Annotated in this window: 55 protein-coding genes (1 of these 55 running past the window's edge); 23 read left to right on the top strand and 32 right to left on the bottom strand. The window is 37.3% G+C overall.

Features of this window, described 5'->3' with window-relative positions:
- The 17 genes from RM573_RS11830 to mioC form a co-directional block, all read right to left on the bottom strand.
- A protein-coding gene (locus RM573_RS11830; protein ID WP_311582052.1) for a hypothetical protein crosses the window boundary here: on the bottom strand, window positions 1-150 show its beginning. It extends 585 nt beyond the left edge of the window; 150 of the gene's 735 nt are visible here — the first part of the coding sequence; the start codon lies at window positions 148-150; the stop codon falls past the left edge of the window.
- A 56-nt stretch (window positions 151-206) separates the two neighbouring features.
- Entirely contained in the window at window positions 207-2,108 is a 1,902-nt protein-coding gene (locus tag RM573_RS11825; RefSeq protein ID WP_311582049.1) for an alkaline phosphatase family protein, read from the bottom strand.
- 33 nt (window positions 2,109-2,141) lie between these two features.
- The gene (locus tag RM573_RS11820; RefSeq protein WP_311582046.1) at window positions 2,142-3,722 is read right to left on the bottom strand and encodes an alkaline phosphatase; all 1,581 of its coding nucleotides are present in this window, start codon (window positions 3,720-3,722) and stop codon (window positions 2,142-2,144) included.
- A gap of 219 nt (window positions 3,723-3,941) precedes the next feature.
- Window positions 3,942-4,361, bottom strand: a complete 420-nt coding sequence (locus RM573_RS11815; protein ID WP_311582043.1) for a F0F1 ATP synthase subunit epsilon — start codon at window positions 4,359-4,361, stop codon at window positions 3,942-3,944.
- A 56-nt stretch (window positions 4,362-4,417) separates the two neighbouring features.
- Complete coding sequence (atpD, locus tag RM573_RS11810; protein ID WP_311582040.1) at window positions 4,418-5,803, bottom strand: F0F1 ATP synthase subunit beta; 1,386 nt, start codon at window positions 5,801-5,803, stop codon at window positions 4,418-4,420.
- Between the two features lie 44 nt (window positions 5,804-5,847).
- Window positions 5,848-6,708, bottom strand: a complete 861-nt coding sequence (gene atpG / locus RM573_RS11805; RefSeq protein WP_311582037.1) for a F0F1 ATP synthase subunit gamma — start codon at window positions 6,706-6,708, stop codon at window positions 5,848-5,850.
- 28 nt (window positions 6,709-6,736) lie between these two features.
- Entirely contained in the window at window positions 6,737-8,278 is a 1,542-nt protein-coding gene (gene atpA / locus RM573_RS11800) for a F0F1 ATP synthase subunit alpha (RefSeq protein ID WP_311582033.1), read from the bottom strand.
- Between the two features lie 13 nt (window positions 8,279-8,291).
- Complete coding sequence (gene atpH, locus RM573_RS11795; protein ID WP_303453373.1) at window positions 8,292-8,825, bottom strand: F0F1 ATP synthase subunit delta; 534 nt, start codon at window positions 8,823-8,825, stop codon at window positions 8,292-8,294.
- 15 nt (window positions 8,826-8,840) lie between these two features.
- Window positions 8,841-9,311 carry a F0F1 ATP synthase subunit B gene (atpF, locus tag RM573_RS11790; RefSeq protein WP_303453371.1) on the bottom strand — a complete coding sequence of 157 codons (471 nt, stop codon included), beginning with the start codon at window positions 9,309-9,311 and terminating at the stop codon, window positions 8,841-8,843.
- Window positions 9,312-9,356: 45 nt separating this feature from the next.
- Window positions 9,357-9,578 (bottom strand): F0F1 ATP synthase subunit C, encoded by a 222-nt coding sequence (atpE, locus tag RM573_RS11785; protein ID WP_076417406.1) that lies wholly within the window; start codon window positions 9,576-9,578, stop codon window positions 9,357-9,359.
- A 41-nt stretch (window positions 9,579-9,619) separates the two neighbouring features.
- Entirely contained in the window at window positions 9,620-10,387 is a 768-nt protein-coding gene (gene atpB / locus RM573_RS11780; protein ID WP_311582024.1) for a F0F1 ATP synthase subunit A, read from the bottom strand.
- Window positions 10,388-10,420: 33 nt separating this feature from the next.
- The gene (locus RM573_RS11775; RefSeq protein WP_311582020.1) at window positions 10,421-10,813 is read right to left on the bottom strand and encodes an ATP synthase subunit I; all 393 of its coding nucleotides are present in this window, start codon (window positions 10,811-10,813) and stop codon (window positions 10,421-10,423) included.
- A 176-nt stretch (window positions 10,814-10,989) separates the two neighbouring features.
- Window positions 10,990-11,892: a ParB/RepB/Spo0J family partition protein gene (locus tag RM573_RS11770; RefSeq protein WP_311582016.1), complete on the bottom strand. Its 903-nt coding sequence runs from the start codon at window positions 11,890-11,892 to the stop codon at window positions 10,990-10,992.
- Window positions 11,893-11,944: 52 nt separating this feature from the next.
- Window positions 11,945-12,709, bottom strand: a complete 765-nt coding sequence (locus RM573_RS11765) for a ParA family protein (RefSeq protein WP_311582013.1) — start codon at window positions 12,707-12,709, stop codon at window positions 11,945-11,947.
- Window positions 12,710-12,733: 24 nt separating this feature from the next.
- Complete coding sequence (gene rsmG, locus RM573_RS11760) at window positions 12,734-13,357, bottom strand: 16S rRNA (guanine(527)-N(7))-methyltransferase RsmG (RefSeq protein ID WP_311582010.1); 624 nt, start codon at window positions 13,355-13,357, stop codon at window positions 12,734-12,736.
- Between the two features lie 32 nt (window positions 13,358-13,389).
- Window positions 13,390-15,279: a tRNA uridine-5-carboxymethylaminomethyl(34) synthesis enzyme MnmG gene (gene mnmG, locus RM573_RS11755; RefSeq protein WP_311582008.1), complete on the bottom strand. Its 1,890-nt coding sequence runs from the start codon at window positions 15,277-15,279 to the stop codon at window positions 13,390-13,392.
- Window positions 15,280-15,684: 405 nt separating this feature from the next.
- Entirely contained in the window at window positions 15,685-16,128 is a 444-nt protein-coding gene (gene mioC, locus RM573_RS11750; protein ID WP_311582005.1) for an FMN-binding protein MioC, read from the bottom strand.
- A gap of 187 nt (window positions 16,129-16,315) precedes the next feature.
- Between mioC and RM573_RS11745 the strand changes: the two genes are divergently transcribed.
- Complete coding sequence (locus tag RM573_RS11745) at window positions 16,316-17,179, top strand: MlaA family lipoprotein (protein WP_311582002.1); 864 nt, start codon at window positions 16,316-16,318, stop codon at window positions 17,177-17,179.
- Window positions 17,180-19,591, top strand: a complete 2,412-nt coding sequence (locus RM573_RS11740; RefSeq protein WP_311581999.1) for an efflux RND transporter permease subunit — start codon at window positions 17,180-17,182, stop codon at window positions 19,589-19,591.
- Between the two features lie 5 nt (window positions 19,592-19,596).
- Here the strand turns inward: RM573_RS11740 and mnmE are convergent, their stop codons facing one another.
- From mnmE to rpmH, 5 genes are all read right to left on the bottom strand, one after another.
- On the bottom strand, window positions 19,597-20,967 hold the full coding sequence (gene mnmE / locus RM573_RS11735) for a tRNA uridine-5-carboxymethylaminomethyl(34) synthesis GTPase MnmE (RefSeq protein WP_311581996.1): 1,371 nt from the start codon (window positions 20,965-20,967) through the stop codon (window positions 19,597-19,599).
- A gap of 148 nt (window positions 20,968-21,115) precedes the next feature.
- Window positions 21,116-22,750 carry a membrane protein insertase YidC gene (gene yidC / locus RM573_RS11730; protein ID WP_311581993.1) on the bottom strand — a complete coding sequence of 545 codons (1,635 nt, stop codon included), beginning with the start codon at window positions 22,748-22,750 and terminating at the stop codon, window positions 21,116-21,118.
- 6 nt (window positions 22,751-22,756) lie between these two features.
- Entirely contained in the window at window positions 22,757-23,005 is a 249-nt protein-coding gene (yidD, locus tag RM573_RS11725) for a membrane protein insertion efficiency factor YidD (protein ID WP_311581990.1), read from the bottom strand.
- Window positions 22,975-23,328 carry a ribonuclease P protein component gene (rnpA, locus tag RM573_RS11720; protein ID WP_311581987.1) on the bottom strand — a complete coding sequence of 118 codons (354 nt, stop codon included), beginning with the start codon at window positions 23,326-23,328 and terminating at the stop codon, window positions 22,975-22,977. The genes yidD and rnpA overlap by 31 nt, the downstream gene beginning before the upstream one ends.
- Window positions 23,329-23,367: 39 nt before the next feature.
- Window positions 23,368-23,502 (bottom strand): 50S ribosomal protein L34, encoded by a 135-nt coding sequence (rpmH, locus tag RM573_RS11715; protein ID WP_033080930.1) that lies wholly within the window; start codon window positions 23,500-23,502, stop codon window positions 23,368-23,370.
- A 456-nt stretch (window positions 23,503-23,958) separates the two neighbouring features.
- Here rpmH and dnaA point away from each other — a divergent pair, with 456 nt between their 5' ends.
- From dnaA to glyS, 6 genes are all read left to right on the top strand, one after another.
- Window positions 23,959-25,323, top strand: coding sequence for a chromosomal replication initiator protein DnaA (gene dnaA / locus RM573_RS11710; protein WP_311581979.1), 1,365 nt, complete (start codon window positions 23,959-23,961; stop codon window positions 25,321-25,323).
- 28 nt (window positions 25,324-25,351) lie between these two features.
- Complete coding sequence (gene dnaN, locus RM573_RS11705; protein ID WP_311581976.1) at window positions 25,352-26,455, top strand: DNA polymerase III subunit beta; 1,104 nt, start codon at window positions 25,352-25,354, stop codon at window positions 26,453-26,455.
- Window positions 26,456-27,541: a DNA replication/repair protein RecF gene (gene recF, locus RM573_RS11700; protein ID WP_311581974.1), complete on the top strand. Its 1,086-nt coding sequence runs from the start codon at window positions 26,456-26,458 to the stop codon at window positions 27,539-27,541. It begins immediately after the preceding gene.
- Between the two features lie 10 nt (window positions 27,542-27,551).
- Complete coding sequence (gene gyrB / locus RM573_RS11695; protein ID WP_311581971.1) at window positions 27,552-29,996, top strand: DNA topoisomerase (ATP-hydrolyzing) subunit B; 2,445 nt, start codon at window positions 27,552-27,554, stop codon at window positions 29,994-29,996.
- 282 nt (window positions 29,997-30,278) lie between these two features.
- Window positions 30,279-31,193, top strand: coding sequence for a glycine--tRNA ligase subunit alpha (gene glyQ / locus RM573_RS11690; protein WP_311581969.1), 915 nt, complete (start codon window positions 30,279-30,281; stop codon window positions 31,191-31,193).
- Window positions 31,194-31,197: 4 nt separating this feature from the next.
- Window positions 31,198-33,267 (top strand): glycine--tRNA ligase subunit beta, encoded by a 2,070-nt coding sequence (glyS, locus tag RM573_RS11685; protein ID WP_432280241.1) that lies wholly within the window; start codon window positions 31,198-31,200, stop codon window positions 33,265-33,267.
- A gap of 96 nt (window positions 33,268-33,363) precedes the next feature.
- Here the strand turns inward: glyS and tusA are convergent, their stop codons facing one another.
- Together tusA and RM573_RS11675 are read right to left on the bottom strand one after the other, a co-directional pair.
- Window positions 33,364-33,606, bottom strand: a complete 243-nt coding sequence (gene tusA, locus RM573_RS11680; RefSeq protein WP_311581965.1) for a sulfurtransferase TusA — start codon at window positions 33,604-33,606, stop codon at window positions 33,364-33,366.
- 14 nt (window positions 33,607-33,620) lie between these two features.
- Complete coding sequence (locus RM573_RS11675) at window positions 33,621-34,523, bottom strand: SPOR domain-containing protein (RefSeq protein ID WP_311581962.1); 903 nt, start codon at window positions 34,521-34,523, stop codon at window positions 33,621-33,623.
- Between the two features lie 143 nt (window positions 34,524-34,666).
- Here RM573_RS11675 and RM573_RS11670 point away from each other — a divergent pair, with 143 nt between their 5' ends.
- The 4 genes from RM573_RS11670 (at window position 34,667) to RM573_RS11655 (ending at window position 40,170) form a co-directional block, all read left to right on the top strand.
- A complete protein-coding gene (locus tag RM573_RS11670) occupies window positions 34,667-36,577 on the top strand; it encodes a transglycosylase SLT domain-containing protein (protein WP_311581959.1) in 1,911 nt (636 codons plus the stop codon).
- A gap of 170 nt (window positions 36,578-36,747) precedes the next feature.
- Complete coding sequence (pepQ, locus tag RM573_RS11665; RefSeq protein WP_311581956.1) at window positions 36,748-38,067, top strand: Xaa-Pro dipeptidase; 1,320 nt, start codon at window positions 36,748-36,750, stop codon at window positions 38,065-38,067.
- A gap of 18 nt (window positions 38,068-38,085) precedes the next feature.
- Window positions 38,086-38,700 carry a YigZ family protein gene (locus RM573_RS11660; RefSeq protein WP_311581953.1) on the top strand — a complete coding sequence of 205 codons (615 nt, stop codon included), beginning with the start codon at window positions 38,086-38,088 and terminating at the stop codon, window positions 38,698-38,700.
- Between the two features lie 18 nt (window positions 38,701-38,718).
- Window positions 38,719-40,170, top strand: coding sequence for a TrkH family potassium uptake protein (locus RM573_RS11655; RefSeq protein ID WP_311581950.1), 1,452 nt, complete (start codon window positions 38,719-38,721; stop codon window positions 40,168-40,170).
- A 19-nt stretch (window positions 40,171-40,189) separates the two neighbouring features.
- On the opposite strand, the gene trkA is transcribed toward RM573_RS11655, so the two are convergent.
- From trkA to def, 4 genes are read right to left on the bottom strand one after another with little or no spacing between them, the layout of a single operon-like run.
- Window positions 40,190-41,569, bottom strand: coding sequence for a Trk system potassium transporter TrkA (gene trkA / locus RM573_RS11650; RefSeq protein ID WP_311581947.1), 1,380 nt, complete (start codon window positions 41,567-41,569; stop codon window positions 40,190-40,192).
- Between the two features lie 6 nt (window positions 41,570-41,575).
- On the bottom strand, window positions 41,576-42,871 hold the full coding sequence (gene rsmB, locus RM573_RS11645; RefSeq protein WP_311581943.1) for a 16S rRNA (cytosine(967)-C(5))-methyltransferase RsmB: 1,296 nt from the start codon (window positions 42,869-42,871) through the stop codon (window positions 41,576-41,578).
- 4 nt (window positions 42,872-42,875) lie between these two features.
- Window positions 42,876-43,850, bottom strand: coding sequence for a methionyl-tRNA formyltransferase (fmt, locus tag RM573_RS11640; protein ID WP_311581940.1), 975 nt, complete (start codon window positions 43,848-43,850; stop codon window positions 42,876-42,878).
- A 28-nt stretch (window positions 43,851-43,878) separates the two neighbouring features.
- Window positions 43,879-44,394 (bottom strand): peptide deformylase, encoded by a 516-nt coding sequence (def, locus tag RM573_RS11635; RefSeq protein WP_311581937.1) that lies wholly within the window; start codon window positions 44,392-44,394, stop codon window positions 43,879-43,881.
- A 126-nt stretch (window positions 44,395-44,520) separates the two neighbouring features.
- On the opposite strand from def, the gene RM573_RS11630 reads away from it, so the two are divergent.
- The 4 genes from RM573_RS11630 (at window position 44,521) to RM573_RS11615 (ending at window position 48,041) form a co-directional block, all read left to right on the top strand.
- Window positions 44,521-45,609, top strand: coding sequence for a LysM peptidoglycan-binding domain-containing protein (locus tag RM573_RS11630; RefSeq protein ID WP_311581936.1), 1,089 nt, complete (start codon window positions 44,521-44,523; stop codon window positions 45,607-45,609).
- 123 nt (window positions 45,610-45,732) lie between these two features.
- The gene (gene dprA, locus RM573_RS11625; RefSeq protein WP_311581933.1) at window positions 45,733-46,821 is read left to right on the top strand and encodes a DNA-processing protein DprA; all 1,089 of its coding nucleotides are present in this window, start codon (window positions 45,733-45,735) and stop codon (window positions 46,819-46,821) included.
- A 12-nt stretch (window positions 46,822-46,833) separates the two neighbouring features.
- Entirely contained in the window at window positions 46,834-47,307 is a 474-nt protein-coding gene (locus RM573_RS11620) for a DUF494 family protein (RefSeq protein WP_311581930.1), read from the top strand.
- A gap of 176 nt (window positions 47,308-47,483) precedes the next feature.
- On the top strand, window positions 47,484-48,041 hold the full coding sequence (locus RM573_RS11615) for a topoisomerase DNA-binding C4 zinc finger domain-containing protein (RefSeq protein WP_311581926.1): 558 nt from the start codon (window positions 47,484-47,486) through the stop codon (window positions 48,039-48,041).
- A 40-nt stretch (window positions 48,042-48,081) separates the two neighbouring features.
- Here the strand turns inward: RM573_RS11615 and RM573_RS11610 are convergent, their stop codons facing one another.
- Together RM573_RS11610 and purE are read right to left on the bottom strand one after the other, a co-directional pair.
- Window positions 48,082-49,242 carry a 5-(carboxyamino)imidazole ribonucleotide synthase gene (locus RM573_RS11610; protein WP_311581922.1) on the bottom strand — a complete coding sequence of 387 codons (1,161 nt, stop codon included), beginning with the start codon at window positions 49,240-49,242 and terminating at the stop codon, window positions 48,082-48,084.
- 10 nt (window positions 49,243-49,252) lie between these two features.
- A complete protein-coding gene (gene purE / locus RM573_RS11605; protein ID WP_311581919.1) occupies window positions 49,253-49,735 on the bottom strand; it encodes a 5-(carboxyamino)imidazole ribonucleotide mutase in 483 nt (160 codons plus the stop codon).
- A 348-nt stretch (window positions 49,736-50,083) separates the two neighbouring features.
- On the opposite strand from purE, the gene RM573_RS11600 reads away from it, so the two are divergent.
- From RM573_RS11600 to hemF, 3 genes are all read left to right on the top strand, one after another.
- Window positions 50,084-51,718 (top strand): acyl-CoA synthetase, encoded by a 1,635-nt coding sequence (locus RM573_RS11600; protein WP_311581916.1) that lies wholly within the window; start codon window positions 50,084-50,086, stop codon window positions 51,716-51,718.
- A gap of 114 nt (window positions 51,719-51,832) precedes the next feature.
- Entirely contained in the window at window positions 51,833-52,381 is a 549-nt protein-coding gene (tsaC, locus tag RM573_RS11595; protein WP_311581913.1) for an L-threonylcarbamoyladenylate synthase type 1 TsaC, read from the top strand.
- A complete protein-coding gene (gene hemF / locus RM573_RS11590; RefSeq protein ID WP_311581911.1) occupies window positions 52,378-53,289 on the top strand; it encodes an oxygen-dependent coproporphyrinogen oxidase in 912 nt (303 codons plus the stop codon). The genes tsaC and hemF overlap by 4 nt, the downstream gene beginning before the upstream one ends.
- Here hemF and RM573_RS11585 read toward each other — a convergent pair.
- Window positions 53,256-54,263 carry a GGDEF domain-containing protein gene (locus RM573_RS11585; protein WP_311581909.1) on the bottom strand — a complete coding sequence of 336 codons (1,008 nt, stop codon included), beginning with the start codon at window positions 54,261-54,263 and terminating at the stop codon, window positions 53,256-53,258. The two genes, hemF and RM573_RS11585, sit on opposite strands and share 34 nt — an antisense overlap.
- Window positions 54,264-54,375: 112 nt before the next feature.
- On the opposite strand from RM573_RS11585, the gene RM573_RS11580 reads away from it, so the two are divergent.
- The 4 genes from RM573_RS11580 to RM573_RS11565 all read left to right on the top strand — a co-directional run bounded on the left by RM573_RS11580 (window position 54,376) and on the right by RM573_RS11565 (window position 56,814).
- Window positions 54,376-54,744: a diacylglycerol kinase gene (locus RM573_RS11580; RefSeq protein ID WP_311581906.1), complete on the top strand. Its 369-nt coding sequence runs from the start codon at window positions 54,376-54,378 to the stop codon at window positions 54,742-54,744.
- 196 nt (window positions 54,745-54,940) lie between these two features.
- Complete coding sequence (locus RM573_RS11575) at window positions 54,941-55,642, top strand: OmpW/AlkL family protein (protein ID WP_311581904.1); 702 nt, start codon at window positions 54,941-54,943, stop codon at window positions 55,640-55,642.
- Window positions 55,643-55,765: 123 nt separating this feature from the next.
- Window positions 55,766-56,581 carry a shikimate dehydrogenase gene (gene aroE / locus RM573_RS11570; RefSeq protein ID WP_311581901.1) on the top strand — a complete coding sequence of 272 codons (816 nt, stop codon included), beginning with the start codon at window positions 55,766-55,768 and terminating at the stop codon, window positions 56,579-56,581.
- Window positions 56,578-56,814 (top strand): hypothetical protein, encoded by a 237-nt coding sequence (locus tag RM573_RS11565; RefSeq protein ID WP_311581898.1) that lies wholly within the window; start codon window positions 56,578-56,580, stop codon window positions 56,812-56,814. Before aroE ends, RM573_RS11565 begins: the two co-directional genes overlap by 4 nt.
- Here RM573_RS11565 and RM573_RS11560 read toward each other — a convergent pair.
- Window positions 56,811-57,359, bottom strand: a complete 549-nt coding sequence (locus tag RM573_RS11560; protein ID WP_311581895.1) for a gamma carbonic anhydrase family protein — start codon at window positions 57,357-57,359, stop codon at window positions 56,811-56,813. The two genes, RM573_RS11565 and RM573_RS11560, sit on opposite strands and share 4 nt — an antisense overlap.
- Between the last annotated feature and the right edge of the window lie 312 nt (window positions 57,360-57,671).

The raw sequence follows: 57,671 nt of genomic DNA, 5'->3' as shown, positions 1-57,671 counted from the left end.
TTTTGTAGTTTCAGAGTTTAACCCTGAAGTTTCAATTGTGTAAATAGCCCCTAATTGCTCAACTTTTTTTGGACAAGACTCACTTGCATAGCTTTTAAAACTTATTAACTGACTAGCGATAAAACAAAAAACAATTACCAAATTTTTCATTAGTTTTCCCATAAAAATAGGGGAACAATGTTCCCCTATATATTGATATTACAATATTAATTCATCGAATTTTCGTTACTTAGGTCTGCTGCAAAGTCCATGATATGAAATATTAAACTTTGCTCATTCGTACCTGTCACTAAGTGTGCTCCAGGACCCATCGCATACACAGCTACATCTTCACCAGCATGTGTTTCAGATGATAAAGGCACTAGTGCTTCTTGATGAAAACCTGGGGTTTGTGTTTCAACATTTGTTAAATCAACACGACCAGTTACTGCTGCTTCCATGTACGAAGCGTCAGCATTGGTTTCATCACCTAAGTCTCTATATCCTAATCCGTTGGTATAGCCTAATGTGGTGTAAGGCATGCCATCACTTGCTAACGAAGGCTCTTCTGAGCCAATACCAACAACTTTGCCCAAAATCGGGTTCCCACGTTTAGGGTAACCAGCAATGGTAAATACATGACTATGATCGGCCGTCACTATGATTAATGTATCTTCATCATCTGTGGCATCTACAGCAACTTGTACTGCTTTTGAAAATTCAATCGCATCATTTAACGCATTGTAAGCATTACCTGCATGATGAGCATGATCTATACGACCTGATTCAACAGTTAAAAAGAACCCTTTTTCATTGTTTTCAAGTACTCCAATTGCTTTAGCTGTCATTTCCGCCAAACTTGGTTCACCAGCAATATCATTTTCACGATCCGCTTCATATTGCATATGTGATTCATTAAACAAGCCAAAAATACGTTCGGTTGTTGCAGGATCAATAGCATTAAAGCTGTCTTCATTCCAAATATACGAACCATTCGGATATGCAGTTTTCCACTCGGTAATTAAGTCTCGACCATCCGTTCGATCTCCCTCTACACCACTTACTGCATCTGCACTGTTAAATGCAGCATCTTTAGGTAAAAAGTGACGGCGACCACCACCCATCACTACTTCAATGCCATTAACATTAGTGCCGGTATAACGGGCTTCTAAATTGGCTTCAAAGTTCACTAATTGAGATGCGATATCTTCACAGCCACCATCAATAGCAGATTGCGGCATATCTGAAACATCTTCCCAATTTCGATTGGCTGATTTTGCAAAAGTCGCAGCAGGCGTCGCATGAGTTATACGTGCCGTTGAAATAATACCTGTCGATTTACCGGCTATTTCGGCTAATTCTAATACAGTTATCATTTCATTACCTGCGACAGTAGAGCAATCGCCATAAGCAATATCTTCATCGACACCGATAACACCAACATCTGTTTTTATACCTGACATCATAGCAGTCATTGTACCGGCTGAATCTGGCGTTTGAGCATCAACATTATAAGTTTTTGCAAATCCCGAAAATGGAAATTTATCAAAGCTTAATTGATTCTCTTCACCCATTAATCCTTTACTTTGACCGTCTAAAATACGTGCAGCCGTTACCGTTGAAACTCCCATACCATCGCCGACAAAAAGTATCACGTTCTTTGCCGTACCTCTCAGGCTTTCAATATCAGCTGTTGTTTTTGCAAAAGCTACCTTAGTAGCTGGGGCAGTCGCATTTACCTGCTCGGTTACCTCTTGCCAAATAGCTTCAGCGGTTGCTATTTCAGAAGCACCAGCAACAAACCACGAGTTATAACTGTTCGTTGCAATATCTGCTGAACCGACTTCATTAATCGTAGGTGCACAAACAAATTGGCTTTCACTAAATTCGCTTTCTTCTAAAACACCATCACTATTCGCATCAATACCAGAATCAATTCTAACGCCACTGTTTAAACAATTTTCATCACCTACCGGTAATTCTGTTTGTTTAATTAAACTCGTTAATCCATCTACGCCATTGCTACCATTAGCACCGTTTACGCCATTTTTTCCGTTATCACCATCACCACAAGCACTTAACGCTAATGTTAATGAAGCGGTGATTGCTGTAATAATAAATTTATTCATAATGTTATATCCTTGATTTCAACGTGATGACATTTAGTCAACTAAACCTAGTGCGCGATTGATAAGATGGAAGATGACACTTTGCTCTACCGTACCTTGTATAAGATGTGCACTTGGTCCCATAGCGTGGACAGAAATATCTTCACCGGCATGCGTTTCTGAACCTAATGGAACGGTTGATTCTTGATGAAAACCGGTAACAGTGGTGTCTACTGAAGATAAATCCATACGGCCAGCCATGGCTGCTTCGCTATAACTCGCATCGGCATTGCTCTCATTACCTAAGTCTCGATAGCCTAAACCGTTCGCATAGCCCACTGTAGTGTATGGCATGCCATCTTTTGCGAGTGATGGCTCTTCTGAGCCAACACCGACAACTTTCCCTAAAATTGGGTTACCACGTTTAGGATAGCCTGCAATGGTAAATACATGACTATGATCAGCGGTGACTATGATTAATGTTTCTTCATCATTTGTGGCATCTACCGCTGCTTTTACAGCTTTTGCCAATTCGATAGTATCGGTTAAAGCATTGCTGGCATTACCTGCATGATGCGCATGATCAATTCGGCCTGATTCAATCGTTAAGAAGAAACCTTTTTCGTTATTATCAAGCACATTAATCGCTTTAGCTGTCATTTCGGCTAAGCTTGGTTCACCGGCAATATCGTTTTCACGATCCGCTTCATATTGCATGTGTGATTCATTGAATAAGCCAAAGATTTGTGTTGTTGAATCAGCATTTATCGCTTCAAAACCGGCTTTATCCATAACGTAGCTACCCTGAGGATATTTTTCTTGCCACTCAGTTACTAAGTTTCGGCTGTCAGTTCGATCACCCTCAACTGCACTTACCGCATCAGTACTATTAAATGCTGCATCTTTTGGTAAGAAATGACGGCGACCACCGCCCATCACCACTTCAATACCATCAACATCAACACCTAAAAAGCGTTTTTCTAAATTTGTTTCAAAGTTAATAAGTTGAGAAGCAATATCTTCACAATCAGCGCGTTCTGGATTTTCCGCGATCGCCATATCAGAAATATCTTCCCAGTTACGATCCGCCGATTTTGCATAAGCTGCTGCTGGCGTGGCATGGGTTATTCTTGCAGTAGAAATAATGCCTGTTGAAATACCTTTTATTTCAGCTAACTCAACAGCTGTAACAACTTCATTTCCTTTTGTAGATGAACAACTGCCACGAACTACTTCTTCATTAACACCTAGAACACCTGCGTCACTTTTTAGGCCAGACATCATCGCTGTCATTGTGCCAGCAGAATCAGGGGTTTGAGCATCAACGTTATAGGTTTTCACTAATGCAGAATACGGAAACTCTTCAAAGCTTAAATAGCCTTCTTCACCCATATCACCATTTAACTGTCCTGCTAATATTCTTGCTGCAGTTAACGTTGAAACTCCCATGCCGTCACCCACAAACAGAATGACATTTTTTGCTTTTATTGCTCTTTCTTGTTGTAGTTTTTCTAACAGTTTTTCTTGGCCTTGTTTAAACCAAGTATTAGAAGTTTGCGTTGCAGGTACCGTTTGGGCTAACGCACCAGACGATATCAAACTGGCCAAAACCAGTGATAGTCCTTGTTTAATCATCTATGTTTGCTCCAAGTTCATTTTTATTTATTAAGAAAACTGAACTAAAGTAAACAATAACTATTAAGCTTGAGTTACATTAAAGTTACTTTCATTTGACGTTTATATGATGGAATTAAGACAGGATATTTCATTGTTTCAAACACAAAAAAACGACTTTCACCGAAGTAAAAAGTCGTTTTTCAAATCACTAAAACTTAAGTAAGTATTAGAATGGTGTTATTTTTTGCTCGTTGCTTGAATTACACGTAATTGCGCAACAGCACGTGCTAATTCAGAGGCTGCTTCTGCATAATCAATATCATTACCTTGATCATTCAAATGCTGCTCAGCACGTTCTTTCGCTTCAATTGCTGCTTGTTCATCTAAGTCATCGCCACGTACAGCAATATCAGCTAGTACTGTCACGTGATTAGGTTGAACTTCAAGCATGCCGCCAGAAAGATAGATAACTTCTTCGTCACCACCTTTTTTAACGATTCTCGCCATTCCAGGTTTTAGTGAGGTCAGCAAAGGTGCATGACCAGGCATAATACCTAGTTCACCCTCGCTACCTGTGATCTGTAATGATTCGATAGCACCCGAGAATAAACTCTCTTCGGCACTTACCACATTCAGATTGACAGAAAGTATTGCCATGTTGACCTCCTAAATAGGTGATTAAATCGTAAAAACGAAAGAATCACCAACCTACATTACATGTTTTTAGCTTTTTCAGCTGCTTCTTCAATAGAACCAACCATGTAGAAAGCTTGCTCAGGTAAGTCATCAAATTCACCCGCAAGAATACCTTTAAAGCCAGCAATTGTGTCTTTAAGTGATACATACTTACCTGGAGAACCTGTGAATACTTCAGCAACGAAGAACGGTTGAGATAAGAAACGTTGGATCTTACGTGCGCGAGATACAGTTTGCTTATCTTCTTCAGACAACTCATCCATACCTAAGATGGCGATAATGTCTTTAAGTTCTTTGTAACGTTGTAATGTTGATTGAACACCACGAGCCGTTTCATAATGCTCAGCACCAACTACTAACGGGTCTAATTGACGCGAAGTAGAATCAAGTGGGTCGATTGCAGGGTAAATACCTTGCGATGCGATATCACGAGAAAGTACAACAGTTGCATCTAAGTGAGCAAAGGTTGTTGCTGGAGATGGATCGGTCAAATCATCCGCTGGTACGTATACCGCTTGAATTGAAGTGATTGAACCTTTCTTCGTTGACGTAATACGCTCTTGAAGAACACCCATTTCTTCAGCAAGTGTTGGTTGATAACCAACCGCTGATGGCATACGACCTAACAATGCAGATACTTCCGTACCAGCAAGTGTATAACGGTAGATGTTATCTACGAAAAATAATACATCACGACCTTCGTCACGGAATTTTTCAGCCATAGTCAAACCAGTCATCGCAACACGAAGACGGTTTCCTGGAGGCTCGTTCATTTGGCCGTAAACTAACGATACTTTATCAAGTACGTTAGAATCGTTCATTTCATGGTAGAAATCGTTACCTTCACGAGTACGCTCACCTACACCAGCAAATACTGAGTAGCCGCTATGCTCGATCGCGATGTTACGAATAAGTTCCATCATGTTTACGGTTTTACCAACACCAGCACCACCGAATAAACCAACTTTACCACCTTTAGCAAATGGACATACTAAGTCGATTACTTTGATACCTGTTTCTAATAGTTCATTAGACATCGCTTGCTCAGCATATGCTGGCGCTTCACGGTGAATTGACCATTTTTCTTCTTCGCCGATTGGGCCAGCTTCATCGATAGGCTCACCCAATACGTTCATGATGCGACCCAAAGTTGCAGTACCTACTGGAACTTGGATGTTATCACCTGTGTTTACTACTGTCAGACCACGACGCAAACCGTCTGATGAACCCATAGCGATAGCACGTACAACGCCACCACCTAATTGCTGTTGTACTTCTAGTACTAAGCCTGAAAGGTCACCTTCAGTTACATTTAATGCGTCATATACCTGAGGTACAGCATCTTGTGGGAATTCTACATCCACAACTGCGCCAATGATTTGGACGACTTTACCTGTACTCATGTTTAATCCTCTAATCTTGTGCTCTTAAAATTAAGAACCTTTGCTTATACCGCTGCAGCGCCGGCACAAATCTCACTCAATTCTTGAGTAATGCTTGCTTGACGTGCTTTGTTATATACCAATTGTAAATCATCAATTAAGTCACCCGCGTTATCGGTTGCAGCTTTCATTGCAACCATACGAGCAGCTTGTTCACATGCGAGATTTTCAACTACACCTTGATATACTTGAGATTCTGTATAACGAACTAGTAGTTGTTCAAGCAATGCTTGAGCATCTGGTTCGTATAAATAATCCCAGCGATGCTTAATTGCGTCATCATCTGACTTAGGCAAAGGTAAAAGTTGATCGATTGTCGGCTGTTGCGTCATCGTATTAACAAACTTGTTATACACAATGAACAATCTGTCTATCTCACCATTGTCATAGGCGTTTAACATTACCTTCACACTACCAACTAAGTCAGTAAGTGAAGGGTTATCACCTAATCCAGAAATTTGTGAGACAACTTTAGCGCCCATATTATTGAAAAAGGCAGTAGCTTTAGAACCAACTACAGCAAATTCAACTTCGGCGCCTGCTTCCTGCTGTTTACCAGCATCAGCAAGTACTTGTTTAAATAAATTAATATTTAAACCACCACACAAACCTCGGTCTGTTGAGACAACGATATAGCCTACGCGCTTAGCTTCACGTTCTTCCATATAAGGATGACGGAATTCTAAATTACCAAGCGCGATGTGACCGATCACATTTCGCATATTTTCAGCGTATGGACGAGAAGCAGCCATGCTATCCTGCGCTCTGCGCATTTTACTAGCTGCAACCATTTCCATCGCGCTGGTGATCTTCTGTGTATTTTGTACACTTCCGATCTTTGATTTAATCTCTTTACCACCAGCCATGACTATTCTCCGCGAAAAGGTTAACTAATTACCAAGTTTGAGTAGCTTTGAAAGCTTCAATTGCTTTCGCTAATCCAGACTCGATATCTTTGTTATAGTCGCCTTTTTCGTTGATAGTAGCCATCAACTCAGCGTGCTCATTGTTTACGTAAGAACGTAATGCTTCTTCAAAATCAACAACTTTGTTAATTTCAACATCATTTAAATAGCCTTTTTCTGCGGCAAATAATGATACTGCTGTTTCAGCAATGGACAATGGGCTGTATTGCTTTTGCTTCATTAACTCAGTTACACGTTGACCATGCTCTAATTGAGCACGAGTCGCGTCATCTAAGTCAGATGCAAATTGAGCAAAGGCTGCTAGCTCAGCATATTGTGCTAATGCTAAACGAATACCACCACCAAGTTTCTTGATGATTTTCGTTTGAGCAGCACCACCAACACGAGATACAGAAATACCAGCGTTAACAGCAGGACGAATACCTGAGTTAAACAAGTTAGATTCTAAGAAAATCTGACCATCGGTAATTGAGATAACGTTTGTTGGTACGAATGCTGATACATCACCCGCTTGCGTTTCAATAATTGGTAATGCTGTTAAAGAACCTGTTTTGCCTTTAACTTCACCATTTGTGAAACGTTCAACGTATGCTTCGTTTACACGAGCAGCACGTTCTAATAAGCGTGAGTGAAGATAGAATACGTCACCTGGGTATGCTTCACGACCTGGTGGACGACGTAAAAGTAATGAAATTTGACGGTAAGCAACAGCTTGCTTTGACAAATCATCATATACAATTAATGCATCTTCACCGCGGTCACGGAAGTATTCACCCATAGTACAACCAGAGTATGCTGATAAGTACTGTAATGCAGCAGCTTCAGAAGCAGATGCAACAACAACGATAGTATTCTCTAACGCGCCGTGCTCTTCTAATGAACGAACTAAGTTCGCCACAGTAGAAGCTTTTTGTCCGATTGCTACGTATACACACTTAATACCAGTGTTTTTCTGGTTAATAATGGCATCTAATGCGATCGCTGATTTACCAATTTGACGGTCACCGATGATAAGTTCACGTTGACCACGACCGATTGGAATCATTGCATCAATTGATTTAATACCAGTTTGAACTGGCTCATCAACCGATTTACGATCGATAACACCTGGTGCTACAACTTCAACTGGCGCGAAGCCATCGTTGTCAATTGGGCCTTTGCCATCAATTGGTTCACCTAAAGTGTTAACTACACGACCTAATAAGCCGCGTCCTACTGGTACTTCCAAAATACGGCCAGTACCTTTAACTTTTACGCCTTCAGCAAGGTCCGCGTAAGGACCCATAACTACCGCACCTACCGAATCACGGTCAAGGTTAAGCGCTATTGCGAAGCGGTTGCCAGGAAGTTCGATCATTTCGCCTTGCATTACATCAGCAAGACCATGGATACGAATAATACCATCTGTTACAGAAACGATAGTACCTTCGTTACGAGCTTCACTAACTACGTCAAACTGTTCAATACGATTCTTGATCAGTTCAGCGATTTCAGTGGAATTCAGTTGCATGCTCTGTTCCCCGTTAAGATTGTATTGTTGTTGCTAAGCGGTTCAATTTACCTCTAACTGAACCATCTATCACCATGTCACCAGCTTTAATTACTAAGCCAGAAACTACGTTTTTATCAACACTACAATTGAGCTTTACTTTTCTTGCCAAACGCTTTTCAAGCGCGGCGCTAATTACTTTCTGTTGCGCTACTTTTAGTTTCACAGCAGAGGTAACATCGACAGATATTTCTTTTTCAAATTCAGCTTTTAATTCACTAAATTGAGTTAATACCTGTGGTAGCACCAACAAACGTTGATTTTCAGCCATCACTTTTATTAAGTTTTGGCCGTTGCTGTCTAATTGAACGTCACAAACTTTTAAGAAAAGGTCTGTGGCTTGTTCAACCGATGCACCACCAGAAATATATTCTGTAATAGTGGCATCTTTAGAAACTTCAGCAGCAAATGTTAGCATTTCATGCCATGCATCTATTGCTTTTGCTTCTACAGCAAAATCGAACGCTGCTTTAGCATAGGGACGAGCGACGGTTGTCAATTCAGACATAAGCTCTATTCCCTCTTAAAGTTCAGCTACAAGTTTATCTAAAATGTCGCTATGTGCAGCGGCATCAATTGAACGCTCGAGAATTTTCTCAGCACCAGCTACCGCAAGAACCGCCACTTGTTGGCGTAATTCTTCTTTCGCTTGGTTACGTTCAGTCTCTATTTCTGCATGACCAGCAGCTAAGATTTTTTCTTTCTCAGCTTGTGCTTTTTCAGCAGCTTCTTCAACTAATTGCGTTTCACGCTTTTTAGCAGCTTCAATAATTTCAGCAGCTTGCGCTTTGGCTTCTTTTAGTTGTGCAGTAGCTTTCTCTTGAGCAAGCTCAAGATCTTTTGCAGCACGGTCCGAAGCAGCAAGTCCATCAGCAATAGTTGCTTGACGAGCTTCGATGGCACCAATAATTGGTGGCCATACATACTTCATACAAAAAATTACGAATACGATAAATGCGATTAATTCACCAACTAAGGTCATATTAAGATTCATTTATGTATCTCCTATTCAAATTCGCGGTTAAAAAACAACTTAAAATTAAGCACCAACTGCGAATAATAGGTATAAGCCGATAGCAACACCGATCATCGCGATAGCATCGATAAGACCCGCTACGATGAACATTTTCACTTGAAGTTGAGGTGCTAATTCAGGTTGACGTGCAGCAGACTCTAGGAATTTGCCACCAAGTAAACCAAAACCAATCGCAGTACCAAGAGCACCTAGACCGATTAATAAAGCAACAGCGATATATAACATATTTATCTCCGATTATTTAAGTAAAGTTATAAAGTTAAAAATTAGTGATCTTCGTGAGCTAGACTCAAATATAGAATCGTTAGCATCATGAAAATAAACGCTTGTAATGGGATAACCAGCAAGTGGAAAGCTGCCCATAAAAAATGTACTGGCAATTGGAATAAACCAATTGTCGCAATCAGTAAAAATATCAACTCACCCGCATATAAGTTACCGAATAAACGTAACGCAAGTGATAATGGACGAGCTAATAAGGTAACCATTTCAAGAATAAAGTTCACTGGGTATAAAGACCAGTGACCAAAAGGTTGAGTCGTTAATTCTTTTATGAATCCGCCAATACCTTTCACTTTAATTGAATAGTAAATAATAAGAGCAAATACACCCAATGCTAGAGCAAAAGTCATATTTGGATCGGTTGTTGGCACAGCTTTCATATAATGAACACCAAACAACTCAAAAATACGCGGCATTAAATCAACGGGTACCCAATCCATAGCATTCATTAGTAAAACCCAAACAAAAATGGTTAATGCTAATGGTGCGATAACAGGGTTATGCCCATGGAAAGTACTTTTAACGCTATCGTCAACAAACTCGACGATCATTTCAACAGCACATTGCAGTTTTCCTGGTACGCCAGTTTCCGCTTTTTTGGCAACAGAACGGAAAATGGTTAAAAAGACCAAGCCTAAAAATATTGACCATCCTAGCGTATCTATGTGGAGGGCCCAAAAGCCTTCTCCTACAGTAAGATTCTGCAAATGATGTTTAATATATTCTTGGCTGGTTACTTCAGCAGCAGACATATTAAGGTTCCTAATGATTAAAGTTTAAAAATTCTAATGTTTAATAAAAAACGGTGTTAGTAATGGCATGGCCACAACTAAACAAAAACTGGTGAAAAATGGTACCGGCAGTATCGCTAAAAATTTAAAGGCTAGCGCAAACAAAAGGGCCGTTAATACTATTTTCATTTTTTCGCCACTATAAAAAGATTCCATCACTTTTTCTGACGATCTTGCTCCGGCATATCTAAAGGCTTTCAGAGCAAAAAATATATGAGGAATTATCGTTACTGCGCCGCCAGCTAAAACTGACTTTGCATGCTCAATTCCCCAGTTAAAATAAACCACGAAAGCTAAAATTAAAACCGCCATCAACATAGCGATTATCTGTTTAAAGGCGAAACGTTTTCCAACCTTAGTAAGTTCATTATTTTGTGTGGAACTCACGAGATTCTCCAAACGAAGCTTTTCGTATTATTTATAGGCTTTTAAAGTAAATACTTTTACTTTGAAAAGCCGACGCAAGTATACTTAATTAGAATACTAATGCAACAAAAGAGGGCGCTGCTTGCCCTCTTTATGTGCGATTATTGTGTAATTTTAATTATTGATGTGATGAATAGTTAAAAAGAACCAAACCGAGCAACAATACCATCCAATTCATCTAAGTTTGTATACGATATAACAAGCTTACCTTTTCCTTTAGTATTATGTGAAATAGTCACTTGTGAACCCAGCTTTTCAGATAAGTTTTGCTCTAACGATTTTGTATTTGGATCTTTTACTTTTTCTTCTTTAATTTTTGCTGGCTCTTGTATCTTTTTAATTAACGCTTCCGTTTCACGGACAGTTAACTCTTTTGCCACTACAGCACGGGCAGTGGTTGTTTGCTCATCATTTTGTAATGCTAATAAAGCTCGCGCATGACCCATTTCAATATCGCCATGTTCAAGTAATGTTTTTACTTCATCATTTAAGTTATTTAAACGCAGTAAATTAGTAACGGTAGTACGAGATTTCCCGACAGCTTCAGCGACTTCTTGATGCGTTAATTCAAATTCAGTTAATAATCGTTGTAATGCAATAGCTTCTTCCATTGCATTGAGATCTTCACGTTGAATATTTTCAATTAATGCGATGGCAACTGCAGCTTCATCTGGTACATCTTTAATTAAACATGGTACGAGATCAATCTCAGCTAATTGGGCAGCTCGCCAACGACGTTCACCAGCAATAATTTCAAAACTGTTTTCACCAATAGGACGAACAACAATAGGTTGAATAATACCTTGAGATTTTATTGAATTAGATAATTCATCTAACGCATCAGCCGACATATCTTTACGGGGTTGATACTTACCCGGTTGTAATTGCTCAATGGGAAGTTTTTGTAATTCACTTTGAGGCGGCGTGATCTCTTCAGCTTTAGACGATAACTCTTGATCAGAGCTTTCTTCTTTTTTAGGTGCATTTGTTAATAATGCATCTAAACCTCTACCAAGACCTCTACGTTTAGAAGGGCTCATAATTTTCCTTGCTGATTTACAGTGTAATTATTTTAATTTTTAGGGTAAATATTTAATCTGCTTTACGCAGTATCTCGCCTGCTAGGGCTAAATAAGCTTTTGCACCAGTTGACGATTTATCATAATACATTACTGGGGCACCAAAACTTGGCGCTTCAGCTAATCTGACATTTCTTGGGATAACAGTGCGGTAAACTTTATCACCAAAGTGTCGCTTTAATTGTTCTGAAACATCATTGGCTAATCGATTACGTGGGTCATACATAGTTCGTAAAATACCTTCAATATGTAATTCACCATTGACCACTGAAGTTAACTGCGCAATTGTGTCCATTAATGCCGTTAACCCTTCTAATGCATAATATTCACATTGCATCGGTACTAACACAGAATCAGCTGCAGTCATGGCATTCACTGTTAACATGTTTAATGAAGGAGGGCAGTCGATAATAATATAATCATAATCTTTTTTGATCGGCGCTAAAGCATTTTTTAAGCGTTGTTCACGAGCATAAACTTCCATTAACTTAATTTCAGCCGCAGTAACATCCGCATTGGCTGCGATTAAATCATATACGCCTTCAGTATTTTTACAAACGACTTGCTCAAAAGGAAGTTCTTCAACTAATAATTCATAACAAGTAGCAGGAACTTCATATTTATCAATACCACTGCCCATGGTTGCATTACCTTGGGGGTCAAGATCTATTAATAAGACCTTACGTTTTGTTGCTGCTAAAGAAGCTGCTAGGTTTACTGCTGTTGTGGTTTTGCCAACACCACCTTTTTGATTAGCAACTGCAATAATTTTTCCCACTAGAACCTCGAACAATTGTTGTTATTAGTTTTTCTTAAGCTCTATTACGTGCCTTTCACCGACAAGATTTGGCACTGTAATTTCATGACTTTTTATCAATGATACATCATTTGGTAATTGAGTTAATTCATCTTTTGGATATTGACCTTTTAGCGCATAAAAACGGCCATTTTGGTCAATAAGATGTTTACACCAATTAATCATATCTTCAAGTGAGGCAAATGCTCGACTTAATACACCATCAAAAGGAATTTCAGGTTGATATTTTTCAACTCGAGAAAGTAAAGGAGTTACATTAGCAAGTTTTAATTGAAAAACAACTTGTCTTAAAAAAGTAATACGTTTTCCTAAGCTATCAAGTAAAACAAATGATCGCTCTGGAAATAAAATAGCTAAAGGAATACCAGGCAAACCAGGTCCTGTTCCCACATCAATAAAATGATTTCCTTCAAGTACTTCTCCTACAGCTAAACTGTCCATAATATGTTTAACCAACATTTCATGCGGATCACGTACAGAAGTTAAATTATAAGCTTTATTCCATTTCACTAATAATTCAACATATTGAATTAGTTGAGATATTTGTGTTTCATTAACCTTAATATCTGATTTTTTTATTAAGGATTCTAACTCTGATATCAACGACATATTTTTAATATTTATCCATTATTTACAACAGTTTACGCTGACTTCCTTAAAAGGCCATGTTTTTTTAAGTACACAAGTAAAAGTGAAATAGCTGCGGGGGTTATCCCTGAAATTCGTGATGCTTTACCAATTGATTCTGGTTTTGCATCCGTTAACTTTGCAACGACTTCATTAGATAACCCTGAAATTTGGCCATAATCAAAATCATGTGGAATTAACGTATCTTCATGACGTTTTTTCTTTGCAATATCATCAAGTTGGCGATCAATATAACCGGCATACTTAATTTGAATTTCTACTTGCTCAGCGGCTTGTTTATCAGCAAGCGCTGGTCCAATGCCTTCAATTTCCATTAAATCATCATAACGTACTTCAGGACGACGAATTAAATCTTCAAGATTATTTTCACGACTAATCGGATTTTTTAATAATGGATTTATTTTTTCTGCTGCAGGGTGATCTTTTTGGATCCATTTTGATTTTAAACGCTGACGCTCAACTTCAATATTTTCCATTTTTTCGTTAAAACGACGCCAACGATTTTCATCCACTAAACCAAGTTTGTGACCAATTTCAGTTAATCGAATATCGGCATTATCCTCACGTAATAATAAACGATATTCTGCGCGGGAAGTGAACATACGATACGGTTCTTTAGTACCCAACGTTGCTAAATCATCAACCAAAACCCCCATATAAGCCTGATCTCTACCTAGCACTAACTCATCTTTACCTTGTACTCTTGCTGCCGCATTGGTAGCAGCAATTAATCCTTGCGCGCCAGCTTCTTCATAACCAGTCGTTCCGTTAATTTGGCCAGCAAAATACAAGTTATTCACGAGCTTACTTTCTAACGTTTGTTTTAAATCACGAGGATCAAAAAAGTCATATTCAATCGCATAACCTGGTCGAGTGATATGGGCATTCTCAAAACCTTTGATTGAACGTACTAAATTCATTTGTACATCAAAAGGTAAGCTTGTTGAAATACCATTAGGATAAATCTCGTGAGTGGTTAAACCTTCTGGCTCGACAAAAATTTGATGTGAATCTTTTTCAGAAAAACGATGAATTTTATCTTCAATTGATGGGCAATAACGAGGGCCGATACCTTCAATAACACCAGTATACATAGGAGATCTATCTAAGCCACCGCGAATAATATCATGGGTTTTTTCATTGGTATGTGTAATAAAACACGACACTTGTTCTGGATGATCTTTTCGTGATCCTAAAAATGAAAATACTGGTCTTGGATCATCACCCGGTTGTTCTTCCATTTGAGAAAAATCAAGTGTTCTAGCATCTAAGCGTGGTGGTGTACCTGTTTTTAAACGATCAATTCTAAAAGGTAAATCTTTTAATTTATTCGCCAAATTTACACTTGCTGGATCCCCGGCTCTACCACCTTGATAGTTGTTCATCCCTATGTGTATTTGACCTGCGAGAAAAGTACCAACGGTTAACACAACTGTTTGAGCTTTAAACTTTAGGCCCATTTGGGTTGAAACACCGACAACTTGATCATTGTCTAAAATAAGATCATCACAAGGTTGTTGAAATATTGTTAAATTCTGTTGATTTTCTAAAAAGTTTCTAACAAATGAACGATATAAAACCCTATCTGCTTGGGCTCTAGTTGCTCTAACAGCTGGCCCTTTACTCGCATTTAGCGTTCTAAATTGAATCGCAGCATGATCCGTCGCCGTCGCCATTAATCCACCTAAGGCATCAATTTCTTTAACTAAATGTCCTTTACCAATTCCACCAATAGCTGGATTACACGACATTTGTCCTAAAGTATCGATATTATGGGTAAGCAATAGAGTCTTACAGCCCATACGTGCTGAGGCTAATGCAGCTTCAGTGCCTGCATGTCCACCACCAACAACAATGACATCGTATGATTCTTGATACCACATAAAATAAACCTTAGAAAAATATTTAAAAATAAAAGGGCACGTATTTTAACTGTTTTTACCGTTAAGTGAAACGATCATTTTCATTAAATGATCTTCACTGGATCGTTAAATAATATATAAGATCTATTTAAAGATCTTATTATTATTACTTATTAGTAAACAGCTTTTCTGTGGGTAAGTGCTTTTTCTTCATAAAGATCAATTGATTATTTAGGATCCTTTGTTGTGATCAAACATTGATCAATCGACTTATAAGCTATGATCAAAAGCTATATTTATCCACAAGTGGATTTAATTAATTTTTTGTAAACTGGAAAATAACGCTTAATCCATAGCTTATTTTATTTTTATCCACAATTATGGTTTTTTTAGTGTGAAGTTGTTGATAACTTTGTTGTGTTTATTTTAAATATGATCGTTATTTTTAATGATCCACTGTTTAGCTTCCTCTTCAGGATCTATATCTTCAAGCATATCAAATGTTTTTATTGGAATGATTTCTATAGAACCTTTTGATTTTAATAGCTTATTTATATTTTTTGCTGCATAACAAAAGGTATCGTAGCTGGTATCTCCTAGACCAATAACAAAAAAGCGTAAACTAGATAGATCATTGGTTGTTTCAGATAAGTTATTAACAAAGGCTTGAATATTATCTGGGTATTCACCCGCACCATGAGTAGATGTACAAATTAGCCATGTTTGATTTTCGATTGGTATTTGAGAAAAATCGGGTGATAAATGTACTTCTGTTTGATGATTTAAAGCAGTTAATACTTCTTCACATGCTTCTGCAACATATTCACTTCCACCTAACATACTGCCAACGATTATTTGTATTGATGCCATTTACTCACCTGAATGAAATTATAATTAATGTTTTCATTATATTTTTAGCTTGGCATAGTTAAAAGGTTTTTAATTATGTTACATCAATAGTTAATTAGGTTAAGGCAATATGAATGATAAAAATTTTTGTTATAGTGCTTAGAAGCTGTTGATCTATTTATTAGAATTAAGTTGAAGGAAGCATATTGTGATAAACATTTTCAGGAATAAACTTTTTTCATTATCCATTTATTGTCGACGTGATTTTGCTGTTTTATTGTTAATTAGTTTACTAGCTGCCTGTAGTTCTGCTCCTGATAATATTAAAGACGAAACCAAAGTTGTTACCCAACAACAGCAAACTGATTTAGGTCCTTATCAACAAAATACTCATGCCCCTTCTGTTGTGACTTATCAGGTTATAGATGATCCGCTTAGATTTATTAATGAACCAATATTTTCCTTTAATGACGTGTTTTATGAATACCTGTTAACTCCTTTTAGTAAAGGTTATCAGGCGGTTATGCCTGAGCCTATTGATCAAGGTATTCGTAATTTTTTTAATAATCTATCAGAGCCTGTTTCTGCAATTAATCATTTATTTCAAGGTGAATTTAAACGTTCAGCGAATAATTTATCTCGACTATTAATCAACTCTACTATTGGGTTGTTTGGTATGTTTGATCCAGCAAGTCACTGGTTTGAAATTAATGCAGACACTACTGGTTTTGCGAAAACTATTGAAAGATATGGTGTGGGTCGAGGGGCTTATTTAGTTTTGCCTTTTATCGGGCCATCAAATGTTCGCGGTTTAGTGGCGATGCCTTTTGATCAATACGCTCATCCACTCAATCATATTAATGATGATGAAGCTGCTACACAGCTTTTGATCATTAATGGCGTGCATCGTCAAATTCCTGTGTTAGCGAAATATCCTCAAATGCTGGAGGGAGTTGATAATCGTTATGAGTTTATTCGAAATTTATACATACAAGGAAGTAAAAGAGATCAAGAGTTTGGTGAAAAACCGTTAATTATCAAGGATAAAAATAATCAGATGGATAAACATTAGATGAATAACCGTACATTGCCCGATAAGAAAATTGCTTTGTTTGCTAAAGTTATTTGTTTGTTTTTTATCATTTTAACGGGCTTTTTAGCCTGGCAAGCGACTCATTTTGAAATAGATGCTTCGGCTGATACTCTCTTAGTCGATAATAATAGACACCATATTATTAGCCAAATGAGTGATCAACGTTATGGTGCCCAAGAGTTTATTTTAATTGCTTTTAAACCTAAAAGTGGTGATATATTTTCACACGAAAATTTAGCTAAACTAACCAAGCTTGGTAATGAAATTTCGGCAATAGATCGCGTATCACAAGTGCGTAGCATAGCTAATGTACCTATTTTCGCCAATGCGACTAATTTTTCTGGCGATGTAAATTCTTTGACCTGGCAAGCACAACAATATCCAGCTGAACTTTTACAAAAAACCTTAAAAAATCACCCTTTATATGAAGGGTTGTTAGTGAATAAACAGCAAACCGCTTTAGCTTTACAGGTGGTTTTTCAGGAAGATCAAACACTCGTAAATTTACAAGCAGAAAGTCTTGCGATAAAGCAGCATTTACTCGAACGTGATTTACAGGCATCAGAAAAAGCACAGTTAGCTACTTTAAAAAACAAACAAGATGTTATTTCTAAATCACTGGATAAAACACGTATTGAAGAAATAACCCGTATTCGAAGTATTATTAAAAAATATGGTACTGAAAATGAATTTTACCTTGGGGGGAACAATTTATTAGCCTATGAATTGATTAATATTATTGAAAGTGACTTGTTGCTATTTGGTAGTATTATTTTAATTGCTGTTATTGTTATTTTGACTTATTTGTTTCGACAATTTAGTTGGGTGTTTTTACCGATATTTTGTTGCACGGTAAGTGTCATTATTACGCTAGGTTTGCTTGCGGTATTTGCCCTAAAAGTTACGGTGATTTCTGCCAATGTTATTGCTTTGCAGATCATTTTATCGCTTGCGATGATCATTCACATCATTATTCAATATCAAGAATTTGTCGAAGCTGAACGATTTCATACTCAAACAGCTTTAGTCTTAGCAACCATTAAATCTAAATTTAAACCCTGTTTTTTTGCCGGCATCACCACAACTGTTGGTTTTGCTACCTTAATATTTAGTTCGGTTCAGCCTGTTATTAGTTTTGGTTGGATGATGGTAATCGCTATGTCAGTAAGTGTGTTAGTGAGCTTGATTTTTTTTCCTGCGTTATTAATTAGTTTTTTTTCCATTCAAAAGCACGTGGCAAAACATTCGTTAATAGAAGGATTTATGTCTGGCATGGCAACTTTGGTAAATCGCATACCGACTAAAATTAGCCTATTTACCATCATTGTTACATTAGCTTTCGGAGTAGGATGTTTTAAATTAACCGCCGAAAATAGTTTTTTAAATTACTTTTCAACATCTACTGACGTTAAACGTGAATTAACATTTATCGATCAAGAGTTTGGAGGGTCAACGACTTTTGACGTGTTATATAAAATTCCAAAATCGCAGCAAAAACAACCGTTAATTTTGTCCGCCGAAACCGTACAAACTATCACGGCAATTCAAACAATGTTAAGTCAACAAAAGGCCATAGGTAATATTACTTCTGTGGCTGACTTTACTCGCATTGCCCAAGTGGTTAACGGCAAGCCTCTCACTGAATATGAACTAACGGTGTTATATAAAAGCTTAGATAAAGACATACAACAAGATTTATTTGGTGGTTATTTTTCACCTTCCAACAATGAACTTCGGATTAGTACTCGAATTCAAGACAGTTATCAGGGGTTGAATCGAGCTGATTTATTGAAAAATATTCATCAAGAATTAGCCAATTTAGGCTTAGCGAAAAGTGATTATCAACTTACTGGTTTATTTGTTTTATATCAGCATATTTTAACTAAGCTTGTTGATTCACAAATTCTAACATTATTAATGGTTTATGCCGCGATGACCGTTATTTTAATGGTGATTTTTTCTTCATTGAAAATAGCGGTTATTTCGTTGATACCTAATATCATTACTACCGCTATAATTATGGGGATTATGGGATGGTTTGCTATTCCGTTAGACTTAATGACAATCACGATTGCGACAGTCGCAATGGGAATTTCAATGGATGATACTATCCATTATGTTCATCGCTATTTAGAAGAAAATTCAAATATTAGCAAAAAGGGCAGTGCAGACTCATCAACTAAATTGAACATAATCAAACAAACTAATTTATCGGTTGGATATGCATTAATGTACACAACATTAATCATTATTATTGGTTTTGGTATGTTGGTGTTTTCCAACTTTGTACCCAGTATGTTGTTTGGTTTATTAACCAGTATTGCCATGTTTGTAGCATTGATCACCGACATGACTATTCTGCCGGTGATGTTGAAGAAGTATTTAACTTAAATTCATTACTTACCAATACAAAACGAAGAGAATATTTCGCCTAATAAGTCATCATTGGTAAATTCACCGGTTATTTTATTGAGCGCTTCCTGACATAAGCGTAGCTCTTCAGCAAGTATTTCACCGGCGACATAAGCTTCAAGTTGTTCTAATCCTACCACTAAATGATGATGAGCCTCTTTTAAAGCCGAAAGATGACGTCGGCGAGCCATAAAACCACCTTCAGTATTTCCTTGATAGCCCATTATTTCTTTTAAATGTTCTTTTAACTCTTTTGTACCTTGGCCTGTTTTTGCTGATAAGGTTATGGTTGGTAACGCATTGTTAACTTCTATCCCCGTGGGTTTACCGGATAGATCTGCTTTATTTCTTATCACACTTAACCCAATGTTTTCTGGCAATTTTTCAAAAAATTCAGGCCAAATATCTTTCGGATTTTGATATTCTTCTTTGGTGGAATCAACCATCAAGAGTACGCGATCTGCTTGATTTATTTCTTGCCAAGCACGTTCAATACCTATTTGTTCTACTTTATCAGCGCTGTCTCGTAGCCCAGCAGTATCAATTATATGGAGTGGCATACCATCAATATGGATTTGCTCCGAAAGAACATCTCTTGTCGTTCCTTCAATATCTGTGACAATTGCACTTTCTCTGCCACTAAGCGCATTTAATAAGCTTGATTTACCTGCATTTGGCCGACCCGCAATTACCACGCGCATACCTTCACGGATAATGCTGCCTTGTTGAGCTTGTTGTTGTACATCTTCTACTTGTTTAATAATGGCTTTGAGATCATTGACAATTTTTTCATCGGCAAGAAAATCAATTTCTTCTTCAGGAAAATCAATAGCAGCTTCAACATACATTCTTAAATGGATTGTTGAATTTACCATTTCATTAACCAATTTAGAAAAGTCACCTTGTAGAGAATGCAAGGCACAACGAGCAGCTTGCTCAGAACTCGAGTTAATTAAATCGGCAATGGCTTCTGCTTGGGTTAAATCAAGCTTATCATTGATAAAAGCTTGTTCACTAAATTCCCCCGGTTTTGCCATTCTTATTTTATCTATGGTTAAAATTTCTTTTAATAACATATCTAAAATAACAGGGCCGCCATGACCTTGTAGTTCTAAAACATCTTCACCAGTGAATGAATTGGGCCCTTTAAAATACAGGGCTATTCCTTGGTCGAGTACTTGGTTATCTAAGGCATGAAAAGGTAAGTATTCTGCTTTCCTTAACTCGGGTACTTTACCTAAAATGGCTTGGGCAACATTTTTTACTTCAGGACCAGATACTCTTATGATGCCAACGCCGCCTCTTCCTGGCGCGGTTGCTTGTGCAGCGATTGTTTCTTTATAGGCTTGTAACATTGCAGATTAACTCGGTTTTGGTCTTCATCATTAAATTAAGTTTATTATAAACGGTTACTTAATGATTGGATATCTTGGAATTTCGTCATTTTTAGTCAATAAAAAAGCGACTAATAAGTCGCTTTTTCGATTGGTGCAATTTACTTCGTTAGCTCGCTTTCTTTTTTTCTATGCCCGCAAATATAATTTTCATTTGAATGATAGAAATAACATTACTGACTAACCAATATAATACTAAGCCTGATGGGAACCAGAAGAAAAAGATAGTAAACATAACAGGCATGTACTGCATTATTTTTTGCTGCATAGGGTCTTGTACGGTCATTGGTTGCATTTTCTGCATAATGAACATACTTACCCCCATCAATACCGGCAAAATGTAGTAAGGGTCTTTTGACGATAAATCTTGTAGCCATAAGCCAAAAGTTGCATGGCGTAATTCAACACTTTCTAAAAATACCCAATATAAGGCTAAGAAAATAGGCATTTGAATTAGCAGAGGTAAACAACCTCCAGCTGGATTGACCTTTTCCTTTCGATACATTTCCATGGTAGCTTGAGACATTTTTTGGCGATCATCACCAAATCGTTCTTTTAGTTGCGCCATTTTCGGTGCTAGTTCACGCATTTTTGCCATTGAGGTATATTGCGCTTTCGTTAGCGGGTACATCACACCTTTCACAATAATGGTAATAATGATAATTGCCACGCCCCAGTTTACTACTAGTGCTTGTATTTGAAGTAATAACCAGTGCAACGGTGAACTGATCATAAATAAGAAACCGAAATCGACAGTTAAGTCTAATCCATCAGCGATTTTTTCTAGCGCATCTTGATCTTTTGGACCTACATAAAAGCTTGCCGAAGCAGTAGCTTGTTGTTTTGGCTCAATAATTAAAGCAGGTGATTTAAAACCTATCACAGCATCTTGATTACTTGTGAAACTGGTATACAACAAATTGGCTTCTGTTTGATTCGGGATCCACGATGAAACAAAATAATGCTGTAACATAGCAACCCAACCACCTTGGGTGGTAACGTTTAAGTTTGCATCAGCAATATCTTCAAAATCATATTTTTCATAACGTTCTTCTTTTGTTGAGTATGCTGCGCCACGATAAGTGGGTATTAAGGCACTTGATGTATCAACTAATGAAGATTGTTTTAACTGTGCATATAATTCAATACTTGCAGCTGCGTCAGAATTATTATCAATTATATAATCTACGTTAACTTTATAATTTGATTTTTCAAAGGTAAAACGCTTGATAACAGATAAGCCATTGTTTGCAACATAGCTTAAATCAATGACGAGAGGCTCTTCACCTGTTAATTGATAGTGCTTTGACTCAACTTGATAAATTGGACGACCTTTTACCACTCTATCTATGCCTTGAGCACCCGTTAACCCACTTTGTGCGATATATTTAAAGGTACCATTTTGTAACATGGTAAAGGGAACACCACTGCCTTGCTCTGTTTCATAATCGAGTAAGGTTGCTTCAACTATATCACCACCTTGAGTATTAATTTTAATTTTTAATACGTCAGTTGTGACTTCTACCAAAGCGGCGCTTGAGGTTGTTGGTTTAACAACAGGGGTGGTTGCTGTGCTTGATGCTGGAACAAATTCATCATTTGAAGATGTATTTGGAACCGACGAATCTACTTGATTAGTCGCTACCGGTTGTTGCACAGGGGCATGATCAAGCTGCCATTGTTGGTAGAGTAAAAAAGTTACTACCATAAGCGCAATGAACAGAAAACTGCGTTGAGATTCCATAATATGTTATTTCTCTTTTTTTAGTGGTGGTACGGGATCTTCTCCACCCGCATTTAATGGATGGCATTTTAGTATACGTTTGCCTGCTAACCAACTACCTTTTATCACACCAAAGCGATTTATTGCTTCAATGGCATAAAAAGAACAAGTTGGAGTGAATCGACAATTGTTGCCAAGCAGTGGGCTAAGCCAACGTTGGTAGGCTTTTACGAGTGATATTGCTATTAATTGTGGCGTTGAATTATTTTTCGCCATATTTTTTCTAATTGTCGTCTAATTTCTTGGTTATCTAACTTGTCAGTACCCGATTTAACCATTACTACCATATCTACACCAGGTAAGTTGTGTTGATTAAGTCGAAAACTTTCTCGTATTTGACGTTTAATTCTATTGCGTTGAACCGCTAATTTAACGCGTTTTTTAGCAATAGCTAAACCTAAGCGATTAGTTTTTTCTGGGTTGGGTGTTATGAGAACAGTAATATGATTAGAGCCAAAACGTAGAGGTTTTGTAAATACTGTTTGGAATTGACCGGGAGTCAACAAACGTGACTCCCGATTAAATTCGTAAGTAACCATTTGGGTTACCTGCTTTCTATTGATGATTCAACAAAAAGTTTAAGCGCTAAGACTTGCACGGCCTTTAGCACGACGACGTGCAATTACAGCACGGCCGTTTTTAGTTGCCATGCGAGCACGGAATCCGTGATTACGCTTACGTTTTAATACGCTAGGTTGAAATGTTCTTTTCATTACGCTATCCGTCGGTTGTTGTTGCCCTGGCATAACCGCCGTTTTGAGCACACTGGGTCTAAAAAAGAGGCAGAATTCTATACATTATAGGAATAATTGTCAACGGCTAATATCAATATAATAACAAAAGATCCTTTATTGATCTTTGTGTGATCACATTACTATCCACAGTTTGATAACAAAATTAGATCATGTTGTTGATTATTTGTCCTTTTTATGGTTCTAAATAGTAATTTATTCTATCTATTATATTTTAGTGTTAATAAATTATAAGTTAAATATTGTGTTTTTAATCAAAGTGTTAAGCGTTTGTTTCTCCTGAGGTGTCATTTATTTTTCAGACACCTGTTGAAGTTGTGGATAACTAAAGAGATAATGCCTTATCAAATAAAAATAACATTATTAAAGCCTACCTTTTTCGTAAATTGTTGGCATTAAATCAGCTAGGAGCTTTTCTTGGATCACTCTTTGTGGCAACGTTGCCTTTCTATTTTGCAAGAAGAACTTCCTGCTCAACAATTTAGTATGTGGATCCGACCACTTCAATGCGTGATCGATGATAATATTATGACCTTATATGCACCTAATCGGTTTGTACTTGATTGGGTGCGTGATAAATATGTTGCACGCATCACTGAATTAGTTTCATTTGAAGAAAATGGCAATCCACCTTTATTACGTTTTGACGTGGGAAGCATACCAAAAGTAGCACCTGCTCCAGTTAACAACGAGAGTCACTTTGCTCCTTCTATGAGAGAGAGTAGGCCACAACAAAATATAGATCCTGAGCCTAATATCCCCAAAAAAACCAACGTCAGAGTTAATTATACTTTTGATAATTTCGTTGAAGGTAAATCTAATCAGTTAGCCAGAGCTGCTGCGTCTCAAGTAGCCGATAACCCTGGCTCTGCTTATAATCCTTTATTTATTTACGGCGGAACAGGATTAGGTAAAACCCATTTATTACATGCGGTTGGTAATGGTATTTTGCTCAATAAGCCTAATGCCAAAATTGCTTATATGCATTCAGAACGATTTGTTCAAGATATGGTAAGAGCGCTACAAAATAATGCCATGGAAAAGTTTAAACAATACTATCGCAGTGTTGATGCGCTATTAATCGATGATATTCAGTTTTTTGCCGGAAAAGACCGTACTCAAGAAGAGTTTTTTCATACCTTTAACGCTTTGCTTGAGGGTAATCAACAAATCATTCTCACCAGTGATCGTTACCCTAAAGAAGTTGATGTTGAAGATAGACTTAAATCTCGTTTTGGTTGGGGCCTGACGATAGCGATTGAACCACCTGAGCTTGAAACCCGTGTTGCAATACTAAAACGCAAAGCCCAAGAAAGTCATATTAATTTGGCTGATGAAGTTGCTTTTTTTATTGCTAAACGATTACGTTCAAATGTGAGAGAATTAGAAGGTGCTCTTAATCGTGTTATTGCTAATGCAAATTTCACTGGTAGAGCAATTAATATTGATTTTGTTAAAGAAGCGTTAAGAGATTTACTTGCCTTACAGGATAAGTTAGTTACTATCGATAACATACAGAAAACTGTTGCTGAGTATTACAAGATCAAAGTGGCTGATTTACTTTCAAAAAGAAGAAATAGATCTGTTGCTAGACCTAGACAAATTGCAATGGCATTATCTAAAGAATTAACAAACCATAGCTTACCTGAAATAGGTGATGCATTTGGCGGAAAAGATCATACAACTGTGTTGCATGCTTGCCGGAAGGTAAAGGATTTACGTGAAGAATCCCACGACATTAAAGAAGATTATTCTAACTTGACTAGAACTCTTTCATCCTAATAATAAGGTTAAGAACAGTAGGTAACCAATGAAGTTTTCATTAAACAGAGAATTATTATTAAAGCCTTTATTACTCGTTTCTGGAGCAGTAGAAAGGAAAAGCACATTACCTATTTTGGGTAATATTTTGCTTGATGTAAGTGAGCAGTCACTTACTTTAACGGCCACTGATTTAGAGCTTGAAATGGTCTCTTACGCAGTTGTTGAAAACCAAGGTGAAGATGGTAAATTAACAATTCCTGCGAGAAAATTACTCGATATTTGTAAAAGCTTACCTGAAGGTTCTTTAATTAATTTTGAATCTGATAACGATACAGTGACGATTTCTTCAGGCAGAAGTAAATATTCCTTATCTACGCTACCGGCGACTGACTTTCCTAATATTGAACAATGGAAAGGTGACGTGGAATTTAAACTGTGTAAATCAGAGTTATTACGTCTTATTGAAAGCACACATTTTTCAATGGCTAATCAAGATGTTAGATACTATTTAAATGGTATGTCTATTGAAACAGAAGGTACTGAAATACGTTCTGTCGCAACAGATGGTCACCGATTAGCTATTTGTAAGCTAGCTAACGAATCACTTGAATTGCCAAATCGGCAAGTGATTGTTCCCCGTAAAGGTATTTTAGAAATTATTCGCTTACTTGATCCTGTCGAAGAAGACGTTCAAGTATTTTTAGGTTCTAACCATATTCGAATTATTGATAATGAGTTCTCGTTTACCAGTAAACTAGTCGATGGTCGTTTTCCTGATTATCGTCGAGTTTTACCAAGAAACGGTGATAAAATTTTAAACACGGATAAAGACCAGCTTAAGCAAGTTTTATCAAGAGCGTCTATTTTATCTAACGAAAAGTTTAAAGGGGTTAGACTTAACTTTGCTAATTCAGAGTTAAAAATTACCGCGAACAACCCTGAACAAGAACAAGCGGAAGAAGTCATAGAAATAGAGTTTCCTTATGATGAAGTTGAAATTGGTTTTAACGTAAACTATGTGCTTGATGTTTTAAATGCCATTAAAGATCCTGTTGTTAAATTTACTCTAGCTGATGCAAACAGTAGTGTCGTTATTGAAGGTGAAAACTCCGGTGAAGCAATTTACGTTGTAATGCCAATGCGTTTGTAAATGTCTGTAAAAGAATTACACACTATAAATTTCAGAAATTTAGCTTCCAATAAATTAGCGCTACATTCAGATTTAAATTTTTTAGTTGGTGATAACGGTAGTGGTAAAAGTAGCTTATTAGAATCTTTATTTTATTTAGGTCACGGTAAATCATTTAGAACAAGTAAAGTTGATAGTTTAATTCAAATTGGTTTTGATGATTTTATTATCAGTGTTAAATCAAATGAAAATACTCAATTGGGTATACAAAGAAATAAACTTGGCGAAAGCAAAATCAAGATTAACGGTTTAGCATCTTCTAAACTTTCTGATTTAGCGAAGAATATAGCAGTTCAAATTGTAACGCCTGAAAGTTTTAAATTGTTTTTTGGTGGTCCAAAAGAAAGAAGAAAATTTGTAGATTTAGGATTGTTTCACGTGGAACATTCTTTTTCATCTGAATGGAAATTGTTTCAAAGAGTCTATAAACAAAGAAATGCTTGTTTGAGAACAAAGCTAGGATTGGAACAATTGGATTACTGGACAGATGAATTTTGCCGGCTATCTGAAAATATCGCTTCATTAAGAAAAGGCTACATAGAAAGTTTAAAGCAAGAATTACATTATTGGTTGAAAATTATGTTACCCAGTTATGGGAAAGATATTTCAATTCAATATTTACAAGGTTGGAATAATAAAAAAGAATTATCTGACATATTACAAGAAAACAAATATAAAGAATTAGAAAAGGGTTTTTCTTTATATGGTGCACAGAAATTTGATATACGGTTTTTAATTGATAATGCTTCAATCGAACATCGTTTATCAAGAGGACAACAAAAGTTGTTTTTGCTCGCGTTAACTTTCGCACAATCTAAATTGATTGAACAAGTTAAACGAATAAAGCCAATTTTACTGATAGATGATATAGGTGCTGAACTAGATCATAGTTCACGAAAAGCTATGTTTTTAGCTTATCAGCAACTAAATTGTCAAACGATAATATCGGCAATTGATAGGGTCGCACTGGAACCTTTAATTCCAGACGATAATAATTACAACATGTTTCACGTGGAACATGGACAAATTAAAGCAATGATTGAGTAGGCTAAACGCTATGACAATAGAAAATGAATATGGCTCGGATAGTATTAAAGTTTTAAAAGGACTTGATGCAGTTCGAAAAAGACCTGGTATGTATATTGGTGACACGGATGATGGCACTGGTTTACATCATATGGTTTTTGAGGTGTTGGATAACTCTATAGATGAAGCGTTAGCAGGTCATTGTAGTGATATTATTGTGACTATCCACTTAGATGGTTCTGTATCTGTAAAAGATGATGGACGTGGAATTCCCACCGATATGCATCCAGAAGAAGGGGTTTCTGCTGCAGAAGTTATCATGACAGTATTACATGCTGGTGGTAAATTTGGTGGTGAAGATTCTGGCTATAAAGTATCAGGTGGTCTTCATGGTGTTGGTATTTCCGTTGTAAACGCTTTAAGTAGTAAGTTAAAACTTAATATAAGAAGAGGCGGGAAACTCTATGAGCAAATTTATCAAGCAGGTGAACCTGAAGCACCATTGGCCGTTATTGGTGAGAGTGAACGTACAGGTACAGAAGTAAGATTTTGGCCAAGTGCTGAAACTTTCTCTGATACACTTTTTCATTACGACTTATTAGTAAAAAGAATTCGTGAATTATCATTTCTAAACTCTGGTATTTCAATTCGGTTAATTGATGAAAGAGAAGAAGGTAAAGAAGACCACTTCCATTTTGATGGTGGTATTCAAGCGTTTGTTGATTACCTTAATACCAATAAAACAGCAGTGAATGAAGAAATCTTTTACTTTGATTTAGAACGTGAAGATGGAATTATTGTTGAAGTTGCTATGCAATGGAATGACGGCTTCCAAGAAAGTATTCATTGTTTTACAAACAATATTCCACAAAAAGATGGCGGAACCCATTTAAGTGGTTTCCGTACAGCATTAACGAGAACGTTAAATAGCTACATGGTTAAAGAAGGTTTAAATAAAACCAAGAAAGGCGGTAGTACAGAAACAAGCGCGTCAGGTGATGATGCCCGTGAAGGCTTAACAGCTGTTATTTCAGTGAAAGTTCCAGACCCGAAATTTTCTTCGCAAACCAAAGATAAATTAGTTTCTTCTGAAGTTAAGACTGCCGTTGAGCAAGCAATGGGTGAAAAATTAGGTGAGTACTTATTAGAAAAACCAGCCGTTGCTCGTACAATTATTATGAAAATAGTTGATGCAGCAAGAGCTCGTGAAGCAGCACGTAAAGCACGTGAAATGACCCGAAGAAAAGGGGCATTAGATATTGCAGGTTTACCTGGAAAACTTGCAGATTGTCAGGAAAAAGATCCTGCATTATCTGAACTCTATATTGTGGAAGGGGACTCTGCTGGCGGCTCAGCTAAGCAGGGACGAAATCGTAAAAACCAAGCCATCTTACCGTTGAAAGGTAAAATATTAAACGTAGAAAAAGCACGCTTTGATAAAATGATATCTTCACAAGAGGTAGGAACGTTAATCACAGCGCTTGGCTGTGGTATTGGTCGAGATGAATATGATCCGGATAAATTACGTTATCATAGTATCATTATCATGACCGATGCTGATGTCGATGGATCTCACATTCGTACTTTGTTATTAACATTTTTCTATCGTCAAATGCCTGAGATAATGGAAAGGGGTTATATTTATATTGCGCAACCACCACTTTATAAAGTGAAAAAAGGTAAGCAAGAACGCTATATAAAAGATGATGATGGTTTAACAGAATATTTAACAACATTAGCGTTAGATAATGCGGCCATTCATGTCAACGAATCTGCTCCACCAATTGCTGGAGCTGCATTAGAAAAATTGGTAAATCAATTTAGAGATGTAACGGCAACAATCAAAAGATTATCTAGACAGATACCCGCTGATATCTTAGAAAAAATGATATACAGCTCAACGATCAATGTAGAAGATTTTGCTGATAAAGCTAAGGTAGAAGCATGGACAGCAAACTTACTTGCTCAGTTAGATAACCAAGACGGTAATGGTTCACTTTATTCTGTGATAGTGAAACAAGATAGTGAACGCAACGTCTATTACCCGAGCTTTATTGTTCGTAAACACGGAATTGATACAGAATATAATTGTAGTTTTGAATTTATTGATTCAAAAGAATTTGGTTCAATTATCGCCTTGAATTCAGCAATTAACGGATTAATTGAAGAAGGTGGCTATGTTAAACGTGGTGAAAAAGTTAACTATGCGACGACCTTTGAAGAAGCATTAGATTGGTTGATGGCTGAGTCAAAACGTGGACAATATATTCAACGTTATAAAGGATTGGGTGAAATGAACCCAGATCAACTTTGGGAAACTACCATGGATCCTGAAACACGTAGAATGCTACAAGTGACTATTGAAGATGCTATCGCGGCTGATCAATTATTTAATACCTTGATGGGTGATCATGTAGAGCCACGTAGAAACTTTATTGAAGATAACGCCTTGAAAGTGGCGAATTTAGATATATAGTATATATATCAGTCAGTTAAATTAAAAAAGAGCCGTGTTGGCTCTTTTTCTTTTTGGTAAAGTAAGTATCAAATGGCTTATAAACTATCTAAATTAGGATAACAAAAGCTATAAAATTAGAGTGATATAGAAAAATGCGCTAACACTATGAACGGACATCAAAAAGTTTGGTGCCTAAATTGAGTAATAACTCGAGAAAATTGCTTAGGTACCTAGGCGATTAATCAGACAAACGGTATACTAGCGCAAGAAAATTTTTAACCAGTAAAAAATCGGAAAATCATGAGCACGTTTAATAGTAAAACATTCCAAGGTTTAATTTTGCAATTGCAAGATTATTGGTCACGTCAAGGTTGTGTCATTGTTCAACCATTAGATTTAGAAGTAGGTGCTGGTACGTTTCATCCTATGACGTTTTTACGTGCTGTAGGACCTGAACCAATTAGTAGTGCTTATGTTCAACCATGTCGTCGTCCTACAGATGGCCGATATGGTGAAAACCCAAATCGTCTGCAACATTATTATCAATTTCAAGTAATGTTAAAGCCGTCACCCAAAAATATTCAAGAACTGTATTTAAATTCGTTAAAAGAATTAGGTATTGATCCATTAGTTCATGATATTCGTTTTGTTGAAGATAACTGGGAATCACCAACATTGGGTGCGTGGGGTTTAGGTTGGGAGATTTGGTTGAATGGCATGGAAATCACGCAATTTACTTATTTCCAACAAGTTGGTGGATTAGAGTGTACTCCTGTTACTGGCGAAATTACCTATGGGTTAGAACGTTTAGCAATGTACATTCAAAACGTGGATAGCATCTATGATTTAGTTTGGACAGATGGACCAATGGGTAAAGTACTTTATGGTGATGTATTTCATCAAAATGAAGTAGAGCAATCTGCCTATAATTTTGAACATGCAGATGTAGATGCATTGTTTACACAATTTGACCAGTGTGAAAAAGACAGCCAAAAATTGATTGAAGCAGGTTTGGCATTACCCGCTTATGAGCAAGTGATGAAGGCATCTCATGCATTTAATTTACTAGATGCAAGACATGCTATTTCAGTAACAGAACGCCAACGTTATATTTTAAGAGTACGTGCTTTATCGAAAGCATGTGCAGAAGCATATTATGCAACTCGTGAAGAACTAGGCTTTCCAATGTGTAAAAAGTCAGATGAGCGAGGATAATAGGATTATGAAAGATACATTATTAATAGAAATAGGTACGGAAGAGTTACCACCTAAATCGCTCAAAAACTTAGCGACAATATTTTTTGAACAAATTACATCACAGGTACAATCGGCTGACTTAGCGTATGAAGACGCTAGCTGGTTTGCGTCACCGAGACGTCTTGCTGTCAAGATAACTGGTTTAGTGGATAAGCAACAAGATAAAGAGATTGAGAAACGTGGTCCTGCGATTAATGTAGCGTTTGATGAAAAAGGTGAGCCAAGCAAAGCTGCTTTAGGCTGGGCACGTTCAAATGGCATTACCATTGAACAAGCACAACGGTTAAAAACCGATAAAGGTGAATGGTTATTACATAAAGCTGTTCAAACCGGTCAAACGCTAGATATGCTTATTCCAGAAATGGTGAGTAATGCGTTAAATAAATTACCTATACCAAAACCGATGCGTTGGGGTAGCGAACGTATTCAATTTATCAGACCAGTACATACCTTAACAATGATGTACGGTGATAAAGTGATCAATGGTGAAACTTTAGGTGTATCATCAAATAATTTATTACAAGGTCATCGTTTTCATCATGAAGGTATGGTGACTTTGACGCATGCCGATGATTATGAAGCTGTTTTGAAAAAAGCATTTGTTATCGCTGATTATCAAGAAAGACAGCAACTTATCATTGAGCAAATTAAACAAACTGAGCAAACGTTAGCGGTAGATGCGTTGATTGATCAAGATTTATTGGATGAAGTAACTGCCTTAGTTGAGTGGCCAGTGACTTTAGTCGGTACTTTTGATGAAGAGTTTTTACAAGTTCCGGCTGAACCTTTGATTTATTCGATGAAAGACCATCAAAAATATTTTCCGGTGAATGATAAACAAGGCAAGTTAATTAATAAGTTTATTTTTGTCGCAAATATAGAAAGTAAAGCCCCAGAAAAAGTTATCTTTGGAAATGAAAAAGTAATACGCCCTCGACTTGCCGATGCCGAATTTTTCTTCAAAACAGATAAAAAACAATCGCTTGAATCTAGATTAGCTAGTTTAGAGTCAGTTTTGTTTCAAAAACAATTAGGCACGTTAAAAGCTAAATCAGAGCGGATTGCTCAATTAAGTCAATATATCGCGAAACAGGTCGATGAAAATGCTGAGTTAGCTTATCGAGCAGGATTGTTAAGTAAAACAGATTTAATGAGTGATATGGTTTTAGAATTCCCTCAAGTACAAGGTACTATGGGTAAATACTATGCTATTCATGATGGCGAAGAGCAAGCGGTGGCCCAAGCCTTGGAAGATCAATATCGTCCGAGATATGCTGGTGATAGCTTACCGGAAGGGAACATTGGCTGCTCTGTCGCGATAGCAGATAAAATCGATACGCTAGTGGGTATTTTTGGTATTAATCAGCCACCAAAAGGGGATAAAGACCCTTTTGCACTCAGAAGAGCCGCCATTGGTTTAATTCGTATCATCATTGAAAAACAATTAGATTTAGATATTGAAACATTAGTTGCTGAAAGTATTGCCTTATACGGTGACAAATTAGCTAATGAAAATACTCAACAAGATGTTATCGATTTTGTATTAGGTCGCTTTAGAGCACATTATCAAGAACAAAATATTTCAGTTGATGTGATTCAAGCGGTGTTAGCAAATGCTCCAACAGCACCTTTAGATTTTGACAAACGTATTTCTGCTGTCAATCACTTTAAGTCGATGTCAGAGGCTGAAACTTTAGCGGCAGCAAATAAGCGTGTTGGTAATATACTTGCTAAATTTAGCGGTGAATTATTTACAGAATTTAAACCAGCTTTAGCAGCTGAACAGGCAGAAACTGATTTAGCTAAAACGTTCACTGCCATCAGCGAAAAAGTGAAACCATTACAAGCGGCAAAAGATTATAAAGCGGTTTTATCTGAGTTATCTCAAATTAAACAACCGATAGATACGTTTTTTGATAGTGTCATGGTTATGGCAGATGATGAACAAGTGAAAATTAACCGCTTAACTTTACTGAATGAGATAAGAAATAGCTTTTTAGCGATTGCAGATATTTCATTACTACAAAGTTAATTCACGTTAAACAACCGACTTTAAAGAAAAGGTAGCAAGCTAGTTTTATAGCGTGCTACCTTTTTTTATTAGGTAAATATAATTGTGTAAAAAGTATTAAGACTTTTTAATTAAGTATTGAAAAGGAATGCTATCACATTGTTGCGCGATGAGTTGATGTTCCATAAACCGACAAAAGCTAGGTATATCTCGAGCTGTAGACGGATCATCTGCTAACACTAATAAAGTTTCGCCACTGTTAATTTTACGTATATTTAATCTAACCATCATAACGGGTTCAGGGCATCTTAAGCCAATGGCATCTAACTGGTGATCTGCTGTTGCAAAAATTTCATTCATTACAACTGACCCAATTAATTGTTAGCAAGCGATAATTGAGTGATATAGCCACTTAAATTATGATCTGTCTTCAACATACTAATAAAATCATCGGCGCGTTGTTTAGTCTCGAAAGCATGACTGATGATACGAAAATAATGATTGGCATTCACTAATTGAAAATGAATATTTGGGTATAACTGCTGTAATTGTGTTAAAGATTGTTGAGCATTACTGATATTGCTAAACGCACCAAACTGCACATACCACTGAGGTTTGTTAACATTCGATTTTATCGCTTGTCTTTTCATTTGCGGTGTTTTTTCAACCACAGCTGCAGGGACGCTTGGTCTAACTTGATTTGGCGTTTCTGTTGTTGTTGTTGTTCTAACAGCCGGACTTGCAGTGCGTACTTCAGGCGAATAATTACTGTATTTTTGACCAAATTGATAACTAAGAGATAAAAACAAACTATGGTTAGTATCGATTATTTCACTATTAAAGTGAGAGAACTGGCCAAATTCTAAGGCTAAGTTTTTAGTTAATTGATAGGTGGCAGCTAACATAATATAAGGTGACATTTGTTTTTCGATAACCGCTTCATTCGAGCTGTTGATAACAAACCCTAAACCCGTTCCAGCTTTTATGGATAAATCACTGTTGTAGCGTTTAATAAAGTTGGCACCAAGTGAAAATTGGCTGTAATTGGCAAAGATATTGGTGTCATTGTTCTCTAACATAATGTCATTATTATCAAAATATCGCGTTTCAAATTCAAACGATTCGCCAAATTGCCATTGATAAAAAATATGATACCCAGGGCCGTTTTCTTGATCGAGATGGTAGTTAACGCCGGCACCGACTTTATGTTTATCTTGAGCAAGAATGGAAAAAGGCAATAATACGAAAACTATAAAGATAATTGTTAATTTATTCATAGGGATAATTCTGATATTTTTTTTTATATTAACAGTAAATCCTGATAACTACCAAATAGGGAAAATGGTTTTTTGGTAAATATACTTGCTTTGTTGTCATAGGGTGAATAACCTAAAGAGAGATATACAGAGTAGGTTTTTTTATGCGCACGTTTCTCCTAGTTTTTGCCTTATTTTTCAGTATTGTATTTACGTCAAATGCCTCAGAAGGATACCTATTGAGGAAGACTTTTGAAAATGCAGAGAAACAACTGTGGAAGTCGAATTCATCAACGTATCAAGAACTCTATCAACAGTTAAATTATTATCCATTGCAGCCTTATTTAGATCAGAAGCGCTTGATACACCGCATGCGTCTTTCATCAGCGAAAGAAATAGCCAGTTTTTTAGATAAATATCAAGGTTCTCCGCTTGATTGGCCATTACGCAAAAAATGGTTGAACTATTTAATTAAAAGAAACCGTCAGGCGCTGTTTATCGAGTTTTTTCAGCCAACGTACGACGTTAACCTCACTTGTCATTATTATCAGTATCAACTTAATAAAGGTGTAGCAGAAAGCAACGTTTTACCTAAAATAGCGAAATTATGGGTGGTAGGTAAGTCTCAACCTAAGTCATGTGATCCATTATTTGAACGTTGGCAAAAAGCAGGGTTGCGAACGCCAGAGCATGTATGGCAGCGATTAGGTCTAGCAGCTGATGGTGGTAAGCATACTTTAATACCTTATTTAACAGGGCTGCTTCCTGAAAATGAGCAGTATTTAGGGAAGCTTTGGCATAAAGTACGTAGAGATCCTGCCTATATAACGAAATTATCACGCTTTCCAAATAAAAATGACAAAGAAACTACCATTTATACGTATGGTATTAAAAGATTAATTTGGCGTGATCAAAATAGGGCGCTGAAATCTTATCAACAAGCAAAAACTAACTTTGCTTTTACAGAAGAACAGCAGCAAAAAATTGCCTTAAAATTTTCATTAGCTTTAGCCAGTAAAAACCATCCATCGGCCAATGAATGGTTAAAGCAAGTCGATGATAACAATTTAACCGACAATATCGTTCAATGGAAAATAGCTGACGTTTTGAGAAAGCAAAATTGGCCAACCATTAAAACAGAATTACTGTCATTACCAGATGCTTATCAACAAAAACAACAATGGAAATATTGGTATGCACGCAGTTTATTAGCCACCAATGAACAAGTATTAGGTAAACAATTAATGGAGGAGTTGGCAGATACTCGTCATTATTATGGATTTTTAGCAGCAACCTATAGCGATAAACCCGTTAATTTACAAAATAAGCCCTTACAAATATCTGAACAAGAAAAAATAGAGCTTTTTAAAAATGCGGCGGGCAAGCGAGCCTTTGAATTTTTTCATTTAGGTCGTTATTACCACGCAAGATTAGAATGGAACTATTGGCTAAGACAATTAACAGAACGACAAAAGTTAGTAGCCGCTAAATTAGCGAATGAAATAGGTTGGTATGATCGTGCTATTTTTGCTTTATCTCAAGTGGGATATTTAGATGATGTAGATTTACGATTTCCATTAGCATTCAACGATGAAATTAAGCAACATGCGAGTAAGTATGCCATTAACCCTGCATGGGCTTTTGCTATTACTCGTCGGGAAAGCTCCTTTATGTCGGATGCAAACTCATCTGTCGGAGCGAGAGGCTTAATGCAGTTAATGCCGGATACCGCAAAACATTTAACAAGACGGAAAAAGGTATCGACTAAATACCTGCTTGATAGTAAAAATAATATTAATTTAGGCACTAAATATTTAAAAGATTTATTAGATAGGCATAAAGGAAATCAAGTGCTAGCTACTGCGGCCTATAATGCTGGACCTTATCGCGTGAAAAAGTGGTTAAAATCTGCAAACGAATTACCTGCTGATATTTGGATTGAAACGATCCCATTTCGGGAAACACGTGAATATGTGAAAAGCGTACTGGCTTATCAAGAAATTTATCAACATAAAGTGGGTGAGCAAAGTTCGCTGTTTGATCAGTTGCATAGCCTAAATATTACCCAGTTATAATGACTACATAATGCTTTTTCAGATAAGGTGTTGTAGTCATCATAATATTGATCTTGCGATAATCACTTTAAAATCAAAGCAATCATAGATATGTAAAGTCGCAAGTGCTGAACTGCACAATACGCTATGGTATGATGGCTAAAATTTTTCATCAGGGTGATCACATGAGAATGAGTAAACTTTCGACCTTATATCCAGCACATGTAGCTGAACTACAAATCAGAGCCAAAAACGCGCTTAAACGAGATAATTTGCAGGGTATAGTCATTCATTCTGGGCAAGAGCTTAAAGTATTCTTGGATGATTTAAGTTATCCCTTTAAAGTTAACCCGCATTTTAAACATTGGCTTCCTTTGGTCAATGTGCCTAACTCTTGGTTAATCATCAATGGTGAAGACAAACCGACGCTTATTTATTATCAGCCGACTGATTTTTGGCATAAAGTGATTGAATTATCCAATAACTATTGGAATGAGTTTTTTGACATAAAAGTGTTGAGTAAGGCCTCTGCCGTTGATCAGCTTCTGCCTTACGATAAAAAAGGCTACGCTTATATAGGGGCACACGTTGAAGTAGCTCAAGCGTTAGGGTTTGACAGTATTAATCCAGATACATTATTGAATTATTTACACTTTCATCGCGCATATAAAACATCATATGAGCAAGAATGTATGCGACTTTCCAATAGCATTGCGGTGAAAGCTCATAAAGCGGCAAAAGCTGCATTTTTTGATGGTGCCTCTGAATATGATATTCAGCAAGCTTATTTAAAAGCGAGTCAACAGACCGAAAGTGAAACACCCTACGGAAGTATAGTCGCACTAAATGAAAATACCGCTATTTTGCATTACACGGCATTAGAGAGAAGTGTGCCTCAAGTGCATCGTTCATTTCTCATAGATGCAGGCGCAAACTTTCATGGTTATGCCTCTGATATTACCAGAACGTATTCCTATAAACGTGATAAGTTTGCTGAGTTAATTTCCCGCATGGATCAATTAATGTTGAAGGCAGTTGATGGACTTCAACCAGGGAAAAGTTATGTGGATCTCCATATTAATACTTATCGCGACATTGCGAATGTTTTACATGAGTTCGACTTTTTAACTGTCGATGCTGCAACTGCTGCTGAAGCTGGTGTGGTGAGTACATTTTTCCCGCATGGTCTTGGTCATCATTTAGGTCTTCAAACTCATGATGTCGGCGGTTTTATGGCAGATGAACGTGGAACGCATGTAAATACTCCAGACAACCATCCGTTTTTAAGAACTTCAAGAGTCATAGAAAGTGAGCAGGTTTTTACTATTGAGCCAGGTTTATATTTTATCGATTCATTACTATCAGATCTAAAACAGTCAAAAAATGGCGATATGATTCAATGGGAGAATGTCGATGAAATGCGCCGATTTGGCGGGATTCGAATTGAAGATAATATTATTGTTCATCAATCACATAATGAAAATATGACCCGTGATTTAGAATTAGACTAAACATAGTAAAAGTTAAACGTGTCACAAACTTATCAAATAGCAGCAAGTGAAGTGATAGATGAAACAATTATCAATAAAAGTCGATTTATTTGTTATCTATCACCTTGCGCTTCTAATGAAGCCGCTAAAACGTTCTTAAAAAAAATCATTGAATTACATCCTCAAGCACGACATCACTGTTATGCGTTTGTCAGTTCGCATCCAAAAAATAGTCAATGTTATGGGTTTTCAGATGATGGAGAGCCCTCAGGCACTGCCGGTCGTCCTATGCTAAATGTTTTGCAAGGTAGTGGCATCGGCGAAGTTTGTGCCGTGGTGGTTCGTTATTTTGGTGGAATTAAATTAGGGACTGGCGGACTGCAAAGAGCTTATGGGGGGAGTGTAAGACAAGCATTAACGTTATTAAAAACAAAAACTAAAATTCCTATGGTACAGAAAACGTTAGCGTGTCAGTATACTCAAGTGAATGATGTGCTACATTTACTTAATACTATAGGTGGTGAAGTTATTGAACAATGTTTTCAAGAAGATGTTGCATTAACTTTAGCTATTCCTGAAGAAAATTTACCGTTATTAAAAGAACAATTACAAACGTTGTCTTCTGGCCAATTAATTTTAAAGTCACATGAATAATAAGAAGTAATAATAGTCGTGCAATATAAAAATATTATCCGCATTTTAGGACTGTTAGTGGCCATACTCAGTGTCACCATGCTTCCTCCTGCATTTATTTCATTAATTTATCGTGATGGCGGCGGTGTTTCATTTTTAATGTCATTTGTTTTCTGTTTAATCGCTGGGTTATTTGCTTGGTATCCCAATCGAGATGAAAAAAGTGACTTGAGGGCTAGAGAAGGCTTTTTAATTGTCGTTCTGTTTTGGACAGTATTAGCCAGTTTCTCAGCCGTACCTTTGATGTTATTAGAACAACCTAACTTGACAGTTGCCGATGCTTTTTTTGAGTCATTTTCAGGTTTAACAACAACAGGGGCTACGATACTCACTAAAATTGACGGGCTTCCGCATGCAGTGTTGTGGTATCGACAACAACTACAATGGTTGGGTGGCATGGGGATTATTGTTTTAGCGGTTGCGGTTCTTCCTATGCTAGGCGTTGGTGGCATGCAGTTATATCGTGCTGAAACTCCAGGTCCAGTTAAAGACTCAAAAATGACGCCTCGTATAGCCGATACCGCGAAGCACCTTTGGTTTATATATTTATCGTTAACGGTTGCTTGTTCAATCAGTTATTGGTTAGCAGGGATGAATTTATTTGACGCGATTTGCCATGCTTTTTCTACAATTGCCATTGGTGGGTTTTCTACACATGATTTAAGTATGGGGTATTTCGACAGCCCATTGATCAATTTCGTTTGTGTACTTTTCTTACTTATCTCTGGAGTTAACTTTGCTCTGCATTTTGCGGTAGTACACAGTAAATCACTACGTGCTTATTTTTATGATCCTGAATTTAAAGCATTTCTTTATATTCAGTTAGCACTGACTTTACTTTGCTTTACGGTATTAATGTCGGCAGGGATCTACGAAAGTGGATTTGAAGCCTTTGATCAAGCCTTGTTTCAATCCGTGTCAATTAGTACCACAGCAGGCTTTGCCACCACATCTTTTTCAGAGTGGCCAACGTTATTACCCATATTATTAATTTTTTCTAGCTTTATTGGTGGTTGTGCAGGGAGTACAGGCGGCGGTATGAAAGTTGTCCGCGTGGTTTTATTATATTTACAAGGTTTGCGTGAGCTAAATAAACTCGTTCACCCGAAAGCTATTTTTACCATTAAATTAGGTAATAAAGCCTTACCAAATCGAGTAGTTGAAGCGATTTGGGGCTTTTTCTCTGCTTATGCTGCCGTGTTTGTGCTTTGTATGTTGGCATTATTAGCGGCAGGCGTAGATGATATAACTGCTTTTACCGCTGTTGCTGCTTGCTTAAATAACTTAGGACCTGGCTTAGGAGAAGTCGCTGCTAACTTTGCTAACCTTGGTGATTCAAGTAAATGGGTGCTAATTTTAGCGATGTTATTTGGTCGGTTAGAAATCTTTACCTTGCTGGTGTTGTTTACACCAGCGTTTTGGCGTTCTTAATTCTGATTATCTTGAAAAATTAAAAAAATTTTAACGGGTCTACATAAAATAATCGTTCAACATCGGTGATATATTTTTTATTGACTAAAAATAAAATAACATGATCTTCAGCTAAAATTTCAGTATGCGAATGAGCAATGATCACTTCTTCATCACGAACTATCGCTCCAATAGTGGTACCTGGAGGTAATTTTAATGAAGCAATGGTTCTGCCTATAACTTTTGAGGAGTTCTCGTTCCCTTTCGCTACAATTTCAATCGCTTCTGCAGCCCCACCTCGTAAACTATAAACATTATTAATACTTCCTTTTCGCACATGTGTTAATAGCGCCGAAATTGTCGCGTGTTGAGGGGAAACCGCAATATCTATATTACTGCCATGTACTAAATCTATGTAGGCGCTGCGTTGTATCAATACCATGGCTTTTCGAACACCTAAGCGCTTTGCCAATAAAGATGACATAATATTGGCTTCGTCATCATTTGTGACTGCAATAAAAACATCAAACTGATCAACATGTTCTTCCATTAATAGCTCTTGATCGGATGAATCACCAACAAAGACTAACGTATCGTTTAACTCTGAAGCTAAATAAGCAGCACGTTTTGCTGTGTGTTCAATCAGTTTAACTTGATGGTTTTTTTCTAATAGACGAGCTAAGCCTGCGCCGATATTACCACCGCCTGCGATCATGATGCGTTTGTATGCGGGTTCAAGCTTTTGAAGTTCGTTCATCACGGCACGAATGTGAATGGTAGCCGCAATGAAAAATACTTCATCATCTGCTTCAATCACGGTTGTGCCGAGTGGGCGAATAGGCTTGCCGTTACGATAAATAGCCGCAACACGTGTGTCGACATTAGGAATATGTTCACGCAGGGTTGATAGGGCATGACCAACTAATAATCCGCCATAATAAGCTTTTACGGCAACTAAACTGACTTTACCTTTGGCAAATTCTAATACTTGCAATGCACCAGGATAATCGATAAGTCTGGCGATATCACGAGTCACTAATTCTTCTGGAGCAATAACGTGATCTACAGGAATATTGTTGGGCTGGAAAAGCTCATCTTGATATTTCAAAATTTTAGCGGAACGAATTCGGGCAATTTTAGTCGCGGTGTTAAACAATGAATAACATACTTGGCAGGCGATCATGTTCGTTGCATCGTCACTGGTAACGGCAACAATAAGTTCGGCATCCTCAGCACCAGCTTGCTTTAGCACATCGGGATGAGAGCCTTGACCAACAACAACTTGCAAATCCATTTTATCTTGTAATTCTCGCAGTATTTCTGCGTTGGTATCAATTAATGAGATGTCGTTCTTTTCACCCACTAAATTCTCAGCGAGTGTACCACCAACTTGTCCTGCGCCAATTATGACTATTTTCATTGGATGCTATCCGTTATTTTTCTTTTTTAACTTAGCGTAATAAAAACCATCCATAGACTGCTCATTGGGTAAAATTTGCCAGCCTATTTTCTGTTGAGTATTGTCTATTGCTATCAGCTCTGCATCAGAATTTTTTGAAATAAACTGCTGAATTTGTTCACAGTTTTCTTCAGGTAAAATACTGCAAGTAACATAAAGCAAAGTACCACCGGGTTTAAGTAATGGCCATATATTTTTCAATATTTGTTGTTGTAATATCGTCAGGGCTTCAATATCGGTTGATTTTCTTAACCATTTTATATCCGGATGACGCCTGATCACTCCGGTACCCGAACAAGGTGCATCAAGAAGTATGCGATCATATGCTTGTTTGTCCCACCATAACTCAGGTTTAGACGCATCGGCGGCAATAACATTTGCTGATAGGTTTAATCGAGCTAAATTGTCTTTCACACGTAATAAGCGTTTTTCTTCAATATCAATGGCGGTCATTGCATTTATCGACGGGCGAAGTTCTAAAATATGACAGGTTTTTCCACCAGGTGCTGCACAGCAATCAAGTACGTTATCATGAGGTTGGCAATCTAAAAGTACCGCCGCTTGTTGAGCAGCGCCATCTTGCACAGAAACATGACCTAACTCAAACCCGGGTAAATTGTTAACATCTGTTGCTTGTGCGAGCTTTATTGCTCCAGAAAACTCATCAACACTCGCTACTTCAATATCAGCCTTTGCTAATAATTCCAAATATTGTTCAATAGTATGATGCTGTTGATTGACTCTAAGCCACATAGGTGGTTTTTCTTGGTTGGCATTTAAAACCGCTGGCCAATCGTCTGGGTAGGCATTTTGTATTTTCTTAATAAACCAGCTTGGGTGATTGTATTGTATCGCAACAGGCAATTTTTCATCATTGTCAGTTGTTTTACGCTGAAAGTTTCGCAAGATGCCATTGACTAGAGCTTTTAAATGCTGATGTTTTAACGGTTTAGTGGCAGCTACAGTTTCGCTGACAGCCGCATGATCTGGAATGCGGGTATATTTTATTTGATAAATACCCACTAACAGTAAAAAATGCACAGCTCGTTGTTTCGCCACTAATGGCTTTTGTATTAGTTGCCTTACTTCATGCTCTAACTCTGGCAAGTATCGCAACACGCCATAACATAGCTCTTGTAATAACCCTTTGTCTTTACCTATAACTTTTTCTTGTAGTGCAGGTAATTCATCAGCAAGGCTTCGGCCTTTATCAATTACAGCATATGTACATTTAGCGGCTAGGGCTCTTACATTTGTAGCCATAGTGTTATTTACCTAAACCGTTAATAGATTGACCTTTTTGAAACCATTCTGCGCGACCATTTAATAGGTCACTAAACGGAAGTGCTTTTTTGCCCGGTAACTGCAAAATTTCTAATTTTAACGCTTGCTCACCTGTCGCTATGGTAACACCTGTTTTATCAACATGAAGTATTGTACCGGCAGCTTCACTAAAGTTACCTTCAACAACACTGGCTTGCCAAGTGCGAATACGGTGTTGTTTTTGTTTGTCATCGGTAAAAGTAAACTGAGCGACAGGCCAAGGAATATAGGCGCGGAGCTTTTGATGCAAGGTTTTTGCCGGTAATTGCCAGTCTAATTCTGCCTCATCTTTATGGAGTTTAGCTGCATAGCTCGCTAACGCATTATTTTGCGGTTCAGCCTGATGTTTACTTTCCGCCATTAATTGTAAAGTTTCGATTAATGCTTGAGGGCCTAATGCCGACAATTTATCATAAATACTGGCACTGGTATCTTGTGGGCTAATTTCACACGTCGCTTTTAAAATCATATCGCCTGTATCAAGACCTTCATCCATTTGCATAATGGTGACACCCGTTTCTAAATCGCCGGCTTCAACCGCGCGTTGAATAGGAGCCGCGCCGCGCCATTGCGGTAAGATAGAACCATGAACATTAATGCAGCCAAGTCGTGGTGCGTCTAAAATGACTTTAGGTAGCAACAAACCATAGGCCACAACCACCATGATGTCAGCTTGGTAATTGATCAATGTTGCTTGATTTTCACTTTCTTTAAAGTGTTGAGGTTGCTCAACCGGAATATTGTTTTCGATCGCTAAAAGCTTAGTTGCACAGGCTGTGAGCTTTTTTCCTCGACCCGATGGTTTATCCGGTGGGCAATAAACCGCAATAACATTGTGGTGAGAGTTGATCAGTGCAGCTAAATGCTTGGCGGCAAAATCAGGGGTGCCGGCAAAAATAATATTTAAAGGTTGTGACATAGGTAGATTCTATTCTTAATAACAGTGATTAAGCGCCAGCTTTTGCTAAACGAGCTTCTTTTTCTAATTTGGTTTGAATACGTTTACGTTTTAGTGGTGATAAATAATCCACAAAGAGAACGCCATCAAGATGATCCAACTCATGTTGAATACAGATAGATAATAATTCCGTTGCGTCTAGTTCAAATACTTCGCCATTGATATCAAGTGCTCTTACCGAGACTTCTGTGTGGCGCTCAACCTTTGCATAATTGCTTGGCACCGACAAACAACCTTCCTCGTTAATCATGATTTCATCATTTTTCTTGATAATTTCAGGATTAATCAATACGTAAGATTGTTCTTTGTCTTCGGAAACATCAATTACCACAATTCGTTGGTGAATATTTACCTGTGTTGCCGCTAAGCCAACACCATTTTCTGCGTACATAGTTTCAAACATGTCAGCAACAATGTTTTTAATATCTTCATTTACTTCGGCAACTGGCGCTGCTTTAGTTCGAAGTCTTTCATCTGGAAATCGTAAAACGTCTAATATAGCCATAATTTTTCAAAAGAATTCGCGAAATTTCGCATAGAGTGTTATGTTTCAATTTTAGCCATTAAATATAATTAATCCTAGTGCTTTACGTTACTTTAGGTTAATTGAAAGAAGAATAGGCGGATAAATATGCTAAAAAGGATAATTTTAACGATACTTTGTTTAATTTTGCCGTTGAGTGTTATAGCCGATGAGCTTAAATTAGCGAAAAATGCACCAACGTCTTATGTCGTAAAAAAAGGCGATACGCTTTGGGACATTTCAGCAAAATTTTTACAGCAACCTTGGTTATGGCCAAAATTATGGAGAATTAATCCTGACATTGAGAATCCTCATTTAATTTATCCGGGTGAAGAACTGAATCTTGTTTATGATGCACAAGGTCGACCAATGTTGGTGAAAGGAAAGCCAGCATTAAAGTGGTCTCCTAAAGTTCGTACCTCACTTAAAGATCAAAATCCGGTGGAAACCATTTCGCTGAATGTATTATCACCTTTTGTAAAATATGACACGGTATTGTCTGGAGAAGACATTGAATCTGGTCCGTATATATTAGGCAGTGATGAAGGATATAAATCAAGTGTTGATGGCGTGAAGCTATATGTTAACGGCGACTTAGCGGTAGGTAAGTCTTATGGTGTTTATCAAAAATCTGAAGCTATTTTGTCCCCGTCTACTGAAGAAATTATTGGTTATCATGCTCGTTTAGTTGGCACAGGTAAAGCTATTCGCCAAGGTGATAAAGCCAGTAAAACACCGGCTACAATTTATGTTGAGGGTGCTTTAAGAGAAATTCGTGCTGGCGATATTGTTAAACCAGTAAATGAAGGGCAAATGTTACCTTCATTTTTTACCATGCAAGCAGCAAATAATGATGTTCAAGGTGAAATCATTAAAGCATCAAATGGCATGCGAGAATTTGGCAAGCTTGAAGTGGTTTTTATTGACCAAGGCAATAGCCATGGCGTTAAACAAGGTGATGTTTTATCCGTAAAACGATTAAGCCCTGGTGTTGTCGAAACCAATGATGGCCCTGTTTATACTGCTGATGCATCGCGTTGGAATAGAATGGCGAATGAAGCGGAATCTGATTATCAAATGCCAAAAGAAGCCATTGGTAAATTGATGGTTTTTAAAGTGTTTGACCAAGTCAGTATGGCAATTATTTTAAATTCTGAAAAGCCATTAAGGTTACAAGATTGGGTAACTGCGCCATAAAAAGTCTTATCATACATAGTATTGAACTGTTTTAGGGAGAAAACAGATGCAACCTCAGGATGAAGCTGCACATAAAGCAAAGCATTAAGCCAACCAAACCTTACAAATAATGTGCGGTTTTGGTTGGCTTTAAAGTTTATTCCTCGACTCGCCATCCATAAAAAATTAGCGCTTGTTCAACAATTTTCATTAATTGATTTATTTACTCAACCACCGCCTCAAATTAAAATCGGGCTTTCAGAGAAACAATATCAAGCATTAATCTCACCTGATTGGCAAAAAATAGACAGCATAATTGAACGTGTAAAGTCACTTGCCGGAAAGGTAATTCCCTTCGATCATGCGGATTATCCACAGAAATTAAAAGAAATTTATGATCCGCCTTTGGTGCTGTTTGTCAAAGGGGATAGTAAGGTGTTAAACCATCCTCAACTCGCGATTGTTGGCAGTCGTAATGTCAGTGTGCATGGTCGAGAAACGGCTTATCAATTTGCCCACGAATTATCTGAGCAAGATATTGTGGTCACAAGTGGCTTGGCGTTAGGCGTTGATGCGCATGCTCATAAAGGAGCGGTTGATAACCAATCAGCAACTATTGCGGTAATTGCTACCGGTATTGACCTTTGTTATCCGGCTCGCCATAAAAGTTTAGTCAAAAAAATCATAGAAAATGGCGGGGCAATTGTCAGTGAATTTCTCCCCAATACGCCACCAAAATCTGGACACTTTCCAAAGCGAAATCGTATTATCAGTGGTATGTCAGCAGGGGTATTGATTATTGAGGCCGCTATGAGAAGTGGCTCGTTAATTACCGCTCGTTTTGCGCTGGAACAAAATCGAGATGTTTTTGCTGTACCTGGCAATATAAATAATCCGCAAATTAAAGGCTGTCATTGGTTAATTAAACAAGGGGCTAAATTAGTTGAGGAACTTGCCGATATAATGGAAGAAGTAAGCTTTGATTCAAAAAATAGTCTAGACTTAAGATTAAAGCAGAGTAGAAACAAAGAGAAAGAAAAAGAGTCAAAAAAAAGTTGTGATCAGGACTTGTTTAACGATTCATTGTTAGCTAGTGTGGGATATGAAATCACTCCCGTAGATACGGTGGTTTCTCGGAGTAAACTACCCACAGACGTAGTGCTAACCCGATTAACAATGCTTGAGCTTAGAGGTCTGGTGTCTGCGGTGCCAGGGGGCTACCTTAAAAATTAATAGGGGCTAAATATGTTTGATATCTTGATGTACCTTTTTGAAAACTATATTCATAGTGAAGCCGAGGTAATGGTAGACCACGACATACTCACTGATGAACTAACACGGGCCGGCTTTCACCAAGATGAAATATATAAAGCACTTGCTTGGTTAGAGAAATTAGCCGCTTTGCAAGACACCGACAGCTATCCGTATTTTTCGCGTGAAGCAAGTCGTTCATTTCGTATTTACACCGAAGATGAAAGTCAAATACTTGACCAAGAATGCCGTGGTTTTTTAATGTTTCTAGAACAAGTAAATGTGCTTGACTTTACGACGCGTGAAATGGTGATCGATAGAGTGATGGAGCTTGATACCAAGTACTTCACTATTGATGATTTAAAATGGGTGGTATTAATGGTGTTATTTAATGTCCCTGGTAAAGAATCTGCCTATTCACAAATGGAAGATTTAATTTTTGATGAGCAAGAAGGACCGCTTCACTAACGGGTTCTCTCATATGAGTAATCAATAGAGATCAAATTGATTTCGTCTTTTGTAAAAATGCACCTACAACGCTCTTGGTTTACCGAGAGCGTTTTTTGTATTACAGCTATATTTACACAGCATAGTTTTTTTGTGCGATAATCATTCTTATTCAATACCACTTAAATAGATATTTCATGTCAAACGACGATTCAATGTTTTCACATCATGAACATGCGCTTGATAAAGCGAATGAGCCTTGTCCTGAGTGCGGCAGTGAATTAACGATCAAACATGGTAAATCAGGTGCTTTTTGGGGATGTGTTTCCTATCCAGCCTGCGCTTTCACTCGCCCAATTGTTGAACATGAAAAAGTTGAAGATCAAATTTTGGCAGGGAGTGAGTGTCCTAAATGTGGCCACGAACTTGCGGTTAAACAAGGTCGATATGGCATGTTTATCGGTTGTAGCAATTTTCCTGAGTGTCATCATATTGAAGACCAAAACCACCATGAAGATGCTGGCGTTAATTGTCCTAAGTGTCAGAAAGGCGAATTAATTGAACGCACTAGTCGCTACGGTAAAATATTTTATTCTTGTGATAATTATCCAAAGTGCAAATTTATTGTTAATCATCCACCTGTGGCTGGAGCTTGTCAAAAATGTGGTTTTGAGTTGTTATTGAAAAGAAATATGTCTGCTGGCGAGAAACTACAATGTGCGCAGAAAAAATGTGGTCATTTTCAAGAAACATAAAGACAATAAGATCACTGCCTTTATGTTGCGATTTGATGACTTATTGAGACACTTTCGCTAGATAACGTTTGGCAAAACTGTCTAAATCAGGAAAAGATTCTTGCTTTAATAGCGAGGATAATTGAACCAATCGCTCAGCTAACTCAACTTCGTCTTTACCACAAAGGTTGATATGAGCCATTTTTCGACCATCACGCTTTGCTTTATCATACCAATGCATTGCAACACTCGGTATAGAATAAATTTCATCTGAAATATCGTCTTCACCAATAACATTGACCATCGCGGTAGGACGAATTAATTGTGTGCCGCCTAAAGGTAGGCCACAAATAGCGCGAAGGTGGTTTTCAAATTGGCATGTATCAGCACCTTGTTGTGTCCAATGCCCTGAATTATGCACCCTTGGCGCAATTTCATTGACTAATAACTCCTCGCCTACTTGGAAAAACTCTATTGCAAGGACCCCAACATAATTTAATTGTTCAGCAATTTTTTTAAAAACTTCAGCTGCATTCGATTGAAGACTTGCCTCGCTTGGCGCAGCTACTGAAACGCTCAAAATACCATTGGTATGATGGTTTTCAGTTAACGGATAAACCGCTATTTCGCCATGAGTATTTCGTGCACCAACTAAAGATACTTCTCGATCGAAAGGTACCATTTGCTCTGCCACAATGCCTTGGGCAACAGAAGATGTTGCGTTGGCGATAAATGCTTCCATCTCTTGCCAAATAGCATCAGCTTGCTCGAGCGATTTTAAACGCCATTGGCCTTTACCATCGTATCCTTCTAGAGCACTTTTGAAAATTATTGGTAATGCAAGTTGCTTAAGTGCCTGATCAAAATCAGCTTTCGTGGCTATTACTACATGTTTTGCGTTTGCTACTTTACATGACTCAAGAAGTGCTTTTTCAAGCCGACGATCACCGCCAATTTTTATTGCATCACTGCTTGGAAATAATTTTCCACTCTTTTCACATTCATTTAACGTGTTATGAGCAACGTGTTCAAATTCCGCGGTAATTACATCACATTGTGCAATACCACTTTGTAAATCACCATAAATGTGCTCGGGATCAACAGGATGAACAACCTTATTTGTTCTCACATCAAACGCTTTAATGTCCATACCTAACGGTGCACCCGCTAAATCCATCATACGAGCTAATTGTCCTGCACCTAATACCAACACTTTTTTCATTGTAATAAACCTATTCAGCGGGATTCGGGTTATTTAAAATAGTTTCTGTTTGTTCTTTTCTAAACGCTTCAATATTAGCCATAATTTCTGGCTTATGCGTACCAATAATTTGAGCAGCTAATAAACCTGCATTGGCAGCACCAGCAGTGCCAATAGCTAAAGTACCAACTGCGATGCCTTTTGGCATTTGTACAATTGAAAGTAGAGAGTCTTGGCCATTTAGTGCTTTTGATTGTACGGGTACGCCTAAAACAGGGAGTGGAGTAAAAGCCGCTGCCATGCCTGGTAAATGTGCTGCGCCGCCAGCACCAGCAATAATTACGGAAATGCCACGCTCTTTGGCTGTTTCAGAATATTCAGCAAGTAAATGAGGTGTTCTATGTGCCGATACAACTTTTGTTTCATAAGGAACTTTTAATAAATCAAGCATATCTGCTGCGTGTTGCATTGTTGGCCAATCTGACTTTGACCCCATAATTATACCGACTTTCATGATTTATCACCTTGTAGTTTAAATGCCGTTAGCTGTGATCTAAACATCACCAAAAATAAGCCGCGCATTATACCTTTGTTTGCTTTAATACGGAAATATGTTGCGGCAATTTGTCTATAAAAACGACGACTAAAATAAGATTATTTGAATATAAAAAAGCAAAATAGTTATGTTGTAGACAATATTGGTTAGTTAATGTAGTTATCAGCAGTATTTATAAAAGCAGTTTAATAATTGTCGACACTATTAGACCAAAGGAGGATAGGTAAAAATTTTAATGTACGTAAAATAACCATATCTTAAATTATGGTTTCCAAGGCCATAACGCCAAAATAGTGAGGTTGAGTTATGAGTAATATCTATAATCAAGGGCTAGACAAGGTAGCTGCAAATAGCCAGCCGTTAACTCCAATCAATTTTTTAAATCGAACTGCTGATGTCTACCCAGAAAAAGTGGCTATTATTCATGGCGAGCAAAAAATCACCTATCGACAATATCGAAATAATGTTCGTCGTTTAGCTTCAGCTCTAGTGCAACGAGGAGTAAAACCGGGAGATACTGTTAGCATTATTGCCGCTAATATTCCGGCATTTTTAGATGCTCATTACGGCGTGCCATTAACGGGAGCCGTGCTTAATTCTATTAATATTCGTTTAGACGCACTAGCGATTGCTTTTATTTTAGATCATGGTGAGTGCGATATTTTACTTACGGATACCGCATTTGCGCCAGTGGTAAAAAAAGCTTTAGCCTTGTGTTCACGTAAACCTCTGGTGATAGATATCGACGATGATGTTGAATGTGAAGAGGCTGAATGTATCGGTGACATTGAATATCAAGCATTATTAGCTGAAGGAGATGAAAATTATCAAGGCAATTTTATTGTCGATGAATGGCAAAGTTTAGCGCTAAATTACACTTCAGGCACTACTGGCAATCCTAAAGGCGTGGTGTATTCTCACCGAGGTGCGTATTTAAATGCAGTGGGCAATAATATGATTTGGCCGATCAATAATCAGTCGGTGTATTTATGGACACTACCTATGTTTCATTGTAATGGCTGGTGTTTTCCTTGGACGATAGTTGCTATGGGTGGAACACAAGTTTGTTTACGACAGGTCGAAGTGAACGCCATTGTAAATAGTTTAATCGATCATCAAGTGAGCCATTTTTGTGGGGCTCCTATTGTTTTAAATATGATTTTAAATGCCGAGACTGAATTATTAGATAAAGTGCCACGCGGTATTAGTATTATGACAGCGGGTGCTCCACCACCAGCGACGGTGATCAAAGGCATGGAATCTCGAGGTTTTGATATTACGCAAAGCTATGGTTTAACCGAAGTTTATGGACCATGCGTAGTAAGTGAGTGGAAAGCAGAGTGGGATCAGCGTAATGACGATGAGCGGGCGGCATTAAAAGCAAGGCAAGGTGTGCGTTATCCAACTCAAGAAAATGTCGATGTTTTAGACCCAGATACAATGAAAGTCGTGCCAGCTGATGCCGAAACCATTGGTGAAATTATGTTTCGCGGTAATACCACCATGAAAGGTTATCTAAAAAATGACACTACTACGATGGAATCATTTAAAGGGGGCTGGTTTCACTCCGGTGATTTAGCGGTAAAACACCCTGATGGATTTATTGAAATTCGTGATCGTTCTAAAGATATTATTATTTCAGGTGGTGAAAATATTTCGTCCGTAGAAATTGAAAGTGTGCTGTATCAACATTCAGCTATTTTAGAAGCTGCAGTTGTAGCGAAAAAAGATGAAAAGTGGGGAGAAACACCCTGTGCTTTTGTTAGCGTAAAAGCAGGAAAAAATGTGACAGAATCTGAGATCATCACTTTTTGTCGGGAACATATGGCAAACTTCAAAGTGCCAAAAACAATCGTTTTCAGTGAATTACCCAAAACGTCTACCGGCAAAATTCAAAAGTTTATCTTACGGGCGAAAGTCAAAGAGTTGTTTGGGGATTAAGCTAACCAGAATAAAAACTATGGTTTTAATGGCAAAACGACGTGTTTTTCAGTAGGCAACTAAGATAAAAACTCCGTATAATCCCTGTTAATTTAATTTTAGTAACTTTTTATTATGACGTTAACAGCAGTAGAGACCTTTTTAAATGGTGGCATTATCGCATACCCAACCGAAGCCGTTTTTGGTCTAGGTTGTGATCCTGATAATATTGACGCGATTGAAAAACTATTGCGTTTAAAAAATCGCTCTGCTGACAAAGGACTGATTTTATTAGCGGCAAACTATTCTCAATTATTGCCTTATATTGATGACGCCAAAATTCCACAAGATAAGCGCTTTACTGTGCTTTCTAGGTGGCCAGATGGTATTACGCAAGTTGTCCCGAAAAATAAAAATTGCCATGCTTTATTAACCGGTAAGTTTGACACTATTGCAGTACGACTTACTAGCCAGCCAGATGTAGTCGCCTTATGTAATCAGGTAAATAAACCCATTGTTTCAACGAGTGCGAATTTATCAGGAGAATTACCTGCGCGAACTTGGCAGTCATTATCAAATCAGTTAATAGATAAAATAGATTTTATTATTAAAGGGCAAACCCTAGGATACACCCAACCATCAACTATTATTGATGCTTTAACCGGAGAGCAATTTCGCGCATGAGCCAAGTGAATTTTAATCAAGTCATCGAGTTTTTAAAGCAATTACAAGACAATATTTGTCAAGCGCTGGAGTCTGCTGATGGCAGTGGAAAATTTGTCGAAGATAATTGGACTCGTGCTGAAGGTGGCGGTGGCAGAACAAGAGTATTAACCAATGGCACGGTCATTGAGCAAGGTGGTGTTAATTTTTCAGAAGTATCAGGTGATAAACTCCCACCTTCGGCAACGGCTCATCGCCCTGAACTTGCTGGTAGAACTTGGCGGGCCTGTGGTGTGTCATTAGTGATCCACCCAAAAAATCCCTTTATTCCTACTTCTCATGCCAATGTTCGTTTTTTTATCGCCGAAAAACAAGGTGAGGATCCGGTTTGGTGGTTTGGTGGTGGCTTTGACTTAACACCTTTCTATCCCTTTATGGAAGATGTAATACATTGGCATCAAACCGCGAAAAATCTATGTTTACCTTTTGGCGAAAATATTTATGCCGAGCATAAAAAATGGTGTGATGAATATTTTTATTTAAAGCATCGTAATGAAACACGTGGTGTAGGAGGTTTATTCTTTGATGATTTAAATCAGTGGGATTTTGACGTTTGTTTAAATTACATCAAAGCCGTTGGCCAAGGTTTTGTTGATGCCTATGTGCCGATTATTAATAAGCGAAAAGATACTGAATATAATGACCAACATCGTCAATTTCAGTTATATCGTCGTGGCCGTTATGTTGAATTTAATTTGGTTTTTGATCGAGGAACCTTGTTTGGTTTGCAGTCAGGCGGACGCACGGAGTCTATATTAATGTCTATGCCACCTTTGGCAAGGTGGGAATATAATTTTCAAGCCGAGCAAGGTTCGGAAGAAGCGAAGTTAACCGATTATTTAGTGGCACAAGATTGGCTATCAGAATAACAAGTTCCTTTAACCGGACAAACTGTATTGCGCGTTGATTTTGCTCGATATAACGCGCTATCGGCAACGGCATACCAATCTTTTAATGTTTCTTCTTTATTCGTATATTCCGCGACACCACATGAAATAGTGACTTGATGATTTTCAATAAAAGAATATTTTTCTATTAATTCCTTTAATTTAATTGCCAATTGAATTGCTTGTTCCTGATTAATTGCATAGGGCAAGATAATAAATTCTTCACCACCGATACGAAAAAGGTAATCATTTACTCTTAGCTCTTGCTGTATCAAATGACAGACGGTTATTAACACGTCATCACCTTGGTTGTGACCAAACTTATCATTGATACTTTTGAAGTGGTCGATATCTAAAAGAATCATACTTGTAGCAACAGGGTTACGTTTATATTTACTAATTTGCAATTCTGCGACTTCAGTAAAAGCTCTTCTATTTAGGGTTTTGGTTAAGGGATCGGTTTTCGATAAGGTTTCTAATTGTTCATTTTGTTTACTGGTTTCATAACTAAAAGCTAAAGAGCAACTGGCGGTGATCATTAATGTAATTAGAAATGTAGCTAGCATTAAATTTGTTAATAATGGCGCTGCAAGTATCGCTATACCTATTAATGTTAGCAGGCTACTGATTGCGGCTATGCGTACGGTTAAGAAGTAAAAAAGTAAGGCGATGGTTGGATAGCACCAAAATAACTGACTTTCACCTTTCAAATATAGGGTGGATAAACTACCAAAAATCGCCAAGAGACAAAAAAGTATTTTAAGAGTACTTACGTGTTTTTGATGGTAAGCAAAATAACCGATTAAACACATAAGGATGAAAATGGCTAAATCTAACAGTGCCATATCCCATTCTGCTTGTATAAATCTATAAATCGTTAACGGCAGTATTCCGGCTGCCGAAAGTAAAGGCATCACACAAAGAATTCGTTGCTGTAGTGTACTTCTTGCTAACATTCTAATATTATCTTGCTTGGTTATTTCATCTAAATTTTAGTATAGCAGCTATGATGTAAATTAATTTTGATTGCATTATTTTTAGTTGTTATTAAATAGGTTAGGTTTTATTTTGTCATCTAAACAACAAACGCATCTCGGTCGTTTTATTCCCGCGATTAAACACAGTCTTTTGGGATTAAAAGCGGCATATCAATATGAAATAGCTTTTAGACAAGAAGTATTTTTGCTCATTATTTTATTGCCAAGCGCTTTTTATCTAGCCAATGACTTTATCGAGTTTTGTTTATTGATCTCTTCAGTTTTGGGTATTTTGATTGCCGAATTACTTAATTCTGGCATTGAAGCGGCAGTCGACAGAATTAGTCTTGAACATCACGAATTAAGTGGTCGTGCAAAAGACTTAGGCTCTGCAGCTGTTTTTGTTGCGATAATATATTTTGTTTTAGTATGGGGTTATAAAATTTTCACTTTGCTATAACGCTAGTCAATTCTTTCAAATTCATTCCATTGTTGTAAATTATGACACGCTTTTTGTTTATTTAAGCTATTGCGTTGCTAATATGTTGAATGTAGATGAGATTAGTCTCGAAGTTTGCGCTAGGTCAAATTTTTTAAAGTAAACACTCTATACAATCGTCTTAATTCTAAACCTTACTTTTATTATGGATATTAAGATGAGAAAAAATATTATTACTTTAGCCGTATTAACAACTCTTTCACTTTCAGCATTAGCAAGTGATTATAAAGCAGGTGATATCGTTGTTCGTGGTGGATTAACTATGGTTGACCCAAATAGTGATAAAGCGGGTGTTTATGTTGAAGCATTAGGAGGCAATACGCCTTTATCTATTGCTGTTGATGACAATACGCAACTTGGCTTAAATGTCGTTTACTTTTATGACCGCAACTGGGCGGTAGAAGTATTAGCAGCAACACCTTTCACCCATGATGTTACTATTTATGATCCTCAAGGGGTTTCTGAAGAAATATTTGGAACGAATGTTGATGGTGTAACTTTAGGTGAAGTGACTCATTTACCACCAACCGTTAGTGCTTTATATTATTTTGATAACGCTTCAAACTTTAAACCTTACATAGGTCTTGGTGTTAACTACACTATTTTTTTTGACGAAAAATTCAAAGATACACCTAAGTCACTAGGTTTTAATGATCTAGACTTAGATGGCTCTTTTGGTCTTTCTGCTCAAGTAGGTGCTGATTATCAACTTAACAACAAGTGGCAGGTTAATGCCTCTGTTCGATATATTGATATCAATACGGAAGCTAACTTTAAAATTGGCGATTCAATTAAAGGGTCTGCGGATATAGAAGTAGACCCTATGGTATTTTCAGTAATGCTGGGTTATAAATTTTAAGTTAAATTCTTATAACTCATAACTAAAAAGCAGGCTTTAGTATTCAGTTAATCCTGCTTTTTTGTGTTTTTATCCTTATCATTGTTATATTCTGCCATTATTCTTTTTTATTAAATAGCCGTCATGGATCAATATCGCGTTTTCGGAAACCCTATTAAGCAATCTCGTTCTCCCTTTATACATCAAAAATTCGCTGAGCAAACCCAAGAGCGTTTAAATTATCAAAGTGAATATGTTGAGATAGGTGAGTTTTCTCAAGCAGTAAAGCAACTAATCAATATTGGTGGTAAAGGCGCGAATGTTACTTCTCCTTTTAAAGAAGAGGCGATGGCGTTATGCGATAAATTAACCGAACGAGCAAAATTAGCTGGTGCTGTAAATACCTTGTCATTTATAAATGGCGAAATCTTGGGCGATACAACCGATGGTGATGGTTTGGTTAATGATTTATTAGCAAATAATGTAGCGTTAAAGAATAAGAAAATATTACTGTTAGGTGCCGGTGGGGCTGCAAAAGGGGTGATTCTGCCTTTATTAGAACAATCACCTACACAGCTCGTTGTTGCTAATCGGACTGTCTCGAAAGCCGAAGCAATTATTCAGCAATATCCCGCAAAGCCTATTTTCTGTTGTTCTTTCGAAAAAGTAACTAACTATGAGTTCGATGTTATTATTAATGCAACTTCGGCAGGCTTGAATGGGCAAGCACTTCCTATCTCTGAACAAGTAATACAATCTAATGTAACCTGTTATGACATGACTTACGGAATAGAATTAACGCCTTTCTTAGAAGTAGCAAAGTTACGAAATGCCGCAAAACTAATAGATGGTTTAGGCATGTTAGTGGGTCAAGCTGCAGTGAGTTTCGCCATATGGCGAAATATTCAACCGGATACACAACCCGTTTTAACTTCATTGAGAGAGGAAATGTCGAAATGAATCAAGCAATACTCTTTAATGATGACCTAACGTTTGACAAAACTCATAATGCTTGGTGCTTTACTGGCATCATGTCAGGACAACGTATTACATTATATTTTCATTCTTTTTCTTTAGGACGCTTAGATAATATAGATGCTTGTACTAAATTTGATTTAGAAGAAGTAGCTGAACTCTGGCTCGAAAAAAATGAACCAGAGGGGGATGAGATTCATATACAAATGAAAGCTTAACTTTCGACTTCTTCTAAGTATTCATTTTTCAAATGAACATAGTTATCCGCAGATTGTTTTAAAAATGCCAGTTCTTTATCTTTAAGTAATCGGGCTTCTTTCATTGGGTTGCCGACATAAAGATAACCACTGCGTAGTACTTTATTTGGAGGAACAACGGTTCCAGCACCAATAAAAACATCATCCTCAACGACAGTACCATCCATAATGATAGCCCCCATACCGACTAAAATTCTATTTCCTAATATACAACCATGTAGCATGCACTGATGACCAACAGTAACATCATCGCCAATAATTAACGGAAACCCATCCGGTTGATGACTAGATTTGCGAGTTACATGTAAAATAGTACCGTCTTGTATATTGGTTCTATCACCGATACGTATTTTATTAACATCACCTCTTCCTGCAACCAATGGCCAAACACTTACCTCTGCGCCAACAACAATATCGCCAATTAACACGGCACTCTCATCAACATAAGAATTATGACCAATAGTTGGTGTAATTCCTTTATAAGATCTTAAGTTATTATTTTTCATAAACGAGCTCTTTCTATACGTTTTAACTAAATCATGAATAAAAGAGTACGCTTTATCGTTAAATAACGCGAATCGAATTATTAGAAAGTAAATAGGTACGATATAAGAATTTGTATTCTCTTGGCTAATTAACTATCAATAATTGATGAATAAACATCAATTAATACGGGGTTTGTACGAAAACCAAGCAAACAAAAAATTAATTGAAAATAGTTGTTGACCTGAGCGCAGAAATCCCTAAAATGCGCTCCACTTCTTCAGGGAGACCTGAGAAGCGAGTTTTAACTGGTTTGGTTATCACGTTTGATAGCA

The organism is Thalassotalea castellviae, from assembly GCF_031846185.1.
Taxonomy (GTDB): Bacteria; Pseudomonadota; Gammaproteobacteria; order Enterobacterales; family Alteromonadaceae; genus Thalassotalea_H; species Thalassotalea_H castellviae.
This window is presented reverse-complemented; position numbering and strand designations above follow the sequence as displayed.

What these genes read in the sequence shown, in the direction of transcription:
- RM573_RS11825 (WP_311582049.1), bottom strand. Translation starts at nt 2,108, where the DNA reads ATGAATAAATTTATTATTACAGCAATCACCGCTTCATTAACATTAGCG.
- RM573_RS11820 (WP_311582046.1), bottom strand. Translation starts at nt 3,722, where the DNA reads ATGATTAAACAAGGACTATCACTGGTTTTGGCCAGTTTGATATCGTCT.
- RM573_RS11815 (WP_311582043.1), bottom strand. Translation starts at nt 4,361, where the DNA reads ATGGCAATACTTTCTGTCAATCTGAATGTGGTAAGTGCCGAAGAGAGT.
- atpD (WP_311582040.1), bottom strand. Translation starts at nt 5,803, where the DNA reads ATGAGTACAGGTAAAGTCGTCCAAATCATTGGCGCAGTTGTGGATGTA.
- atpG (WP_311582037.1), bottom strand. Translation starts at nt 6,708, where the DNA reads ATGGCTGGTGGTAAAGAGATTAAATCAAAGATCGGAAGTGTACAAAAT.
- atpA (WP_311582033.1), bottom strand. Translation starts at nt 8,278, where the DNA reads ATGCAACTGAATTCCACTGAAATCGCTGAACTGATCAAGAATCGTATT.
- atpH (WP_303453373.1), bottom strand. Translation starts at nt 8,825, where the DNA reads ATGTCTGAATTGACAACCGTCGCTCGTCCCTATGCTAAAGCAGCGTTC.
- atpF (WP_303453371.1), bottom strand. Translation starts at nt 9,311, where the DNA reads ATGAATCTTAATATGACCTTAGTTGGTGAATTAATCGCATTTATCGTA.
- atpE (WP_076417406.1), bottom strand. Translation starts at nt 9,578, where the DNA reads ATGTTATATATCGCTGTTGCTTTATTAATCGGTCTAGGTGCTCTTGGT.
- atpB (WP_311582024.1), bottom strand. Translation starts at nt 10,387, where the DNA reads ATGTCTGCTGCTGAAGTAACCAGCCAAGAATATATTAAACATCATTTG.
- RM573_RS11770 (WP_311582016.1), bottom strand. Translation starts at nt 11,892, where the DNA reads ATGAGCCCTTCTAAACGTAGAGGTCTTGGTAGAGGTTTAGATGCATTA.
- rsmG (WP_311582010.1), bottom strand. Translation starts at nt 13,357, where the DNA reads ATGTCGTTGATATCAGAGTTAGAATCCTTAATAAAAAAATCAGATATT.
- mnmG (WP_311582008.1), bottom strand. Translation starts at nt 15,279, where the DNA reads ATGTGGTATCAAGAATCATACGATGTCATTGTTGTTGGTGGTGGACAT.
- mioC (WP_311582005.1), bottom strand. Translation starts at nt 16,128, where the DNA reads ATGGCATCAATACAAATAATCGTTGGCAGTATGTTAGGTGGAAGTGAA.
- RM573_RS11740 (WP_311581999.1), top strand. Translation starts at nt 17,180, where the DNA reads ATGAATAACCGTACATTGCCCGATAAGAAAATTGCTTTGTTTGCTAAA.
- mnmE (WP_311581996.1), bottom strand. Translation starts at nt 20,967, where the DNA reads ATGTTACAAGCCTATAAAGAAACAATCGCTGCACAAGCAACCGCGCCA.
- yidC (WP_311581993.1), bottom strand. Translation starts at nt 22,750, where the DNA reads ATGGAATCTCAACGCAGTTTTCTGTTCATTGCGCTTATGGTAGTAACT.
- yidD (WP_311581990.1), bottom strand. Translation starts at nt 23,005, where the DNA reads ATGGCGAAAAATAATTCAACGCCACAATTAATAGCAATATCACTCGTA.
- rnpA (WP_311581987.1), bottom strand. Translation starts at nt 23,328, where the DNA reads ATGGTTACTTACGAATTTAATCGGGAGTCACGTTTGTTGACTCCCGGT.
- rpmH (WP_033080930.1), bottom strand. Translation starts at nt 23,502, where the DNA reads ATGAAAAGAACATTTCAACCTAGCGTATTAAAACGTAAGCGTAATCAC.
- dnaN (WP_311581976.1), top strand. Translation starts at nt 25,352, where the DNA reads ATGAAGTTTTCATTAAACAGAGAATTATTATTAAAGCCTTTATTACTC.
- recF (WP_311581974.1), top strand. Translation starts at nt 26,456, where the DNA reads ATGTCTGTAAAAGAATTACACACTATAAATTTCAGAAATTTAGCTTCC.
- gyrB (WP_311581971.1), top strand. Translation starts at nt 27,552, where the DNA reads ATGACAATAGAAAATGAATATGGCTCGGATAGTATTAAAGTTTTAAAA.
- glyQ (WP_311581969.1), top strand. Translation starts at nt 30,279, where the DNA reads ATGAGCACGTTTAATAGTAAAACATTCCAAGGTTTAATTTTGCAATTG.
- tusA (WP_311581965.1), bottom strand. Translation starts at nt 33,606, where the DNA reads ATGAATGAAATTTTTGCAACAGCAGATCACCAGTTAGATGCCATTGGC.
- RM573_RS11675 (WP_311581962.1), bottom strand. Translation starts at nt 34,523, where the DNA reads ATGAATAAATTAACAATTATCTTTATAGTTTTCGTATTATTGCCTTTT.
- RM573_RS11670 (WP_311581959.1), top strand. Translation starts at nt 34,667, where the DNA reads ATGCGCACGTTTCTCCTAGTTTTTGCCTTATTTTTCAGTATTGTATTT.
- pepQ (WP_311581956.1), top strand. Translation starts at nt 36,748, where the DNA reads ATGAGTAAACTTTCGACCTTATATCCAGCACATGTAGCTGAACTACAA.
- trkA (WP_311581947.1), bottom strand. Translation starts at nt 41,569, where the DNA reads ATGAAAATAGTCATAATTGGCGCAGGACAAGTTGGTGGTACACTCGCT.
- rsmB (WP_311581943.1), bottom strand. Translation starts at nt 42,871, where the DNA reads ATGGCTACAAATGTAAGAGCCCTAGCCGCTAAATGTACATATGCTGTA.
- fmt (WP_311581940.1), bottom strand. Translation starts at nt 43,850, where the DNA reads ATGTCACAACCTTTAAATATTATTTTTGCCGGCACCCCTGATTTTGCC.
- def (WP_311581937.1), bottom strand. Translation starts at nt 44,394, where the DNA reads ATGGCTATATTAGACGTTTTACGATTTCCAGATGAAAGACTTCGAACT.
- RM573_RS11630 (WP_311581936.1), top strand. Translation starts at nt 44,521, where the DNA reads ATGCTAAAAAGGATAATTTTAACGATACTTTGTTTAATTTTGCCGTTG.
- RM573_RS11620 (WP_311581930.1), top strand. Translation starts at nt 46,834, where the DNA reads ATGTTTGATATCTTGATGTACCTTTTTGAAAACTATATTCATAGTGAA.
- RM573_RS11615 (WP_311581926.1), top strand. Translation starts at nt 47,484, where the DNA reads ATGTCAAACGACGATTCAATGTTTTCACATCATGAACATGCGCTTGAT.
- RM573_RS11610 (WP_311581922.1), bottom strand. Translation starts at nt 49,242, where the DNA reads ATGAAAAAAGTGTTGGTATTAGGTGCAGGACAATTAGCTCGTATGATG.
- purE (WP_311581919.1), bottom strand. Translation starts at nt 49,735, where the DNA reads ATGAAAGTCGGTATAATTATGGGGTCAAAGTCAGATTGGCCAACAATG.
- RM573_RS11600 (WP_311581916.1), top strand. Translation starts at nt 50,084, where the DNA reads ATGAGTAATATCTATAATCAAGGGCTAGACAAGGTAGCTGCAAATAGC.
- tsaC (WP_311581913.1), top strand. Translation starts at nt 51,833, where the DNA reads ATGACGTTAACAGCAGTAGAGACCTTTTTAAATGGTGGCATTATCGCA.
- hemF (WP_311581911.1), top strand. Translation starts at nt 52,378, where the DNA reads ATGAGCCAAGTGAATTTTAATCAAGTCATCGAGTTTTTAAAGCAATTA.
- RM573_RS11585 (WP_311581909.1), bottom strand. Translation starts at nt 54,263, where the DNA reads ATGTTAGCAAGAAGTACACTACAGCAACGAATTCTTTGTGTGATGCCT.
- RM573_RS11575 (WP_311581904.1), top strand. Translation starts at nt 54,941, where the DNA reads ATGAGAAAAAATATTATTACTTTAGCCGTATTAACAACTCTTTCACTT.
- aroE (WP_311581901.1), top strand. Translation starts at nt 55,766, where the DNA reads ATGGATCAATATCGCGTTTTCGGAAACCCTATTAAGCAATCTCGTTCT.
- RM573_RS11565 (WP_311581898.1), top strand. Translation starts at nt 56,578, where the DNA reads ATGAATCAAGCAATACTCTTTAATGATGACCTAACGTTTGACAAAACT.
- RM573_RS11560 (WP_311581895.1), bottom strand. Translation starts at nt 57,359, where the DNA reads ATGAAAAATAATAACTTAAGATCTTATAAAGGAATTACACCAACTATT.